This window comes from Streptomyces sp. NPDC006691, from assembly GCF_042869955.1.
Taxonomy (GTDB): Bacteria; Actinomycetota; Actinomycetes; order Streptomycetales; family Streptomycetaceae; genus Streptomyces.
In genome coordinates, this window is the sequence record NZ_JBIAGW010000010.1 from 224,491 (window position 1) to 281,027 (window position 56,537).

The 56,537-nt window shown below is 72.0% G+C and carries 48 protein-coding genes (1 of these 48 running past the window's edge); 27 read left to right on the forward strand and 21 right to left on the reverse strand.

The window, feature by feature from the left end; translation table 11 throughout:
- Window positions 1–798: 798 nt before the first annotated feature.
- Complete coding sequence (locus ACFYNP_RS22965; RefSeq protein WP_388787679.1) at window positions 799–2,640, reverse strand: phosphatidylglycerol lysyltransferase domain-containing protein; 1,842 nt, start codon at window positions 2,638–2,640, stop codon at window positions 799–801.
- Window positions 2,641–2,790: 150 nt separating this feature from the next.
- Here ACFYNP_RS22965 and ACFYNP_RS22970 point away from each other — a divergent pair, with 150 nt between their 5' ends.
- A complete protein-coding gene (locus ACFYNP_RS22970; RefSeq protein ID WP_388787682.1) occupies window positions 2,791–3,903 on the forward strand; it encodes an alpha/beta hydrolase in 1,113 nt (370 codons plus the stop codon).
- Window positions 3,904–4,002: 99 nt separating this feature from the next.
- Here the strand turns inward: ACFYNP_RS22970 and ACFYNP_RS22975 are convergent, their stop codons facing one another.
- Window positions 4,003–5,157 carry an ABC transporter ATP-binding protein gene (locus ACFYNP_RS22975; protein WP_388420301.1) on the reverse strand — a complete coding sequence of 385 codons (1,155 nt, stop codon included), beginning with the start codon at window positions 5,155–5,157 and terminating at the stop codon, window positions 4,003–4,005.
- Between the two features lie 148 nt (window positions 5,158–5,305).
- Between ACFYNP_RS22975 and ACFYNP_RS22980 the strand changes: the two genes are divergently transcribed.
- From ACFYNP_RS22980 to ACFYNP_RS22995, 4 genes are all read left to right on the forward strand, one after another.
- Complete coding sequence (locus ACFYNP_RS22980) at window positions 5,306–5,986, forward strand: ABC transporter permease (protein ID WP_100577687.1); 681 nt, start codon at window positions 5,306–5,308, stop codon at window positions 5,984–5,986.
- Window positions 5,987–5,989: 3 nt separating this feature from the next.
- Complete coding sequence (locus ACFYNP_RS22985) at window positions 5,990–6,658, forward strand: ABC transporter permease (protein WP_388787684.1); 669 nt, start codon at window positions 5,990–5,992, stop codon at window positions 6,656–6,658.
- 152 nt (window positions 6,659–6,810) lie between these two features.
- Complete coding sequence (locus ACFYNP_RS22990) at window positions 6,811–7,800, forward strand: ABC transporter substrate-binding protein (RefSeq protein WP_388787687.1); 990 nt, start codon at window positions 6,811–6,813, stop codon at window positions 7,798–7,800.
- Window positions 7,801–7,886: 86 nt separating this feature from the next.
- Entirely contained in the window at window positions 7,887–8,933 is a 1,047-nt protein-coding gene (locus ACFYNP_RS22995; protein ID WP_388787689.1) for a hypothetical protein, read from the forward strand.
- A gap of 43 nt (window positions 8,934–8,976) precedes the next feature.
- Here the strand turns inward: ACFYNP_RS22995 and ACFYNP_RS23000 are convergent, their stop codons facing one another.
- Window positions 8,977–10,119 carry an NADH-quinone oxidoreductase subunit D gene (locus tag ACFYNP_RS23000; protein ID WP_388787692.1) on the reverse strand — a complete coding sequence of 381 codons (1,143 nt, stop codon included), beginning with the start codon at window positions 10,117–10,119 and terminating at the stop codon, window positions 8,977–8,979.
- A 272-nt stretch (window positions 10,120–10,391) separates the two neighbouring features.
- A complete protein-coding gene (locus ACFYNP_RS23005; RefSeq protein ID WP_388787781.1) occupies window positions 10,392–11,405 on the reverse strand; it encodes an SAM-dependent methyltransferase in 1,014 nt (337 codons plus the stop codon).
- Between the two features lie 204 nt (window positions 11,406–11,609).
- Here ACFYNP_RS23005 and ACFYNP_RS23010 point away from each other — a divergent pair, with 204 nt between their 5' ends.
- Window positions 11,610–12,818 carry a sensor histidine kinase gene (locus ACFYNP_RS23010; protein WP_388787695.1) on the forward strand — a complete coding sequence of 403 codons (1,209 nt, stop codon included), beginning with the start codon at window positions 11,610–11,612 and terminating at the stop codon, window positions 12,816–12,818.
- Window positions 12,819–12,872: 54 nt separating this feature from the next.
- On the forward strand, window positions 12,873–13,544 hold the full coding sequence (locus ACFYNP_RS23015; RefSeq protein ID WP_388420307.1) for a response regulator: 672 nt from the start codon (window positions 12,873–12,875) through the stop codon (window positions 13,542–13,544).
- Between the two features lie 35 nt (window positions 13,545–13,579).
- Here the strand turns inward: ACFYNP_RS23015 and ACFYNP_RS23020 are convergent, their stop codons facing one another.
- Window positions 13,580–14,692, reverse strand: coding sequence for a DUF5937 family protein (locus ACFYNP_RS23020; protein WP_388420341.1), 1,113 nt, complete (start codon window positions 14,690–14,692; stop codon window positions 13,580–13,582).
- A gap of 146 nt (window positions 14,693–14,838) precedes the next feature.
- Here ACFYNP_RS23020 and ACFYNP_RS23025 point away from each other — a divergent pair, with 146 nt between their 5' ends.
- Complete coding sequence (locus ACFYNP_RS23025) at window positions 14,839–15,066, forward strand: hypothetical protein (protein ID WP_388787698.1); 228 nt, start codon at window positions 14,839–14,841, stop codon at window positions 15,064–15,066.
- An 18-nt stretch (window positions 15,067–15,084) separates the two neighbouring features.
- Here ACFYNP_RS23025 and ACFYNP_RS23030 read toward each other — a convergent pair whose 3' ends face one another.
- Window positions 15,085–16,329 carry a threonine aldolase family protein gene (locus tag ACFYNP_RS23030; protein WP_388787701.1) on the reverse strand — a complete coding sequence of 415 codons (1,245 nt, stop codon included), beginning with the start codon at window positions 16,327–16,329 and terminating at the stop codon, window positions 15,085–15,087.
- Window positions 16,330–16,460: 131 nt separating this feature from the next.
- Here ACFYNP_RS23030 and ACFYNP_RS23035 point away from each other — a divergent pair, with 131 nt between their 5' ends.
- The 10 genes from ACFYNP_RS23035 (at window position 16,461) to ACFYNP_RS23080 (ending at window position 24,557) form a co-directional block, all read left to right on the forward strand.
- The gene (locus tag ACFYNP_RS23035; protein ID WP_388787705.1) at window positions 16,461–17,384 is read left to right on the forward strand and encodes a Rossmann-like and DUF2520 domain-containing protein; all 924 of its coding nucleotides are present in this window, start codon (window positions 16,461–16,463) and stop codon (window positions 17,382–17,384) included.
- Window positions 17,381–18,427: a pantoate--beta-alanine ligase gene (panC, locus tag ACFYNP_RS23040; RefSeq protein WP_388787708.1), complete on the forward strand. Its 1,047-nt coding sequence runs from the start codon at window positions 17,381–17,383 to the stop codon at window positions 18,425–18,427. Before ACFYNP_RS23035 ends, panC begins: the two co-directional genes overlap by 4 nt.
- Window positions 18,424–20,124 (forward strand): L-aspartate oxidase, encoded by a 1,701-nt coding sequence (locus ACFYNP_RS23045; protein ID WP_388787710.1) that lies wholly within the window; start codon window positions 18,424–18,426, stop codon window positions 20,122–20,124. The genes panC and ACFYNP_RS23045 overlap by 4 nt, the downstream gene beginning before the upstream one ends.
- A gap of 2 nt (window positions 20,125–20,126) precedes the next feature.
- Entirely contained in the window at window positions 20,127–21,152 is a 1,026-nt protein-coding gene (nadC, locus tag ACFYNP_RS23050; RefSeq protein ID WP_388787713.1) for a carboxylating nicotinate-nucleotide diphosphorylase, read from the forward strand.
- A complete protein-coding gene (locus ACFYNP_RS23055; RefSeq protein ID WP_388787716.1) occupies window positions 21,152–21,958 on the forward strand; it encodes a type III pantothenate kinase in 807 nt (268 codons plus the stop codon). The genes nadC and ACFYNP_RS23055 overlap by 1 nt, the downstream gene beginning before the upstream one ends.
- A 150-nt stretch (window positions 21,959–22,108) precedes the next feature.
- The gene (locus tag ACFYNP_RS23060; protein ID WP_388787785.1) at window positions 22,109–22,684 is read left to right on the forward strand and encodes a hypothetical protein; all 576 of its coding nucleotides are present in this window, start codon (window positions 22,109–22,111) and stop codon (window positions 22,682–22,684) included.
- Window positions 22,685–22,751: 67 nt separating this feature from the next.
- Window positions 22,752–22,925, forward strand: coding sequence for a hypothetical protein (locus tag ACFYNP_RS23065; protein WP_190028658.1), 174 nt, complete (start codon window positions 22,752–22,754; stop codon window positions 22,923–22,925).
- 126 nt (window positions 22,926–23,051) lie between these two features.
- Window positions 23,052–23,522 carry a BlaI/MecI/CopY family transcriptional regulator gene (locus tag ACFYNP_RS23070; RefSeq protein ID WP_388420314.1) on the forward strand — a complete coding sequence of 157 codons (471 nt, stop codon included), beginning with the start codon at window positions 23,052–23,054 and terminating at the stop codon, window positions 23,520–23,522.
- 9 nt (window positions 23,523–23,531) lie between these two features.
- Window positions 23,532–24,062 carry an amino-acid N-acetyltransferase gene (locus ACFYNP_RS23075; RefSeq protein WP_388420315.1) on the forward strand — a complete coding sequence of 177 codons (531 nt, stop codon included), beginning with the start codon at window positions 23,532–23,534 and terminating at the stop codon, window positions 24,060–24,062.
- Between the two features lie 153 nt (window positions 24,063–24,215).
- Window positions 24,216–24,557, forward strand: a complete 342-nt coding sequence (locus ACFYNP_RS23080; protein ID WP_053729112.1) for an Lsr2 family protein — start codon at window positions 24,216–24,218, stop codon at window positions 24,555–24,557.
- On the opposite strand, the gene ACFYNP_RS23085 is transcribed toward ACFYNP_RS23080, so the two are convergent.
- Window positions 24,536–25,168: an SCO3374 family protein gene (locus tag ACFYNP_RS23085; RefSeq protein WP_388787718.1), complete on the reverse strand. Its 633-nt coding sequence runs from the start codon at window positions 25,166–25,168 to the stop codon at window positions 24,536–24,538. The genes ACFYNP_RS23080 and ACFYNP_RS23085 overlap by 22 nt on opposite strands.
- A gap of 430 nt (window positions 25,169–25,598) precedes the next feature.
- Here ACFYNP_RS23085 and ACFYNP_RS23090 point away from each other — a divergent pair, with 430 nt between their 5' ends.
- Window positions 25,599–28,124: an ATP-dependent Clp protease ATP-binding subunit gene (locus ACFYNP_RS23090; RefSeq protein ID WP_120722094.1), complete on the forward strand. Its 2,526-nt coding sequence runs from the start codon at window positions 25,599–25,601 to the stop codon at window positions 28,122–28,124.
- A 96-nt stretch (window positions 28,125–28,220) separates the two neighbouring features.
- Here the strand turns inward: ACFYNP_RS23090 and ACFYNP_RS23095 are convergent, their stop codons facing one another.
- On the reverse strand, window positions 28,221–31,445 hold the full coding sequence (locus ACFYNP_RS23095) for an NACHT domain-containing protein (protein ID WP_388787721.1): 3,225 nt from the start codon (window positions 31,443–31,445) through the stop codon (window positions 28,221–28,223).
- Window positions 31,442–31,792 (reverse strand): trypco2 family protein, encoded by a 351-nt coding sequence (locus ACFYNP_RS23100; RefSeq protein ID WP_388787724.1) that lies wholly within the window; start codon window positions 31,790–31,792, stop codon window positions 31,442–31,444. The genes ACFYNP_RS23095 and ACFYNP_RS23100 overlap by 4 nt, the downstream gene beginning before the upstream one ends.
- Before the next feature lie 548 nt (window positions 31,793–32,340).
- Between ACFYNP_RS23100 and ACFYNP_RS23105 the strand changes: the two genes are divergently transcribed.
- A complete protein-coding gene (locus tag ACFYNP_RS23105; RefSeq protein ID WP_388787727.1) occupies window positions 32,341–32,997 on the forward strand; it encodes a M23 family metallopeptidase in 657 nt (218 codons plus the stop codon).
- Window positions 32,998–33,030: 33 nt separating this feature from the next.
- On the opposite strand, the gene ACFYNP_RS23110 is transcribed toward ACFYNP_RS23105, so the two are convergent.
- Complete coding sequence (locus tag ACFYNP_RS23110) at window positions 33,031–33,597, reverse strand: TetR/AcrR family transcriptional regulator (RefSeq protein WP_388787730.1); 567 nt, start codon at window positions 33,595–33,597, stop codon at window positions 33,031–33,033.
- 172 nt (window positions 33,598–33,769) lie between these two features.
- Between ACFYNP_RS23110 and ACFYNP_RS23115 the strand changes: the two genes are divergently transcribed.
- Window positions 33,770–35,359, forward strand: a complete 1,590-nt coding sequence (locus ACFYNP_RS23115; protein WP_388420320.1) for an MDR family MFS transporter — start codon at window positions 33,770–33,772, stop codon at window positions 35,357–35,359.
- Window positions 35,360–36,377: 1,018 nt separating this feature from the next.
- Here the strand turns inward: ACFYNP_RS23115 and ACFYNP_RS23120 are convergent.
- The 7 genes from ACFYNP_RS23120 to ACFYNP_RS23150 form a co-directional block, all read right to left on the reverse strand.
- A complete protein-coding gene (locus tag ACFYNP_RS23120) occupies window positions 36,378–37,562 on the reverse strand; it encodes a low temperature requirement protein A (RefSeq protein WP_388787733.1) in 1,185 nt (394 codons plus the stop codon).
- A gap of 123 nt (window positions 37,563–37,685) precedes the next feature.
- A complete protein-coding gene (cseC, locus tag ACFYNP_RS23125; RefSeq protein ID WP_388420322.1) occupies window positions 37,686–39,020 on the reverse strand; it encodes a two-component system sensor histidine kinase CseC in 1,335 nt (444 codons plus the stop codon).
- 152 nt (window positions 39,021–39,172) lie between these two features.
- Window positions 39,173–39,877 carry a two-component system response regulator CseB gene (gene cseB / locus ACFYNP_RS23130; RefSeq protein WP_388420323.1) on the reverse strand — a complete coding sequence of 235 codons (705 nt, stop codon included), beginning with the start codon at window positions 39,875–39,877 and terminating at the stop codon, window positions 39,173–39,175.
- A gap of 255 nt (window positions 39,878–40,132) precedes the next feature.
- Window positions 40,133–40,762: a hypothetical protein gene (locus tag ACFYNP_RS23135; protein WP_388787736.1), complete on the reverse strand. Its 630-nt coding sequence runs from the start codon at window positions 40,760–40,762 to the stop codon at window positions 40,133–40,135.
- Between the two features lie 20 nt (window positions 40,763–40,782).
- The gene (locus tag ACFYNP_RS23140) at window positions 40,783–41,340 is read right to left on the reverse strand and encodes a SigE family RNA polymerase sigma factor (protein ID WP_100577659.1); all 558 of its coding nucleotides are present in this window, start codon (window positions 41,338–41,340) and stop codon (window positions 40,783–40,785) included.
- Between the two features lie 297 nt (window positions 41,341–41,637).
- Entirely contained in the window at window positions 41,638–42,546 is a 909-nt protein-coding gene (locus ACFYNP_RS23145; RefSeq protein WP_388420343.1) for an A/G-specific adenine glycosylase, read from the reverse strand.
- Window positions 42,547–42,637: 91 nt separating this feature from the next.
- Window positions 42,638–43,264 (reverse strand): phosphatase PAP2 family protein, encoded by a 627-nt coding sequence (locus tag ACFYNP_RS23150; protein ID WP_388787739.1) that lies wholly within the window; start codon window positions 43,262–43,264, stop codon window positions 42,638–42,640.
- A 165-nt stretch (window positions 43,265–43,429) separates the two neighbouring features.
- Between ACFYNP_RS23150 and ACFYNP_RS23155 the strand changes: the two genes are divergently transcribed.
- Window positions 43,430–44,266, forward strand: a complete 837-nt coding sequence (locus ACFYNP_RS23155) for a hypothetical protein (RefSeq protein ID WP_388787741.1) — start codon at window positions 43,430–43,432, stop codon at window positions 44,264–44,266.
- A 405-nt stretch (window positions 44,267–44,671) separates the two neighbouring features.
- On the opposite strand, the gene disA is transcribed toward ACFYNP_RS23155, so the two are convergent.
- The gene (gene disA, locus ACFYNP_RS23160; protein ID WP_100577656.1) at window positions 44,672–45,796 is read right to left on the reverse strand and encodes a DNA integrity scanning diadenylate cyclase DisA; all 1,125 of its coding nucleotides are present in this window, start codon (window positions 45,794–45,796) and stop codon (window positions 44,672–44,674) included.
- A 101-nt stretch (window positions 45,797–45,897) separates the two neighbouring features.
- Entirely contained in the window at window positions 45,898–47,295 is a 1,398-nt protein-coding gene (radA, locus tag ACFYNP_RS23165; RefSeq protein ID WP_363026489.1) for a DNA repair protein RadA, read from the reverse strand.
- 318 nt (window positions 47,296–47,613) lie between these two features.
- On the opposite strand from radA, the gene ACFYNP_RS23170 reads away from it, so the two are divergent.
- A complete protein-coding gene (locus ACFYNP_RS23170) occupies window positions 47,614–49,281 on the forward strand; it encodes a hypothetical protein (protein ID WP_388787744.1) in 1,668 nt (555 codons plus the stop codon).
- Between the two features lie 24 nt (window positions 49,282–49,305).
- Here ACFYNP_RS23170 and ACFYNP_RS23175 read toward each other — a convergent pair whose 3' ends face one another.
- Window positions 49,306–50,142, reverse strand: coding sequence for a hypothetical protein (locus tag ACFYNP_RS23175; RefSeq protein WP_388420328.1), 837 nt, complete (start codon window positions 50,140–50,142; stop codon window positions 49,306–49,308).
- 52 nt (window positions 50,143–50,194) lie between these two features.
- Here ACFYNP_RS23175 and ACFYNP_RS23180 point away from each other — a divergent pair, with 52 nt between their 5' ends.
- From ACFYNP_RS23180 to ilvD, 4 genes are all read left to right on the forward strand, one after another.
- The gene (locus tag ACFYNP_RS23180) at window positions 50,195–51,127 is read left to right on the forward strand and encodes a Ppx/GppA family phosphatase (protein WP_388420329.1); all 933 of its coding nucleotides are present in this window, start codon (window positions 50,195–50,197) and stop codon (window positions 51,125–51,127) included.
- Between the two features lie 122 nt (window positions 51,128–51,249).
- The gene (locus ACFYNP_RS23185) at window positions 51,250–52,071 is read left to right on the forward strand and encodes a sugar phosphate isomerase/epimerase family protein (protein ID WP_388787747.1); all 822 of its coding nucleotides are present in this window, start codon (window positions 51,250–51,252) and stop codon (window positions 52,069–52,071) included.
- Window positions 52,068–52,706, forward strand: coding sequence for a TetR family transcriptional regulator (locus ACFYNP_RS23190; RefSeq protein WP_388420330.1), 639 nt, complete (start codon window positions 52,068–52,070; stop codon window positions 52,704–52,706). Before ACFYNP_RS23185 ends, ACFYNP_RS23190 begins: the two co-directional genes overlap by 4 nt.
- 395 nt (window positions 52,707–53,101) lie before the next feature.
- Window positions 53,102–54,952: a dihydroxy-acid dehydratase gene (gene ilvD, locus ACFYNP_RS23195; protein WP_388420331.1), complete on the forward strand. Its 1,851-nt coding sequence runs from the start codon at window positions 53,102–53,104 to the stop codon at window positions 54,950–54,952.
- Window positions 54,953–55,169: 217 nt separating this feature from the next.
- On the opposite strand, the gene ACFYNP_RS23200 is transcribed toward ilvD, so the two are convergent.
- Window positions 55,170–56,537: the 3' portion of a PQQ-binding-like beta-propeller repeat protein gene (locus ACFYNP_RS23200; protein WP_388787750.1), read on the reverse strand. It continues 813 nt past the right edge of the window; only the last 1,368 of its 2,181 coding nucleotides appear in the window; its start codon lies off the right edge, out of view — the gene reads right to left on this strand; its stop codon occupies window positions 55,170–55,172.

The window sequence follows — 56,537 nt, forward strand, 5'->3', positions numbered from 1 at the left end:
CCGCAGGGGGCTGCGCCCCCTGCACCCCCGTTCGGGGCTCCGCCCCGGACCCCGTATCGCGCCTTAAGGGCGCTCGTCCTCAATCGCCGGACGGGCTGAAGGTGCCCGATGCTGGCCCGTACCAAGACAATCGGGGTCACCTATAGGGGCGCGGGGAACTGCGCGAGCAACCACGCACGGTGGGCGGACGAGAACGAGGTTAGGGGCGCGGGGAACTGCGCGACTAGCCACGCACGGTGGGCGGACAAAGGCCGAGGTTAGGGGCGCGGGGAACTGCGCGACCAGCCACGCACGGTGGGCGGACGAGGCCGAGGTTAGGGGCGCGAGGAACTGCGCGACCAGCCACGCACGGTGGGCGGACGAGAACGAGGTTAGGGGCGCGAGGAACTGCGCGACCAGCCACGCACGGCCCCGCCTGACGCACCCCCCCCGGAGGGCTGACGCACTGTCCCCCGGAGGGTTGTGGGAAGGGTGGGGAGGGGCCAGGACCCCGAGGGCTGGGGCGAGCCCCAGTGGGTTCGGCTCTGCCCCCGCTCACCCGGCGCAGCCGAAACGCGGCCGACGAGCCACGCACAGGGCCGCCTGACGCACCCCCCCCGGAGGGCTGACGCACCCCCCCGGAGGGTTGCGGGAAGGGGTGGGGAGGGGCCAGAACCCCCGGGGCTGGGGCGGAGCCCCAGTGGGTTCGGCGGGTTTCAGGTGCGGGGCCGCCCGGCCGCCCGCGGCGCAGCCGAAACGCGGAACCCCGGCCCAGGCACCCCGCAGGGGGACCCGGAACCGGGGTTCGAGGGGGCGCGGCTACGCCGCCGTCGCGCCCTGCTTGCTCGGGGGGACGTGCGTGCACGCACGGTCCGGGCGGGCCGCCCGGGTGAGGCGGGCCAGGGGGCCGGGGAGGCCCAGGTTCACGAAGCCCTCCGCCTGCATCACGGCGAAGCCGATGCGGGGGAGGTCGGCGTGGGCCCGGTACACCATGAAGCGCGGCTCCCACCGCGGCTGGAACTTCGCGTTGAACTTGTAGAGGGACTCGATCTGGAACCAGCGGGAGAGGAAGACCAGCAGCCCCCGCCACATCCGCAGCACCGGGCCCGCCCCGATCTTCTCGCCGCGCGCCAGCGCCGAGCGGAACATCGCGAAGTTCAGCGAGACCTGGCGTACGCCGATCTTCTCGCAGGCATGGAGCGAGGCCACGATCAGCAGCTCGTTCATGCCGGGGTCGGCCGCACGGTCGCGGCGCATCATCTCCAGGGACATTCCGTCCTTGCCCCAGGGGACGAAGTGCAGGATGGCCTTCAGGTCGCCGTAGGGGGAGGGGGCGGCGCCCTCGTCGTCGGCCTTGTGGGCCGTCGCGATCACGCAGTCCCCGTCGTTCGGGTCGCCGATGCGGCCGAGCGCCATCGAGAAGCCGCGCTCGGTGTCCGTGCCGCGCCAGTCCTCGGCGGCCCGGCGGACGCGTTCGAGCTCCCCGTCGGAGAGGTCACGAACGCGCCGTACGCGGGTTTCGTAGCCATTGCGCTCGATGCGCTTGACCATCTGGCGTACGTTCCGCATGGCGCGTCCGGCGAGGGAGAAATCCGCGACGTCCACCACCGCCTCGTCACCCAGTTCCAGCGCGTCGAGACCGGTCTCGCGGGTCCAGACCTCGCCGCCGGTCTCCGAGCAGCCGACGACCGCCGGCGTCCAGGAGTGCGCCTTGGCCTCGTCCATGAAGCGCTCGATGGCGCCGGGCCAGGCCTCGACGTCGCCGATCGGGTCGCCCGACGCGAGCATCACGCCGGAGACCACGCGGTAGGTGACGGCCGCCTTGCCGCTGGGCGAGAAGACGACGGCCTTGTCGCGGCGCAGCGCGAAGTGGCCGAGCGAGTCGCGGGCGCCGTGCTTGGCGAGCAGCTCGCGCAGCTTGTGCTCGTCGTCCTCGGTGAGCCGGGCCGCCGGGTGCTCGGGGCGGAAGGCCAGGTAGATCGTGGTGATCGCGGTGAGCAGGCCGAGCGCGCCGAGCGAGTAGCCGACCGTCCAGCTGGTCTTGCCCTGGTACTCGACCGGCCCCTCGACGCCGAACAGGCCGAACATCACGTGCTGGATGCGGTCCACGATGCTCGGGTTGCCGACCGTGCGGTTGGGGTGGACGCTCACGATGACCAGGCCAAGACCCAGCGACCCCGCTCCCATCAGGAAGAAGTTCGCCACCGCCTTCCAGCGGCTGCGCGGGTCGGGCAGGGCGTTGAACTCGCTCCGGTGGCGGACCAGCAGCGTGAGAAGTACCAATGAGATCAGCACCCCGACGACGGAGTGCCGGTACCAGAACTGGGCCACCGCCCCGATCGGCAGCAGCACCACGGCGGCCCGCCAGGCCCGGCGCTTGCGGCGCTTCAGGCCGTGCGCGAGGAGCAGCAGCAGGATGCCCGCGCTGAGTGCCACGGCCGCCGCGAAGGGGCCGAAGGTGCCCGGAAGCACCTCGCTGACCGTGTGGAACCGACTGTGCCGGACGCGATCGAAGACTCCGGCCGCGACGTCCAGGAGGCCCACGATCGTGCAGGCCGTACCGACCAGCTTGGGCACCGACTCGGGGCGCGGCCCGCGGAGGACCTTTCGTACACGAGTCGGAACCGAACCGTTTTTGTCCCCATCTATCCTGACAGACATCGCTTCCCGTGACTCCGCGAGAGATTCAGTTGGCCGGGGGACGGCGTCCGCACCGTCCAGCCGGACAATTTGCGCCCTCTAGGACGGGACTTGTGGGGGGCGGGTTCCCTCGGTCTCAGGAAAATCTCAGCCAGAAAGTTTCATCGACTCATGGGTCTCACGAGCAACAAGGTCCTGGCACTCGCCGTGTTCCTGGCGGTGGTGCTGTTCGCGGTCACCATCTGGTTGTGGCCGCGTCTGGCGCGTCGCAGCTGGAAGGCCGTGACGGGCCGGATCGGGCTGCTGCTCGCGACCCAGCTGGCGATCTTCGCCGCGGTCGGTCTGGCCGCCAACAACTCGTTCCTGTTCTACGGGTCCTGGGCGGATCTGTTCGGTCAGGAACAGGACATGGGCACGGTCGTCGACCACTCGGCGGGCGGCAAGAACGTGCAGGTCGTCGGCAAGCAGAAGCCGGACACCCCGGGCGCGGGCAAGCCGCAGCTGGGCGGCGAGATACAGAAGATCGTCCTGGCCGGCGAGCAGTCCGGTATCACCAGCCCGGCCTACGTCTATCTGCCCCCCGAGTACTTCCAGAAGGCGTACGAGAACAAGACGTTTCCGGCCTCGGTCGTACTGACCGGATATCCGGGCACCGCCGAGAACCTGCTCAAGGGCCTCAGGTACCCGAAGACGGCTTGGGCGCAGGCCAAGCAGAAGAAGATGCAGCCGATGATCCTGATCATGATGCGCCCGACGGTGGCGGGCCAGCGGGACACCGAGTGCGTGAACATACCGGGCGGCCCGCAGACCGAGACGTTCTTCGCCAAGGACGTGCCGGACGCGATCTCGGCGACCTACCGGGTCGGCAAGAAGCCGCAGAACTGGGGCTTCATCGGCAACTCGACCGGCGGCTACTGCGCCCTGAAGATCGGCATGCAGCACCCCGAGCGGTTCGCGGCGAGCGCGGGCCTCTCGGCGTACTACAAGGCCGCGGACGACCCGACGACCGGTGACCTCTTCCACGGCAACAAGCACGAGGAGAACCGCGCCAACCTGCTGTGGAGCCTGGACCACCTGCCGGCCGGCAAGTCGTCGTTCCTGGTCACCAGCTCGCTGTCGGGCGAGGACAACTACAAGCCGACCCAGGCCTTCATCAACAAGGTGAAGGCGCCGGGCCGGGTCTCCTCGATCACGCTGGACAGCGGCGGCCACAACTTCAACACGTGGCGCCGCGAGATCCCGCCGACCCTGGAGTGGATCAGCGGCCGGCTCAGCGCGAGCTGACCGGCGCCGCGCGGCCTTCCGCGGCCCCTGCCCGGTCGGTCGGCGGGCCGCACGCCTTTCTGCTGCCCCCTGGCCCGCCCGGTCGGCGGCCTGCCCGGCTCAGCGCGAGCTCACCGAGGCCACCGATTCGACCGTCACCTCGGTGCGGGGAACCGCCTGCGCGTCCGCGTCGATGGAGCGGCGCAGCGCCTCGTGCAGCCGGGCCGGGGTGAGCACGCCGAGGAAGCGGCCCCGCTCCTCGCGGTCGATGACCGCGATCCAGCCCGCGTCGTGCTGGAGCATCGTGGCGAAGGCCTGCTTGAGGGACGCGCCGACCGGCAGCCAGGCCTCCATGCGCCGGGCGTGCTCGCGGACGGTGCCCTTGCCGAGCCGGGCCTGCTCGCCGGAGATCCAGCCGTGCAGGTTGTCCTCGCCGTCCAGGACGACCGCCCAGCGCGCGATGTCGGCCGGCAGCCGGTCGTCGAGGTGGACCACGGGCGGCTGGTCCAGGTCGCTCTCCTCGATGGGGGTCACCGAGAGCCGCTTGAGGCCGCGGTCGGCGCCGACGAAGTCCGCGACGTAATCGGTGGCGGGGGCGCCGAGCACGGCGGCCGGGGCGTCGAACTGCTCGATGGCGCCCTGCCCGTAGACCGCGATGCGGTCGCCGAGGCGGACCGCCTCCTCGATGTCGTGGGTGACGAAAAGGACGGTCTTGCGCACCTGCGACTGGAGCCTGAGGAATTCGTTCTGCAAGCGCTCGCGCACCACCGGGTCGACCGCGCCGAACGGCTCGTCCATCAGCAGTACGGGCGGATCGGCCGCCAACGCCCTTGCCACGCCCACCCGTTGGCGCTGACCGCCGGAGAGCTGCTCCGGGTAGCGCGCGCCGTACGTCTTCGGATCGAGCCCGACGAGATCGAGCAGCTCGGCCGCGCGCTCCCGCGCGACGGACTTCTTCACGCCGAGCAGATGCGGGACGGTCGCGGTGTTCTCCAGGACCGTCTTGTGCGGGAAGAGCCCGACCTGCTGGATCACATAGCCGATGCGGCGCCGCAGTTGGACGGGGTCGACGGTCGCTATGTCCTCGCCGTCCAGGAATATCCGTCCCTCGGTCGGCTCGATGAGCCGGTTGACCATTTTCATCGTGGTGGTCTTGCCGCACCCCGACGGGCCGACCAGGGTGACCAGTTCACCCTCGGCCACCTCGAAGGACAGGTCGTCCACGGCGGTGGTGCCGTCGGCGTACCGCTTGGTGACGTGCTCGAACCGGATCATGGGTCCCCATTGTGAAGGCAGTCTGGCGCGCTTGTGTGAAGCCCATGTTGCTGTACTGCAAAGGCGCAGGTCGATTGTCAGTGGGCGGGGATAGGGTTTTGGTACGTACGTTCGGGGCACCGGGCGAGAGGTCAGGGGAGGTGGGGGAGTGGCGCAGAACTGCCTGGCGGCGAACGACTGGATCTGCTGGGAGTACGTCAGCTCCCGGAGCCAGGAGCTCACCGACGCGACGGTCCAGCACATCTGGATCACCGCCGTCTCGGTGCTGATCGGTCTGCTCATCGCCTTCCCCCTCGCGCTGCTCGCGCGCGGGCGCAAGGGCGTCGCGGCCACCGTGCTCGGCTTCACGACCGTGCTCTACACCGTGCCCTCGCTCGCGATGTTCGCCCTGCTGCTCCCGCTGCTCGGCCTCTCGGCCGGCCTGGTGATCACGGGCCTGGTGCTCTACTCGCTGACGATCCTGGTGCGCAACATCCTGGCCGGGCTCGAATCGGTGCCCGCGGACGCCCTGGAGGCGGCCCGCGGCATGGGATACGGGCGCATACGGCTGCTGTTCGAGGTCGAGCTGCCGCTGGCGCTGCCGGCCCTGATGGCCGGGCTCAGGATCGCCACGGTGGCCACGGTCGCGCTGACCACGATCGGCTCGCTCGTCGACCACGGGGGCCTCGGCAACCTGATCGAGCAGGGCCTGCCCACCTTCTTCAAGGCGCAGATCCTTACCGCGTCCGTGCTGTGCGTGGTGCTCGCGATAACCGCCGACCTGCTGCTCCTCGGGATCCAGTGGCTGCTCACGCCGTGGACCCGCATCCGTACGGCGAAGGCGGTCTGAGCGATGGGGGTCTTCCCACAGGCCTGGACGTGGCTGACCACCGGCGCCAACTGGTCCGGGGACGACGGCGCCTGGCACCGCCTCGGGGAGCACGTGTACGTCAGCGCGCTCGCCCTCGTGGTGTCCTGCCTGGTCGCGCTGCCGCTCGCGCTGTGGCTCGGTCACCTCGGCAAGGGCGGCGCGCTCGCGGTCAACCTCTCCAACGTCGGCCGTGCGATCCCCGTCTTCGCGGTGCTCGCCCTGTTCATGGTGACGCCGCTGCGCAACGCGGGCTATCTGCCCACCGTGATCGCCCTGGTGCTCTTCGCGGTGCCGCCGCTGCTGACCAACGCCTACGTCGGGATGCGCGAGGTGGACCCGGCGGCGGTGGAGGCGGCCCGGGGCATGGGGATGTCGGGGCGCCAGCTCTTCCTCCAGGTCGAACTGCCGCTGGCCTACCCGCTGATCATGACGGGGCTCCGCTCGGCGGCGGTGCAGATCATCGCGACGGCGACGATCGCCGCGATGGCGGGTCTCGGCGGGCTCGGACGCATAGTCACGGAGGGGTTCGCGGTGTACAACACCCCCCAGGTGGTGGCGGGGGCGATGCTCGTGGCGGCGCTCGCCCTGCTCGTGGAGGGCGCCCTGGTGGCGGTCGACCGCCTCTTCAGCCCGCTGCGCAAGCGTTCGTGAGCCCGCGCCGCCGCCCCGTACCTCCTGCCGTGACTTCCTGTCGTGCTCGCCGCACCGCCTGTTCTCCTCTCGCCCCCACACCTCGTGACCCCGCGGCTCCCTTGATTTCGTGACATCTGATTTCGTGACATCTCCTGGACGGTGAAACCCTCATGAGCAAGATCCTGCGCACGACCGGTGCGGTGCTCGGCACGCTGGCCCTGGCCGGCACGCTCGCCGCGTGCGGCGGCGACAGCCTGGAAAAGAGCAAGGACAAGAGCAGTTCGAGCGCCTCCGGCGGCTCCAGCAGTACGGGCGGGGGGAAGAAGGGCTCGCTGGTGATCGGCGCGGCCGGCTTCACCGAGTCCGCGGTACTCGCCGAGCTGTACTCGCAGGTCCTCGCGGACGCCGGGTACTCGACCTCGGTCACCACCGTGAAGAACCGTGAACTGTACGAGCCGGCCCTGGAGAAGGGCGAGATCGACGTCGTCCCGGAATACGCGGCGACGCTCACCGAATTCCTCAATGCCAAGGCCAACGGCGCCAACGCGAAGCCGATCGCGTCCAGCGATGTGACGGCCACCGTCGCCGAACTGTCCAAGCTGGCCGGGCCGCGCGGACTGAAGGTTCTGCCGGCCGGTGCGGCGGTGGATCAGAACGCGTTCGCGGTGACGAAGGAATTCGCCGCCAAGAACAACCTCAAGACCCTTTCCGACCTGGGGACTTCGAAAGCCGAGGTGAAGATCGCCGCCGGTGACGAGTGCAAGGTCCGGCCATTCTGCGCGCCGGGCCTCACGTCCAAGTACGGCATCGACGTGACCGGCATCGACCCCAAGGGCGTCGGCACCCCGCAGGCCAAGCAGGCCGTCAAGGACGGGGTGGACCAGCTGGTGCTGACCACCACCACCGACGCGACGCTGGACACCTACGGCCTCGTCCTGCTCCAGGACGACAAGAAGTTGCAGAACGCGGACAACGTGCTGCCGGTCGTCAATGCGAAGGACGCGGGCGGCCAGGAGATAGCCGATGCGCTCGGCAAGCTGACCAAGGCGCTGACGACGGACGATCTCGTGGATCTCAACCGCAAGGTCGACGCCGAGCGCGCCAAGCCGGCCGATGTCGCCAAGGCGTATCTCCAGTCCAAGGGACTGATCAAGAAGTAGCCGAATGGGGCGGTCGGAGTAACTACAGGGGAACAGATTGACGGGTGGGGGTCCACGGGCGGGCTACGCACGGTAAATTTCAGGCCATGCCACGTGGACGCCACCGTCATTCCCCTCCGCTGCACCGGCTTCTTCAGCCGTCGGCCGTCGCAGGCGTCTCCGTCCTGTGCGCCGGCGGCGCCTGGCTCTTCGATCAGCCAACGGCGCTCCGGGCCCTGGCCGCGGCCGCCGCGGCGGCCTGTGTCACCGGCTCGGTGCTCATGCGCGCCTGGGACCGGGCGGCGGGCCGCCGGGTCGCCGAGCTGACCCGCTCGCGCGCCGCCGACCAGTGGCGCACCGAGGAGCGGATCGCCGAGCTGGAGACGGAGTTGGAGGAGTCGCGCGAGCTGCGCGGCCGCCTCGACGCCAAGCTCCGCACCAAGCGCATGGAGCTGGCCGGGCTGCGCGGCGAACACGCGGCGCTGCTGCGGCGCTACGCCAACGCGGAGACCGAGCGGGCCAGCGCCCTGGAGGGCCGGCGTCAGCTGGCGCTGGAGTCCGCCGGGCCCAAGGCCCTTACGGCGTCGGGCAGTACGCCGACGCCGGCCTCCTACCTCGCGGCCGCCCGCGCACTGGAGTCCCTCTCGCTCAGCGCCGAACGCCAGGCGAAGGCGCGAGCCGAGGCCGAGGCGTCGCGCATACGCGAGGCCAGGGAGGCGGAGGAGCCGCAGGGGAAGCCCGCGGCGGCCCTCGGCAGCGGGGAGCACACCCGCCCGTCGGCCGCCCTCACCGCCAAGCCCCGCCACGCCGAACTGCCCGCGGCCCCCGCACCGGTCGCCGCCGCGGTGGTCCCCCACCTCGCGCGCCGGGCTGTTCGCCCGGAGGGAAGCTTCGACTTCTTCGGCACGAGCGGCACGAGCGGCACGGGCGGCGCGGGCGGCCCGGAGCCGGTCGCGGCCGCGGACGTGGACCACAAGGCGGCCGCGATCGAGGCCGTCCAGGACGAGGACCTCGCCGATGTGGTGGGTGAGGAGGTCCTCGCGAACCGGGCGCACCAGGGCCCCGACAAGGTGGTCGGCGAGGTCATCGACCTGACCGCCCACGACGAGACGGAACAGCTGGACGTGGCGGTACTGAGGACCGCGATCTCGTAGCACGCACAGGTTGCCGCCGCCCCGAACCGACCGGGGCGGCGCGCTACTTGTCGATGTCGCCGACGACGAAGAACAGCGACCCCAGGATCGCGACCATGTCGGCGACCAGGGTCCCGGGCAGCAGTACGGCGAGCGCCTGGATGTTGTTGAACGAGGCCGAGCGCAGCTTCAGCCGGTACGGGGTCTTCTCGCCCTTGCTGACCAGGTAGTAGCCGTTCACGCCAAGGGGGTTCTCGGTCCAGGCGTAGGTGTGGCCCTCGGGCGCCTTGAGGACCTTGGGCAGCCGCTGGTTGATCGGTCCTGGCGCGAGGCCGGCCATCCTGTCGAGGCAGGCGTCGGCGAGGTCGAGCGCGTTGTGGGTCTGTTCCAGGAGGCACTCGAAGCGGGCGAGGCAGTCGCCCTCGGTGCGGGTGACGACCTTCAGGGTGTCCTGGAGCTCCCCGTACGCCAGGTAGGGCTCGTCGCGCCGCAGGTCGAAGTCGACGCCGGAGGCACGGGCGATCGGGCCGCTCACGCCGTACGCGTGCACGGCCTCGGCGGACAGGACGCCGACGTTCCGGGTGCGGGCCCGGAAGATCTCGTTGCCGAGGACGAGGCCGTCGTACACGTCCATGCGCGAGCGGACCGAGGCGACGGCGTGCCGGACCCGGCCGAGCCAGCCGAGCGGCAGGTCCTCCTTGAGGCCGCCGACCCGGTTGAACATGTAGTGCATGCGGCCGCCGGAGACCTCCTCCATCACGGCCTGGAGTTCCTCGCGCTCGCGGAAGGCGTGGAAGACGGGGGTGATGCCGCCGAGCTCCAGCGGGTACGAGCCGAGGAACATCAGGTGGTTGAGGACGCGGTTCAGCTCTGCGAGCAGGGTGCGGGTCCAGACGGCGCGCTCGGGCACCTCCATGCCGAGCATCCGCTCGACGGCCATGACGACGCCGAGCTCGTTGGAGAACGCGGAGAGCCAGTCGTGGCGGTTGGCCAGCATCACGATCTGGCGGTAGTCGCGGGCCTCGAAGAGTTTTTCCGCGCCGCGGTGCATGTAGCCGATGACCGGCTCGGCCTGTTGAATGCGTTCGCCGTCGAGCACGAGCTTGAGGCGTAGCACTCCGTGGGTGGAGGGGTGCTGGGGGCCGATGTTGAGCACCATGTCGGTGCTCTCCGCCCCGCCCCCGATCCCGACCGTCGTCTCCGTCATGCTGGCCAGTATCCCCCGGGGCCCCCGACCCCCCTGCCACCCGGGCCCCGGCACGGTCCCGCGCTCGCGCCGCACGCGGGAGGTCGCGCAGTTCCCCGCGCCCCCAACCCCGTTTTCGTCCGTCCACCGCGCGTGGCTGGTCGCGCAGTTCCTCGCGCCCCTGGCGGTGCTGGTGCTGGTCGGCGCCGGCGTCTTCGGCCTGTTCCCCGCGCCCCTAAAGGCCTCGGTGCTGGGGCACCTACAGCCCGTCCGGCGGTTGAGGACGAGCGCCCTCAAGGCGCGACCGGGGGTCTGGGGGCGGAGCCCCCAGGTCGCTTCAACCCCCCGGAGGGTTGCGGGAAGGGGCGGGGCGGGGCGACTCCCGGGGTCTGGGGCAGAGCCCCAGGGGGTTGGGGCTGGAGTAGCCAGAGGAAGTCGCCGAGGGCACCCCGCGCGGTGAGCTCGGCCGCCGCCCCCGCGGCCGCCAGCGCGCGGACGTACGCCGCCGGGTCCGAGGACGCCAGGGCCAAGGGGGGCCGGGCCCCCGAGACCCCGAGGCGGGCCAGGGCCTCGCGCTGGGGGAGCAGCTCCGCGCCGGGCAGCGCGCACGCGTCGAGGGCCACATGCGCGGTGATGTCGCAGGATCCGTCCGGCACCGGCACCACCTCGCGCCCGTCCCGGAATCCGGCCAGGGTTCCGAAGGGCGGCCGGGCACCTCGCTCGTGCGCGTAGTCCACCGCCACCGCGAGGCCCGCCGAGAGCGAGCCGACCGCGGCCGCCCACGCCGCGTCGCGCGGCCGGCCGATCTCGGCCCGGGCCCCCGGCTCGCTCAGCGGCCACCACCGCGCGAGCCACTCCGCGTCCGCGCCCGACACCGGCGCGCCCAGGGTCTCGGTGCCGTCGGGCCCGACGAGGACGAGCCGGGCAACCCCCGCCGCGTCGACCTCGGCCACCTCCACCGGCACGTTGTCGAGCCACTCGTTCGCGAAGAGCAGCCCCCGGATGCCCCGCGGCACCGAATCCCGCCAGACGATCCGCTCGTCGAGCCCGGCGGGGCGGGCCGCGCGCTCGACGGCGTACGCCCGGACCGGAAAGTCCGCCGGGAGCGCGGCGAGCACCCCGGTGAGCAGTTCCCCGCGCCCGGCGCCGACGTCCACGAGGTCGAAGGGCCCGGGCCCGAGCCCGGCCGCGACCTCGGTCAGGAGGCGGGCGACCGCCCCCGCGAAGAGCGGCGAGGCATGCACCGACGTGCGGAAATGCCCGGCCGGCCCCTCGGGCCGCAGATAGAACCCGCCGTCCCCGTACAGCGCCCGCTCGGTGGCCGCACGCCACCCGAGGAGCGCGCCCCGCCCCGGCGGATCCGCCGGCCCCGGCCGGTTGTCGTCGCCGGAGTGCTGACACGTCTCATCCGTCACGCGCCCAAGTCTCCACCTTGCGGAGTACGCCGCCGGGATCAGGATCGCCCCGGCGGTTGACCCCTGCGCCTGTCCGCTTTCCCTACGCTGGGTTACGTGCAGCGCCTCTACGACTTCATCCGCAGGAACCCGACCGGGGTCGACGCCTTCTGGGCCGTCGTCCTGTTCGGGTTCTCCTGCCTGCAGATCCTGTCGGGGCCGCACAACGCGCAGCAGCCGGCCTGGAGCCTCCAGGTCCTGGTCTCGCTCGGGATGGGCGTGGCCGTGGCGCTGCGCCGCCGGATGCCCGAGCGGATGCTGCTGCTCGTCATCGCCGTGGGCCTGGCGCAGCTGGCGCTGGACGTCCAGCCGCGGATCGAGGACTTCGCGATGCTGGTTCTCGTCTACACCGCGGCCTCCGTGGGCGAGCGCTGGGCCTCGCGGGTGGCGTTGATCGGCGGGTTGTTCGCGGCTCCGCTCGCCCAGGTGCGCTGGGCGGAGGCGGGGGCGGGGAACAGCGGGCAGGACAAGGTCTTCTTCGTCGTCATCATGACGGTCCCGTTCGTGCTCGCCTGGGTGCTCGGCGACTCGATGCGCACCCGCAAGGCGTACTTCGCGCAGCTGGAGGAGCGGGCCTCGCGCCTGGAGCGGGAGCGCGAGGCGCAGGCGAAGGTGGCGGTCGCCGCCGAGCGGGCCCGGATCGCCCGAGAGCTGCACGACGTGGTGGCGCACAACGTCTCGGTGATGGTGGTCCAGGCCGACGGCGCCGCCTATGTCATGGACACCTCGCCGGACCAGGCGAAGACGGCCCTGGAGACCATCTCGATGACGGGCCGTCAGGCGCTGGCCGAGATGCGCCGGCTGCTCGGGGTGCTGCGCACCGGCGAGCACCAGGAGGCGGGGGAGTACGTCCCGCAGCCCGACGTCCAGCAGATCGAGGACCTGGTGGAGACGGTCCGGGGGGCGGGTCTCACCGTCGACTTCAAGGTCGAGGGCACTCCGCGCCCGCTGCCCAGCGGCGTCGAGCTGACGGCGTACCGCATCGTGCAGGAAGCCCTCACCAACACGCGCAAGCACGGCGGTCCGGACGCGGGGGCGAGCGTGCGGCTCGTGTACTTCGACGACGGCCTCGGCCTCCTCGTCGAGGACGACGGCCGCGGCGCCGCCCACGAGATGTACGAGGACGGCGGCGCGGACGGCCGGGGCCACGGCCTGATCGGCATGCGGGAGCGGATCGGCATGGTCGGGGGCACCCTTGACGCGGGGCCGCGCCCCGGCGGCGGCTTCCGCATCAGCGCCCTGCTGCCGCTCAAGCCGGCCCACTGATTTCCGGTACGTGTTCGTGTGCCGGACCTTGTACGGCGTGATGGAGAGGGAACGATGACGATCCGCGTGATGCTCGTCGACGACCAGGTGCTGCTGCGCACCGGCTTCCGGATGGTGCTCGCCGCCCAGCCGGACATGGAGGTCGTCGCGGAGGCGGGCGACGGCGCGGAGGCGATCGACATCCTGCGCGCGACCGCCGTCGACGTGGTCCTGATGGACGTGCGCATGCCGAGGCTGGACGGAGTGGAGGCCACCCGGCGCATCTGCGGGGCGCCGAACCCGCCGAAGGTGCTGATCCTGACCACCTTCGACCTGGACGAGTACGCCTTCTCCGGCCTGAAGGCCGGGGCCAGCGGCTTCATGCTGAAGGACGTGCCGCCGGGCGAACTGCTGGCCGCGATCCGCTCGGTCCACAGCGGCGACGCGGTGGTCGCGCCCTCGACGACCCGGCGGCTGCTCGACCGGTTCGCCCCGATGCTCCCCACCAGCGGCAAGGAGCCCGAGCACAAGCAACTGGAGCGGCTGACCGAGCGCGAGCGGGAGGTCATGCTGCTGGTCGCGCAGGGCCTGTCCAACGGCGAGATCGCGGCCCGCCTCGTCCTGTCGGAGGCCACCGTGAAGACCCACGTGGGCCGCATCCTGACCAAGCTGGAGCTGCGCGACCGGGTCCAGGTGGTGGTCCTGGCGTACGAGACCGGCCTGGTGCGGGCGGGCGGCGCCGGCTGACCCGGCCGCCCGGCCCGGGACGCGCGCCCGCAGGCTCAGCGCAGCACGCCCTCCAGGAAGTCGCTGCCGAGCCGGGCCACCACCGTCAGGTCCAGCTGGTGCAGTACGTACCGGCCGCGCCGGCGGGTGGTGATGAGCCCGGCCTTCTTCAGGAGGGCCAGGTGGCGGGAGACCTCCGGAGCGGTGATCCCGTGCGCGTCGGCGAGCTCGCTCGTGGTGTACGGGGAGCGGGCGAGGTTGCGGCACAGGCGCATCCGCATCGGGTGGGCCAGCGCCTCCATCCGCAGCTTGAGCGTCTCCACCGAGGCGGGTGAGGGCAGTTCGGGGCCGTGCACCGGATAGTGGATCACCGGCCGCCAGCCCGGTGCGTGCAGCACCATCAGATGCGGCCAGCCGAACGAGGTGGGCACGAAGGTGAGCCCCGCGCCGGGCTCCGGGTCGGTGGCGATCGTGCGGCCCTCGGTCAGCTTGTCGATGCTGATCCGGGTGCCGCCCTGGTCGACGCTGAGCGCGGCCGAGACCGATCCGATCGCCTCGTCGAGGCCCTTGCGGCGCAGCAGTTCCGCCTTGTGCCGTGCGTCGGCGGCCAGTTGGACCCGGACCCGCTGCCAGGTGTCCGCGAAGAAGGCCTGCTCGCAGTCCTCCAGGAGGCGTCGAAGCCAGGCCCGTACGGACGCGGGATCGTCCAACAGGCGCTGGGTGAACTCCACTTGCCGCGGGCCGCGCGTCGCCGCCATCTCCAGGGCCCGCATCCGCATCGCCGGATCGTGCAGCGGGGAGGGCGTCTTGACCCCGTACAGGCTGGAGCAGGTGAACTCCAGGGCGGCGGAGGTGAACCGCTCGTCGGTGAGCCGGTCGAGCAGATCGAGGTCCTCGGTGAGCGTGGCGCCGGGGGTGCCGTCGTGACCGGGTATGCCGGCGAACGGCATGAACACGTCGGAGAAGGTGTTGCGCCACAGGAACTCGGCCTCGTGCAGCCGGTCCGCGAGGTCCGGCTTGAGGGCCGCCGCAGTGGCCGTCGCCCAGCCGTGCAGGCCCGGGTGGTGACCCGGCTCCGAGAGCGCGTGCAGGGCGAGGCCCAGCTCCGCGAGCGGGGAGATCGCGAAGCCGATGCGCTCGGGCGGCAGGCCCGTGATGTCGATGGTCACGCTCATGCGCCCATGGTGCACCGGCGCACCGGCGGAGCGGCCGTCGATTGACGGTCTCGGTCAATCGACGGCGCTGGTCAGGGCGCCATTTGACGCGACTCGTCAATCGGCGCGACGCGGCGCCCGCACGGGCTCACCGTGGATACATGGACGCGATGCAGCAGCACATGATCGACAGATACCGCGCGGCCCGCCTCGGCGAGCCCGCGCCGCCGGTGCCGGGGACCCACGACGTGGTGACCGTGCGCGGGATGCGCGACTACCGGCGCTTCGAGGCGGTCCTGGCGGGCCGCCTCGCCACCGGCAGACTGCGCGCGGCCCTGGCCCACCTGATCGCCCCGCGGCACAGCCGCCGCCCGCCCGCCTGCCCGTGAGCCCACGGCGGGAGCGGGCTACGGCAGCAGCCGTACGAAGTCGGCCACCGCGGCCCGTACGTCCTCGGCGGTCCACGCGAGGCCCGGCGCGTTCACGGTGACCTCGGTGAGGGCGAGGCCCGCCGGGCCCGAGGGGCTCGTGAACCAGCGCCGGAACAGGCACGTGCCCGCCTCGGCCTGCCGGAGGGCCGCGGCGCTGAGCACCTCGGCGTCGTAGGGCAGCCACACCTGGAACTGGTGGGTGTGCGGCGGCTCGGGGTGCACCCGGAACCACGGGACGCCCGCCTCGGCCAGGCCCGCCGCGATCGCACCTGCCACGACCTTGGCATGGGCCACGTACGACGGCAGCTCGGGCAGTTCGCGGCGCAGTCCGAGCAGGCCGGACAGGGCGGCGGGGAACTGCTGGAAGAGCTGGCCGCCGTAGCGGTGGCGCCAGGCGCGGGCCTGCGCGATCAGTGACTCCGGGCCCGCGAGGACCGCCCCCGAGAGGCCGCCCAGGGTCTTGTAGAAGGACACGTACACGCTGTCCGCGAGGCCCGCGATCTCGCGCAGCGGGCGGCCGAAGTGGGCGGTGGTTTCCCACAGCCTGGCCCCGTCGAAGTGCACCACCGCGTCCCGCTCGCGGGCCGCCTCCACCATGGCGGTCAGCTCGTCCCAGGTCGGCAGCACATAGCCCGCGTCGCGCAGCGGAAGCTCCAGCATCAGCGTGCCGAACGGCTCCTCGAAGTCGCGCACCTCCGCCGCGCTCGGCAGCCGGGGCTCGTGGGTCGGGTGGACCGTGCGCAGGCCGCTGAGCTGTCCGAAGGCCTGGCGCTCGTGCACCTCGGGGTGGGCGAGCGGATGCAGGGCGACCGTCGTGTCGCCGGTGCGCGCGGCCCAGCAGCGCAGCGCGACCTGCTGGGCCATCGTGCCGGTGGGGAAGAAGGCGGCGGCCGGGAAGCCGAGCTCCTCGGCGGTGCGGCGCTCCAGCTCGGCCACCGCGCCGTCGCCGTAGAGGTCGGCGAACGCGTCCAGGTCGTAGACCTCGGCGCCGTCCGCGAGGAGGGCCGTCAGGCGCTCGGCCAGGGTGTGGTCGACCGTGTGGTGCGCCAGGGTCCGCCCGGCGCTCCTGAAGACGGCCAGGCGCCGCTGGTGGCCCTGTTCCGGAGTCTCCTCCGGGGTTTCCTCCGGTGTTGCTCCCGGGGTCGCCGGGGTCTTGTCCGGTGCCGCTCCCGGGGCCGGGGCGGAGGAGTCGGGGCGGGGATTCGGCTCGGTGTCTGGCATGGGGCGATGATCGCCCACACCCTGTGGACAACCAAAGGGGTTTCCGGGGCCGGGGCGTAGCATGAGCGGGCCGTTTGATTTGGTTCGGCGTCCGGTACCCCTCGCGGACTGGAACGGAAGGCCCCCACCGCGTGAACGCACCATCAGAGCACCGCCACGAACACAGCCCGGCGGACCGACCCGCCCGCCTCGCCGTGGGCGTCGTCGGCGCGGGCCGGGTCGGCCCCGCCCTCGCCGCCGCGCTCCAGCTGGCCGGACACCGCCCGGTCGCGGTCTCCGGCGTCTCCGACGCCTCGGTGCGCAGGGCCGCCGCCCTGCTGCCCGACGTGCCGCTGGTGCCGCCGGCCGAGGTCTTCGCGCGCGCCGAGCTCGTCCTTCTGACCGTGCCCGACGACGCGCTGCCGGGCCTGGTGGAGGGTCTCGCCGAGACGGGCGCGATCCGCCCGGGCCAGCTCCTGGTGCACACCTCCGGGCGGTACGGCACGGCCGTCCTCGACCCGGCCAGGCGGGCCGGCGCGCTGCCGCTCGCCCTGCACCCGGCGATGACGTTCACCGGTACGGCCGTGGACGTCCAGCGCCTGGCGGGCTGCTCGTTCGGCGTGACCGCCCCCGAGGAGCTGCGGCTCGCCGCGGAGGCCCTGGTCATCGAGATGGGCGGCGAGCCCGAGTGGATCGCGGAGGGCGACCGCCCGCTCTACCACGCGGCCCTCGCGCTCGGTGCGAACCACCTGGTCACGCTGGTCGCCCAGTCGATGGAGCTGCTCGAACGGGCCGGTGTCGCCCACCCCGACCGGATGCTCGGCCCGCTGCTCGGCGCGGCCCTCGACAACGCCCTGCGCTCGGGCGACGCGGCCCTGACCGGCCCGGTCGCGCGCGGCGACGCGGGCACGGTCGCCGCCCACGTGGCCGAGCTGCGCAAGCACGCGCCGGGCACGGTCGCCGGATACCTCGCGATGGCCCGTACGACCGCGGACCGGGCGCTCGCGCACGGTCTGCTCAAGCCCGAGCTCGCCGAGGACCTGCTCGGGGTGCTCGCCGAGGGAGACGAACGATGACCGCCCTGGTGCGTACGGCCGCGGAGCTCGCGGCCCTGGAGCACACCGGCCGCCGTGCCGTCGTGATGACGATGGGCGCGCTGCACGAGGGCCACGCCACCTTGATCCGCACCGCCCGTGAGCTGGCGGGACCCGACGGGCAGGTCGTGGTGACCGTCTTCGTCAACCCGCTCCAGTTCGGCGCGGGCGAGGACCTGGACCGCTATCCCCGCACCCTGGACGCGGACCGCGCGATCGCCGAACGGGCGGGCGCCGACGCGGTGTTCGCGCCCTCCGTGGACGAGGTCTACCCCGGCGGCGAGCCCCAGGTGCGCGTCACCGCGGGCCCCATGGGCGAGCTCCTCGAAGGCGCGGCCCGGCCCGGCCACTTCGACGGCATGCTCACCGTCGTCGCCAAGCTGCTCCACCTCAGCGCGCCCGATGTCGCCCTGTACGGGCAGAAGGACGCCCAGCAACTGGCGCTGATCCGGCGCATGGTGCGCGATCTGAACTTCCCGGTCGAGGTCGTCGGCGTGCCGACGGTCCGCGAGGACGACGGGCTCGCCCTGTCCAGCCGCAACCGCTACCTCGCCCCGGCCGAACGGACCGCGGCCCGCGCCCTGTCGCGCGCTCTGTTCGCGGCCCGTGACCGGCTGGCCGCGGAGCACGCCCTGCACGCGCGGGCCAGCGCCGGGGGCGCGGCCGCCGGCCGGGCCGACGCGCTCACCGCGATCGGCGAGGCCCGCGCCGCCGCCGACGCGCACGCGGTCGCCGCGGCCGGGCCGTCGCCCGCCGCCATCAAGGCCGTCGCCCAGGGCGTGCTCGACGCCGCCGCGAAGGCCGAACCCCCGGTCGCGGTCGACTACTTGGCGCTCGTCGACCCGGCGACGTTCCGGGAGATCGGCCACACCGGCGAGGACGGGTCCGGGAGTCGTCCCCCGGCAGGACACGGCCGGGAGGCCCCCGAGGGATTCGACGGCACGGCGATCCTCGCGGTCGCCGCCCGCGTCGGCACCACCCGCCTCATCGACAACATCCCGCTCACGTTTGGAGCACCGCAATGACCCGTACCGGAATACGGCTCGACGCCCCCGCCGCCGGCTGGGCCATCGACGCGGACGTCGTGGTCGTCGGCTCCGGCGTCGCGGGCCTGACCGCCGCGCTGCGCTGCACCGCGGCCGGTCTGGCCACGGTCGTCGTCACCAAGGCCCGCCTGGACGACGGCTCCACGCGCTGGGCCCAGGGCGGCATAGCGGCCGCCCTCGGCGAGGGCGACTCCCCCGAGCGGCACCTGGACGACACGCTGGTGGCCGGCGCGGGCCTGTGCGACGAGGACGCGGTGCGGCTCCTGGTCACCGAAGGCCCGGACGCGGTACGGCGGTTGATCGCCACCGGCGCCCACTTCGACACCGACGACTCGGGCGCGATCTCCCTGACCCGCGAGGGCGGCCACCACCGCCGGCGCATCGCGCACGCGGGCGGCGACGCCACGGGCGCCGAGATCTCCCGGGCGCTCGTCGAGGCGGTCCGCGACCAGGCGGTGCGCACCATCGAGAACGCCCTGGTCCTCGACCTCCTCAAGGACGAGCACGGCCGTACCGCGGGCATCACCCTGCACGTCATGGGCGAGGGCCAGCACGACGGCGTCGGCGCGGTCCACGCCCCCGCGGTCGTCCTCGCGACCGGCGGCATGGGCCAGGTGTTCTCGGCGACCACCAACCCGTCCGTGGCCACCGGCGACGGGGTGGCCCTCGCGCTGCGGGCCGGCGCCGAGATCTCCGACCTCGAATTCGTCCAGTTCCACCCCACGGTCCTCTTCCTCGGCGCCGAGTCGGAGGGCCAGCAGCCGCTGGTCTCGGAGGCCGTACGCGGCGAGGGCGCCCACCTGGTGGACGCGGCCGGCACCCGCTTCATGCTCGGGCAGCACGAGCTGGCCGAGCTCGCCCCGCGCGACATCGTCGCCAAGGCCATCACGCGCCAGATGCAGGCGCAGGGCGCCGAGCACATGTACCTGGACGCCCGGCACTTCGGCGCCGAGATGTGGGAGCAGCGCTTCCCGACGGTCCTGGCCGCCTGCCGCTCGCACGGCATCGACCCGGTGACCGAGCCGATCCCGGTCGCCCCGGCCGCGCACCACGCCTCCGGCGGCGTCCGCACCGACCTGCGCGGCCGCACCACCGTGCCGGGCCTGTACGCGTGCGGTGAGGTCGCCTGCACCGGAGTGCACGGTGCCAACCGGCTCGCCTCCAACTCCCTCCTGGAGGGCCTGGTCTTCGCCGAGAACATCGCGGCGGACATCGCGGAGAACCCGGCCGTGCTCCCGCCGACTCCCGTACCAGGGGCGGAAGTCGACGCGGATCCGCACGACGGCCCCGTACCGCTGCTCGACCCGGCGACCCGGATCCAGATCCAGCGGATCATGACCAACGGCGCCGGGGTGCTGCGCTCCGCCGAGAGCCTCGCCGAGGCCGCCGAGCGCCTGGAGGCGATCCACGCCGACGAGCGCAAGGCCGCCGTGCCGGGCGTCGAGGCCTGGGAGACCACCAACCTGCTGCTGGTCGCCCGGGCCCTGGTCGCCGCGGCGGCCGCGCGCGAGGAGACCCGCGGCTGCCACTGGCGCGCGGACCGGCCGGACCGCGACGACGCGGCCTGGCGCCGCCACCTCGTCGCCCGCGTCACCCCCGGGCGGTCCCTGGACATCCGCCCCACCACCAGCGCCACCTTCCCCCCGACCGTCGCAGCCACCCCCCTGGAGCCGTAACCGTGAGCACGCCCGAGGAACTCCGTCCCCAGCCGGTGGACGTCCCCCTGATCCAGATCGGTGCGCCCGTCCAGGGCGGCGGCTGCGGTGACGACTGCGGCTGCGGCGGCGAGGAAGTGTACGAGTGCGGGCTCGACCCCGCACTCGCCGCGCTGCTCGCCGAGTCCGGCCTCGACCCCGTCCAGGTCGAGGACATCGCCCACCTCGCCATCGAGGAGGACCTGGACGGCGGCTTCGACGTCACATCGGCGGCCACCGTCCCCCAGGACGCCGTCGCCACCGGCGACTTCACCGCCCGCGAGGCCGGTACGGTCGCGGGCCTGCGGGTCGCCGAGGCGATCCTGTCCATCGTGTGCACCGAGGAGTTCGAGGTCGAGCGGCACGTCGCCGACGGCGACCGGGTGGCCGCGGGCCAGAAGCTGCTCAGCGTCACCACCCGCACCCGTGACCTGCTGACCGGCGAGCGCAGCGCGCTCAACCTGCTGTGCCGCCTCTCCGGCATCGCGACCGCCACCCGCGCCTGGGCCGACGCCCTGGAGGGCACCAAGGCGCAGGTCCGCGACACCCGCAAGACCACCCCGGGCCTGCGCGCCCTGGAGAAGTACGCGGTGCGCTGCGGCGGCGGCGCCAACCACCGCATGTCCCTGTCGGACGCGGCGCTGGTCAAGGACAACCACGTGGTCGCGGCCGGCGGGGTGGCCGAGGCCTTCAAGGCCGTACGGGACCGCTTCCCGGACCTCGCCGTCGAGGTCGAGGCCGACACCCTGGACCAGGTCGCCGAAGTCCTGTACGCCGGGGCCGACCTGATCCTGCTCGACAACTTCACGCCCGCCGAGACGGCCGAGGCGGTCGCCCTGGTCGGGGGCCGCGCGATGCTCGAATCCTCGGGCCGCCTCACCCTGGCGAACGCCGCCGAGTACGCGGCGACGGGCGTCGACTACCTGGCGGTGGGCGCCCTCACGCACTCCTCGCCGATCCTGGACATCGGTCTCGACCTGCGCGAGGCCGGCCGAGAGGGCTCGGCCTGATGCTGCTCACCATCGACGTCGGCAACACCCACACCGTCCTCGGCCTGTTCGACGGCGAGGAGGTCGTCGAGCACTGGCGGATCTCCACCGACGCCCGCCGCACCGCGGACGAGCTGGCCGTGCTGCTCAACGGCCTGATGGGCACCCACCCGCTGCTCGGCGCGGAACTCGGCGACGGCATCGAGGGCATCGCGATCTGCGCGACCGTCCCCTCGGTCCTGCACGAGCTGCGCGAGGTGACCCGCCGCTATTACGGCGACGTCCCCGCGGTCCTGGTGGAGCCGGGCATCAAGACGGGCGTGCCGGTCCTGACCGACCACCCCAAGGAGGTCGGCGCCGACCGCATCGTCAACTCGGTCGCCGCCGTCGAGCTGTACGGCGGCCCGGCGATCGTCGTCGACTTCGGTACGGGCACGACGTTCGACGCGGTCAGTGCGCGCGGCGAGTACGTCGGCGGTGTCATCGCCCCCGGCATCGAGATCTCCGTCGACGCGCTCGGCCTCAGGGGCGCCCAGCTCCACAAGATCGAGGTGGCCCGGCCCCGCTCGGTGATCGGCAAGAACACCGTCGAGGCGATGCAGGCCGGCATCGTGTACGGGTTCGCGGGCCAGGTCGACGGCGTCGTGCGGCGCATGAAGCGCGAGCTGGTCGGCCCCGACGGCGACCCGGACGACGTGACGGTGATCGCGACCGGCGGCCTGGCCCCCACGGTCCTCGGCGAGGCCGAGGAGATCGACGAGCACGAGCCGTGGCTGACCCTGATCGGCCTGCGCCTGGTGTACGAGCGCAACGTGCCGCGCTCCTGAGTCCCCTGGCTCCCGAGGTCCCCGGCCGGTGCCGGGCGCGCGGGCCCCGCGGGGCCCGTCAACGCGCCCGGCATCGGCATGTTAAGCGGATTTTGTCCCTTTAGGACGTATCGTCGCCGCATGCCCACGCCATACGGATCCCGCGGCGGCATGGCGTTCGGTGCGGACGAGCTGCGTGTGCTCCGACGCGCCCTCGCCATCGCCCTCCACCCCAGCGCCGTCCAGGATGAGGACATCCGGGACTGCCTGCGTCTGGCCGACTCCGTGGACGAGGCCGTCCGCGAGGGGGAGCGGCTGCGCGCCTTCCTGCTCGCCGACCTCGACCGCTACCGTGACGCGCTCCCCGGCTCGCTGCCCGGATACACCGAGCTGCTCCAGGACGCCCTGGCGGCAGGCTACGAGCCCGGGCCCGACGACCTGGCCGCGCTGCGGGCGCTGCGCTCGGACCCGGTGTGCGAAGCCCTCCTGGAGCGCTGCCGGCGGATCGCCGAGCGTTCGGTGCGGGCCCGCCTGGCGGGCCGCGCGGTCGCGGCGCCCGACCGGCGCGGCAGGCTCCTGACCCTGGTCGGCGGGGGCGCGGCCGGCGGCGACAAGGCGGCCGAGCCCGCGCCGGGCACCCCGGCCCGCCCGGCGCCCGCGCCCGAGCGGCCCGTACCCAAGCCCTCCGAGGTCTTCCCGCCGCGCCGCCGACCCGAGCCCCCGGCCGAGGAACGGCGAGCGGGCTGAGGGACGCCCGGCGGGTCGCGGCCCACCCGGCCCCGACCCGCCGGGCGTCCCTCGCTACCCTGTCGGTATGGACTACGTTTCCGCGCTTCTGCCCCCCGTGGTGATGGCCATCTTCTTCATCGCGCTCGTCGTGACGATCGTGAAGAGCCAGGGCGGCCCCAACAAGGGCAAGGAGGACGCGGCCGTGGACAGCGCGCTCGCCCGCGCCGAGGCCGCACAGCAGAAGCCCGCCTCACCCTGACCGCACGCGGTCCGGAGGGGTACGTACAGCGGGGGCGCACGGGGTATTTCCCCACGTGCGCCCTTTTTGCTGCGCGCTAACTGCAAATAAGCAGCCATTCGCGACATCTCCCACTATGGTGCAGTTGTGCCCCGTCAATTGGGAGAGCTGGAAGACGCCGTCATGACCCGGGTCTGGCAGTGGAACCGCCCGGTGACCGTCCGGGAAGTCCTCGAAGACCTTCAGCAGGAACGGTCCATCGCGTACACCACGGTCATGACCGTAATGGACAATCTCCATCAGAAGGGCTGGGTCCGCCGGGAAGTGGACGGGCGGGCCTATCGATATACCGCGGTCTCCACGCGGGCCGCCTACGCCGCAGCACTGATGAACGAAGCCTGGTCCCAGAGCGACAACCGGGCGGCCGCACTCGTCGCCTTCTTCGGCATGATGTCCCCCGAGGAGCGCGAAGCACTGCGCGATGCCGTCCGCATGGTGCAGGAGCCGGAACCCGAACGGGACCGCGAACCCGAACGGGACCGCGAACCCGAACGGGACCGCGAACCCGAACAGGGATCCGAAGAGGGCGATGCGCCCGGACCCGAAGCGGGGCGATAGCGTCCAGGCATGTCTTATCCCGCCGCGAATGCGGTCACCGTCCGCCGGGCCAGGACCGGCGATGTACCGGCCGTGCGAAGCCTTCTCGACGCGTACGTCGGAGGCGGGATCCTGCTCGACAAAGCAACGGTCACGCTTTACGAGTCCATCCAGGAGTTCTGGGTCGCGGAACGCGACTCGGACGCCCGGGTGATCGGCTGCGGGGCACTGCACGTGATGTGGGAAGACCTCGCCGAAGTGCGAACTCTTGCCGTGGATCCCGAGTTCCAGGGTTCCGGCATCGGACATCTGGTGCTCACCAAGCTGCTCCAGACCGCCCGCTGGCTCGGAGTGCGACGGGTTTTCTGCCTCACCTTCGAAGTGGCGTTCTTCGCGAAGCACGGGTTCACCGAGATCGGCGAGACTCCCGTCGATACCGTCGACACAGATGTCTACAGCGAGCTGCTGCGCTCCTATGACGAGGGCGTCGCCGAGTTCCTCGGTCTCGAACGAGTGAAGCCGAACACCTTGGGCAACACCCGGATGCTTCTGCACCTGTGATCGGGGAAGCGGCGGGAAGCTGTCGGAACCCTATGTCCGAATCGCGTACGTTTCCCGCGGAGCAAGGATCCTGAACCTCTCCCGGGGGTTTGTGTTTTCCAGTCAAAAGCGGTTTCCTTTCCGCGTACTGCATTTTCGATGAAAGGAAATCCGGTGGCACAGAAGGTTCAGGTCCTTCTTGTCGATGACCTCGACGGTGGCGAGGCTGACGAGACCGTGACGTTCGCTCTTGACGGGAAGAGCTTCGAGATCGACCTCACCACGGCCAACGCGGACAAGCTCCGGGGTCTCCTTGAGCCGTACGTCAAGAGCGGCCGGCGCACCGGTGGCCGCGCGGCGGGCGGTCGCGGCAAGGCCCGTGGCGCGCTGCTCGGCACCGGCAACCAGAACACGGCCGAGATCCGCAAGTGGGCCAAGGAGCAGGGCTACAACGTGAACGACCGCGGCCGCGTCCCGGCCGAAATCCGTGAGGCCTACGAGAAGCAGAACGGCTGAGTTCCCGCGTTCCCCGTTCCACCTGGGGATTTCGCGTGAAACAACCGGGCCCGGTGGCATTCCGTCGCCGCCGCGGCCACCAGCCTCACGAGGCTGAGGCCCGCGGCGTGGCCGCCCCGCGCGGCCCGGGAGGCATCGGAAGCGTCCCCGTCACCGGCACCACCGCACTGAGTGAATCCGGTGAACGAGGGCAACCGCGCCTCGATCTCGCACCCGGGCTCGGGGGGTCGCAGCCACACGGCGGCCCCCCGCGAGCCGGCCCAGCCCGGCGGCACCGGGGCGGTCATGCGGCCCCCCGCGCCGAGGGCGCGCAGATCCAGGGCGACCCCGCCCCACTCCAGCCAGTCGAGCAGCCCCGGCAGCTCGTCCGCGCTGCCGGCCGCCACGAGCAGCCGCATCCGGCCCCCCGCCAGAGCGACGGGACCGGTCTGCGCGTACCGCTCCAGGAGGGCGAAGCCGGCGCTCGCCGGGAGTTCCAGAACGTCGAAGCGCAGCCCGGTGAGCAGCTGGGCCGGAGGCCCGGCGGAGACGGCCCAGCCGAGCCCGCGCTCGTACCACTGCGCGAGCGAGCCATCCAGGGATGCGCGGGGCTGCGGGACGGTGAGGGCCATGCCCGGAGCAACTGAAGAAACGGCGCCGAGTTACGCTGGGTTTCCGTACGAACGCGCTCCGTCGGCAATTGTGCGGCGCCCCGGGGGATGGGCGGGCGCAAGGTTGTTCGCCCGTAGCTTACGGAACCGGGGTCTTTCGCATGGAGTGTCAGTGCGGGCGGGTAAGACATTCCTAGTGGGGAGGGGCGACACGCTCGCCAGGCGGTCTCACGTTCGCCATCGGCGTACTGGAGACAGGGGTATCTGTCTGGCCTGCGGGAACATCGTCTCGCACCATCGGGTTGGAGCAGTTGTCGGCTGTTCGGGCCGGGAGGCATTGAACGGGTGTCGGCAGTTGGAATGAGCTGTCCCGCCCTGCGGGACTAGCATGCGGAAGGACAGGGAGGGGACCGCCCCCTTACTGCCCGACCGCTCTGAGGAGCGATTAACGATGTTCGAGAGGTTCACCGACCGCGCGCGGCGGGTTGTCGTCCTGGCTCAGGAAGAAGCCCGGATGCTCAACCACAACTACATCGGCACCGAGCACATTCTCCTGGGCCTGATCCACGAGGGTGAGGGTGTCGCCGCTAAGGCCCTGGAGAGCCTCGGGATTTCGCTCGAGGCGGTCCGCCAGCAGGTGGAGGAGATCATCGGTCAGGGCCAGCAGGCCCCGTCCGGGCACATCCCCTTCACGCCCCGTGCCAAGAAGGTCCTGGAGCTGTCGCTCCGCGAGGCCCTCCAGCTCGGCCACAACTACATCGGCACCGAGCACATCCTGCTCGGCCTGATCCGCGAGGGCGAGGGCGTCGCCGCCCAGGTCCTGGTGAAGCTGGGCGCCGATCTCAACCGGGTGCGGCAGCAGGTCATCCAGCTGCTCTCCGGCTACCAGGGCAAGGAAGCCGCCACGGCCGGCGGCCCTGCGGAGGGCACCCCCTCCACGTCCCTGGTGCTCGACCAGTTCGGCCGCAACCTGACGCAGGCCGCTCGCGAATCCAAGCTCGACCCGGTCATCGGGCGCGAGAAGGAGATCGAGCGCGTCATGCAGGTCCTGTCGCGCCGTACCAAGAACAACCCGGTCCTCATCGGCGAGCCCGGCGTCGGCAAGACCGCCGTCGTCGAGGGTCTGGCCCAGGCGATCGTCAAGGGCGAGGTGCCCGAGACGCTCAAGGACAAGCACCTCTACACGCTGGACCTCGGCGCCCTGGTCGCCGGATCCCGCTACCGCGGTGACTTCGAGGAGCGCCTGAAGAAGGTCCTCAAGGAGATCCGCACCCGCGGCGACATCATCCTGTTCATCGACGAGCTCCACACCCTGGTGGGTGCGGGTGCCGCCGAGGGCGCGATCGACGCGGCGAGCATCCTCAAGCCGATGCTGGCCCGCGGTGAGCTCCAGACCATCGGTGCCACCACGCTCGACGAGTACCGCAAGCACCTGGAGAAGGACGCCGCTCTTGAGCGCCGCTTCCAGCCCATCCAGGTCGCCGAGCCGTCGCTGCCGCACACCATCGAGATCCTCAAGGGTCTGCGCGACCGCTACGAGGCCCACCACCGCGTCTCGATCACGGACGAGGCCCTCGTCCAGGCCGCGACGCTGGCCGACCGGTACATCTCGGACCGCTTCCTGCCGGACAAGGCGATCGACCTGATCGACGAGGCCGGTTCCCGGATGCGCATCCGCCGGATGACCGCGCCGCCGGACCTCCGCGAGTTCGACGAGAAGATCGCGGGCGTGCGCCGTGACAAGGAGTCGGCCATCGACTCCCAGGACTTCGAGAAGGCGGCCTCTCTCCGCGACAAGGAGAAGCAGCTGCTCGCCGCGAAGGCCAAGCGCGAGAAGGAGTGGAAGGCCGGCGACATGGACGTCGTCGCCGAGGTCGACGGCGAGCTGATCGCCGAGGTGCTGGCCACGGCCACGGGCATCCCGGTCTTCAAGCTCACCGAGGAGGAGTCCTCGCGGCTGCTCCGCATGGAGGACGAGCTGCACAAGCGCGTCATCGGCCAGAAGGACGCCATCAAGGCGCTCTCGCAGGCGATCCGTCGTACGCGTGCCGGTCTGAAGGACCCGAAGCGTCCCGGTGGTTCGTTCATCTTCGCCGGCCCGTCCGGTGTCGGTAAGACCGAGCTGTCGAAGACGCTGGCGGAATTCCTCTTCGGTGACGAGGACGCGCTGATCTCCCTCGACATGTCGGAGTTCAGCGAGAAGCACACGGTTTCCCGCCTCTTCGGTTCGCCCCCCGGTTACGTGGGTTACGAAGAGGGCGGCCAGCTCACCGAGAAGGTGCGCCGCAAGCCGTTCTCCGTCGTCCTCTTCGACGAGGTCGAGAAGGCCCACCCCGATATCTTCAATTCCCTGCTCCAGATTCTGGAAGACGGTCGGCTGACCGACTCCCAGGGCCGGGTCGTGGACTTCAAGAACACGGTCATCATCATGACGACCAACCTCGGGACCCGGGACATCTCCAAGGGCTTCAACCTGGGCTTCGCCGCCCAGGGTGACGTCAAGACCGGCTACGACCGGATGAAGGCCAAGGTCAACGAGGAGCTGAAGCAGCACTTCCGCCCCGAGTTCCTCAACCGTGTCGACGACACCGTGGTCTTCCACCAGCTGACCGAGGAAGACATCATCCAGATCGTCGACCTCATGATCGACAAGGTGGACGAGCGCCTCAAGGACCGCGACATGGGCATCGAGCTCAACGCCGAGGCCAAGTCGCTGCTCGCCAAGAAGGGCTACGACCCGATCATGGGCGCCCGGCCGCTGCGCCGGACGATCCAGCGGGAGATCGAGGACATCCTCTCCGAGAAGATCCTCTTCGGTGAGCTGCGCCCCGGTCACATCGTGGTCATCGGCACCGAGGGCGAGGGTGAGGAGAAGAAGTTCACCTTCCGCGGCGAGGAGAAGTCGGCTCTGCCCGACGTCCCGCCGATCGAGGACGCGGCCGCCGGCGGCGGTCCGAACCTGAGCAAGGAGGCGTAGTCCTCCCCGGAGGCCTCGCCCGAAGGGGCTGCCCCGGCTCGTACTTCACGTACGGACCGGGGCAGCCCCTTTTTCGCACGGTCTCCTGCCGGTGCTTCACGGGGCCAGCGGGCCGCCGTTGACGGTGACCGTCAGGCCCGGGTGGCGCAGCAGCGCGCCCGGGTTCCACGAGCCGGCCTGTACGGTGCCGACCGCCAGGTCCACCGTCGTCAGCGTCGGGAACGCCGCCAGGACCGCGCCGAGATCGCCGTCGGAGTTGGCGAGCCACAGGTCGAGGTGGCGGACGCTGGGCAGCGGGGCCACCCCGGCGAGCGCGGCCACCGAGCTCAGCGCGACCCCGAGCCGGATGATGCCGGACCGCCCCCGCACGTAGGCCAGGAGCCGCCGGGTGGTCGCCGACGAGGAGGGGGCGAGCTCCAGATGGCTGAGGGCCGGCCAGCGGCTCAGGGCGTCGAAGCCGGCCACCTGGTCCGCCTCCAGATGCAGGGTGGTGACGTGGCTCAGGACCGGGAGCTGGGCGAGGTGCAGATCGGTGCTGCTGCCGAACAGCAGCGTGCGCAGCGCCGGGACCTCGCCGAGCGGCGAGAGGTCGACCTCCTGCGCGGACACGTCGAGCAGCCCGAGCGAGGTGAGGCGCGGCAGCCGGGCCAGCTGGGTCAGGTCGCGCAGGCCCGAGCCCCGCAGCACCTCCAGGTCCGCCAGGCGCTCCGCGCTGTCCCGCAGGAAGGCGAGGTCCCGCAGGCGCTCGGTGCCGTTCAGCCGCAGGGCCGCCACCTCGCGTCCGCGCAGCGCGGTGTGCAGCTCGTCCGCCGTGAGGTCGGGCGGAACGGTGATCCACAGCCGGCGGGCGTCGGGCACGTGCGGGAGCTGGGCGAGCTGCCAGCGGGTCTCCACGTGCAGCCGGGCCTCCCGCAGGTCGAGGTGGGCGAGGACTTCGCGGGCGTAGCGCTCGGCGGGATAGCGCGACCACTCGGAGGCGAACAGGTCGACCGCGTCCGGGTGCGCGGCCGACCAGGCACGGGCGTGCTCGATGGCCTCCGCGTTGCCGACCCGGTTGATGAGCCCGACGACGTGCCCGAGGGCCTCGGCCGAGGTGGTGGCCGGGTCCGGGAGGTGGCCGAGGACGGACGGGCCGAGCCGCGCGAGCAGCGTGACGGTCTCCAGGTCGCGGGGCGGAAGCAGCGCCGCGATGTGTTCGCGGACCCGGCGGGCGGTCGTCTCGTCGAGATAGGCGGCATGCTGGGCGCAACGGGCCGCGAGAACATGGATCTTGGCCTTGTCCTGGTGGGAGCGGCGCCGGGAGCCCGCGTCGAGCAGACCGTTGACGAGGACGGGCCGGTCGCGGCGGCCGCAGTGGCCGGCGGCGAGCAGGATCACGTCCTGCCACTGCTGCTCCTCCGAGGCGTGCCGGAGCAGCTCGCCCAGGTGTCCGTCCTCCACGAACTCCTTGGCGGCGAGGAAGTCCTGGAAGGTGCGGTGGGTGAACTGGAAGACGTCGTCGGCGCGTTCCTGGAGCAGCCCGCTGCGGTTGAGGAGGTGGCGCAGGACGTCCTCGGGGGTGCCCTGGCCGCGTACGTTCTCCATGCCGGAAAGGGCCCGTTTGAGCTGGCGCAGCGCCTGGTCGCGGGAGAACTCCGACTGGCCCTCGCGCACCAGCCACACCGCTATCCGCTGGAGAAGTTCGGTGCACTCCTCGGCGCTGATCTCGATGCCCTCGGGCGCCTCGACCTTGCGCTGCTGGTCCCGGTTGCCGAGCAGCATCCGCAGGGCCGCCTCGTACAGTTTCCAGCGGGTGTCGGGCAGGAAGCCCTGGCGCAGCCGGTGCAGGGCGCAGATCACCGCGCACAACAGGGGAGTGCGGGCGAGGCCCTTGAGGGTGCTGTTCTGCTTGAACTGTTCGGACAGGTCGCGCTCCAGCTCGTCCAGGTCCTCGTGCGGGCCGCTGTCGAGCCGGGCCGCGCGGTGCCAGGCGGCGATGAAGGCGGTGATGTCCTCGTCGTTCATCGGCAGCAGCCGCAGCTCCTCGAAGCCCGCGTACTTCAGCCAGTCCGGCTCGACCGCCATCGGCCGTACCGTCACCACGCAGCGGGTGCGCGGGTAGCGGTCCAGGAGGGCGGCGAGCCAGCGGTGGGCCTCCTCGCGGTCCTCCTGCGGTACTTCGTCGAGCCCGTCCACCAGGAGCAGCGCCTGCCCGGTCTTCAGCACCCGCCCGGCCCAGCCCTCCGGTGCCGCGTCCACCACGAGCCGTGCGGCGGTGGGGAGTTGGGCGGGCAGCGGGAAGGTGGCGCCCTGGGCGCGCAGGGTGCGCAGCGGCACCACGAACGGGATGAGCGCGTTGAGATCGGCGAGCCCGGGGCCGAGCCGGCCGGCCGCGGCGTGCGCCGCCAGCCACCACACCAGGGTGGTCTTGCCGGCGCCGGCCTCGCCCCGGATGAGGACGCGTGGGCGGGAGGCGAGCAGGGCGTCGATGCGCTGGGGGGAGCTGTCCATCAGGGGGCGGCCCGCCTGCGGCGGCTCGGTGGCCTTGGGTCTCGCCTCCAGGCTGAGGTAGGCGGTGTCCAGGTCCCACTCGGAGTCCCGCTTGTTCAGCTCGTCCAGGCCGAAGATCTTCGTCTTGCGGTACGAGGCGCCGATGGCCTCCGCGTACTCGTGCTCGTAGCTCTGGTCCTCCGGTGGTACGCCGGTGACCAGTTCGAGCGGGGTGGGCGTGGCCAGGGTGGCGAACGCGGCGCGGAAGCCGTCCGAGGCGAAGATGCCCCGCAGCGGCACGCACACCACCCTGCGGTGGCCGCGCCCGCGCGGGATCTCCTTGACCAGGCCGAGCAGGGTCGCCGCCGCGAACAGCGGGGCGCCCGACAGGCCCGCGAGCGGAGAGCTGCCGTCGGCGCGTTCGGTGGCGGGCGGCCGGTGCAGTTCGCAGACCAGGTCGTCGCGCAGACTGCCCGCGACCGGCAGGACCGTGCCGACGAACTGGTCGTAGTCGAGGTGGTGGTCGGCGCCGTAGCGCTGGATGTCGGGGAAGCCGATGATCTCGCAGCCCGGCAGCGACTGTGCGGTGTCGACGCTGCCGAGCCGCAGCAGACCGGGCAGCAGCTCCTCGTCGCTGTAGAGCAGTGCGGCATCCAACTCGTCGTTCTGCCACAGGACTTGGGCGGTCATCTCGCCGAGGGAGGGGTGCGCGAGCCGGGTCGGCGGACCGCCCACCAGATTGTGCGCACAGGTGAGCACCAGCCATGGCGAGACGATGACCCCGCTGCCCTGGCGCCCGTCGGAGAGCACGGCCACGACGCGGTCGGCGGTCGTGGGTAAGGCGCCGCTCATCGCGGTCCGGCCCCGAAGCTCCCGCCCGGCCGGTCGTTGCCGACCCGCCAGGCGGAGCCGTCGGCGGCGGCGTGCGGCTTCAGGGTGAAGGCCACCTTGTGGGTACGCCCCGTAGCTCGCCCGGCGTCGGCGCCCGCGTCCACCACCCAGGCCCGCACCTTGAGTCCGCCCTTGATCTCTTTGCGGAGCTCAAGGGTGAACTCCATCTGGATGTCGCCGAGTTCGAAGACCAGGTCGTGCCCGGAGGCCCGCGCGGCCGCCTCGGTGAGCTGGTCGCGTACGGACTCGATGGCGTCGGCCAGTTCGATCCCGTCGAACCCGTCGGATGTGTGCGTGTCGTCGGCCATGGCGCTGTCCCCTCGTCGGTCTCAATTCTCGCGCTGGACGGGGGAGTTGGGACAGGGTCCGGAGGGGGCGGTGGGTTCGGGACGGCCTCGGCGGCTGGGGTGCGGACGGCCTCGGCGGCTGGGGTGCGGACGGCCGATCACGCCGAGCCGACCGCCGGGGCCGGGTGGACCTGGGTCGCGTAAAGGAAGGACCGGGCCGGGTGGACCTGGGTCCCGTAAGGGAAAGGCCGGGCCGGGTGGACCTGGGTCCCGAAAGGGAAGGACCAGGGGCATGGGCTTGGGTCCGCCGGCGGTGACAAGGCACACAGGGTCCGGCAGCCCTACTACGCGCCTTAGGGGGCGTTGGCCGCGCATCGGACGTATTCCCCGTCTGATCGTTACGGCTTTCGTTAGTAGATGGGCGTTTTGGGCGGAGATGGGGGCTTGGGTTACCAAGGTGAGGCCGACCCGGTGTGCCGCTGTGCGTGCCGGGTCCGCGCATGCCGCCGGAACTCAGTCTTGGGTCGCACTCGGCGGATTCCCCTGTCGCCGTAAGGAAGAGCTCCCGCATGCCTCAGCGCACCCTGTCCCAGACCGTCCGCCCGTCCGCGTTCCGCCTGCGCGCCGTGGCGATCGCCGCCGTCGCCGCCGGAACGGGGGCCGCGACGCTCCTCGGCGCGGGTGCCGCGGCCGCCGACTCCGCGTCGCTCGCCCCGACCTCGGTCACCACCTCCGCCGTCGCCGACCAGGCCAAGGCGCAGACCAAGGCCGCCGCCGCGGTCAAGCAGGCCGCCGCCGCCAAGGCCGCCTCCTGGGTGCACCCGGTCTCGCGCTACACGCTGAGCGCCAGCTTCGGCCTGGGCGGTTCGATGTGGTCGCACAAGCACTCCGGACAGGACTTCGCGGTGCCCAGCGGCACGCCGGTCCTCGCCGCGCACGCCGGCACCGTCGTCAAGGCCGGCCCGGTCGGCGCCGGTGACGGCCCCGCCTACGGCAACGCCGTCGTGGTCCGGCACGCCAACAACACGTACTCGCAGTACGCCCACCTGTCGAAGATCAAGGTGCGCGTCGGGCAGAGCGTGGGCACCGGCGAGCGGATCGCGCTCTCCGGCAACACCGGCAACTCCAGTGGCCCGCACCTGCACTTCGAGATCCGCACGTCGCCGAACTACGGCTCGGCCGTCAACCCCGTCGCCTTCCTGCGCACGGTCGGCGTCACCGTCTGACCGTCGCGGCCACTCGACCGCCCCTCGACTCGCCTAGATCCGGGGCGAGTTGTGGTGGGCCTGGGTGACCAGGTCGCTGGCGACCTCAAGGACGCTGACGCGCTTCTCCTCGGGGTCGCCCTCCATGTCCTTGAGGACGAACATCCCGGCGTGCATCGAGAACAGCGCCGTGAAGCACCGGATCCGGTCGGCCATCGAGGCGTCCGGGTCCTTCAGCAGGTCGACCATCGCGTGCATCCGCTCCTTGAACATCTCGCCGATGCTCAGCTCGCGCATGGTCGCCTGGTTCTCCTGCATGAACCGGAACAGCGGCTCCGCCCCGAAGAGGGCCTCGCTGTAGCGGCGCAGGATCTCCAGTTTGACGTCGAGGGTGCCCGGCTGGGTCCGGCCCCACTCGATCACCTCGTCCATGGGCCTGGTGAGGTCCTGGAAGAGGCTGATGATGATGTCTTCCTTGGTCTTGAAGTGGTAGTAGAGCGCCGCCTTCGTCACATCCAGCCGCTCGGCGATCTCACGCAGCGAGGTCTTCTCGTACCCCTGCTCACCGAAGAGCTCCAGGGCCACGTCCTGGATCCGCTGGCGGGTGTTTCCTCTGGCCATGCCGCTCTCCCGAATGCGTACGGCCGCCGTCCCCCGGCGGCCGTGCCGTGAGCCATGTACTTACTTGACGCCCGGCTAGTTACGGTCTACCTTCCCCAGTGTAGTGGTAACTAGCCGGGCGGCAAGTAAGTGCCTCATCCGGTGGACGGCAGGTTTCAGGGAGTTGGGGACGATGGCGACGGGGATACCTAAAGAACAGGCGGCGGACCCGGGGGTGACCGACGGACCGCAGCCGCGCAGCGTGCGGGTCGTGCTGCTCGCGCTCATGATCGCGATGCTGCTCGCCATGCTCGACAACATGATCGTGAACACGGCGATGCCGACGATCGTGGGCGAGCTCGGCGGACTTGAGCACCTGTCGTGGGTGGTGACGGCCTACACCCTGGCCACCGCCGCGTCCACGCCGATCTGGGGCAAGCTCGGCGACATGTACGGGCGCAAGGGCGCCTTCCTCACCTCCATCGTGATCTTCCTGATCGGCTCCGCGCTCAGCGGCATGGCCCAGGACATGAGCCAGCTCATCGGCTTCCGCGCGATCCAGGGTCTGGGCGCGGGCGGTCTGATGGTCGGCGTCATGGCGATCATCGGTGACCTCATACCGCCCCGCGAGCGCGGCAAGTACCAGGGCATGATGGCCGGCGTCATGGCGCTCGCCATGATCGGCGGCCCGCTGGTCGGCGGCGCCATTACCGACCACCTCGGCTGGCGCTGGACCTTCTACATCAACATCCCGCTCGGCGCGGTCGCACTCGCCATGGTCACCGCCGTGCTGCACCTGCCCAAGAAGCGGTCCCGCGGCCGGATCGACTACCTCGGCACGATCCTGCTGACCATCGGCATCACCTCGATCGTCCTGGTCACCACCTGGGGCGGCTCGCAGTACGCCTGGGGCTCCGGGACCATCATCGGGCTCATCGTGCTCGGCGTCCTCGCGATCGTCGGCTTCCTCTTCGTCGAGACGAAGGCCGCCGAGCCGATCCTGCCGCTGCACATCTTCCGCAACCGCAACTTCTCGCTGATGTCCGGCATCGGCTTCCTCACCGGCTTCGTGATGTTCGGCGCCATGCTGTTCCTGCCGCTGTACCAGCAGTCCGTGCAGGGCGCCTCCGCCACCAACTCCGGTCTGCTGCTGCTCCCGATGCTGCTTTCGATGATGGCCGTCTCGCTGATCGCGGGCCGGGTCACCACCAACAGCGGCAAGTACAAGATCTTCCCGATCGTGGGCGGCGCGCTCGTCGTCGTCGGCCTGTTCCTGCTGTCCACGATGGACACCACCACGACGCGGTTCATGTCCGGCGTCTACATGGCCGTGCTCGGCGCGGGCATGGGCTTCCTGATGCAGATCACGATGCTGGTCGCGCAGAACAGCGTCGAAATGAAGGACATGGGCGTCGCCTCGTCCTCCACGACCCTCTTCCGTACGCTCGGCTCGTCCTTCGGCGTCTCGATCATGGGCGCGATCTTCACGAACCGGGTGGGCGACGAGATGGTGCGGCGGCTCGGTGCCGGCGCGGGGAATCTGGCCTCGGCGCAGCTGGACCGCCCGAGCCTGATGAAGCTGCCCGCGCCGGTGCGGGAGGCGTACCAGTACGCGGTGTCCTCCGGTACGCACGGGACGTTCCTGGTCGGTTCGATCATCGCGGTGGCCATGTTCGTGGCGGCCCTCTTCGTCAAGGAGGTCCCCCTGCGGGGTGCCGCCCCGACCCCCGAGCCGGGCAAGGCCCCGGTGGACGCGGCGCCGCTGTCGGAGCCGGTGCTGTAGCCCGGGCCGGGGCCGGGTCCGGGTCCGGGCCAGGGTTCGGGCCCGGGTCCAGACCCGGATGCCTTGGCTCGGCCGGGGCGGTTTGGCTCTGCTGCTCCGGGATCACTTGGCTGGGCTCCGGGACGGCTTTGGCTGGGCTCCGGCCCGGGAGGGCTTGGCTGGGCTCCCGACGGCTTTGGTTGGGCTCCGGTCGGGATGCGACAGCTCGCCCGGGGCGGTTTGGCTCCGCCGCTCTGTGATCCCTTGGCTGGGCTCCGGTCCGGGATGCTCTGGTTCGGCTGAGCCGCCTGGTGGCCTGGCTCGGGCCCCGGGTGGCTTTGCCGCCACCGTCTTCTTCCGCGTGCGTGAGTGAGTGCGTGCGGGTGGGGGTGGGGAGGCGGCTTTTTTCGGCCCTGGCTCGTGTTGGTCCGGGGGTCCGGGTGGATCTGAGTGCGTTGGGGTGCTGCCCTGGGGTTTTGCCCCTCCCCGCCCCTTCCCGCAACCCTCCGGGGGTGGGGTTGGGTGGGGGTGGGTGGGTTTCCGGGGGCTGCGTCCCGGGCCTGCTGGTTGGTTCGTCTGCGGATCGTGGGTGGCTGGTCGCGCAGTTCCCCGCTCCCCTAGAGGCCTCGGTGCTGGCCTGCATCGGGCACTTCAGCCTGTCCGGCTGATCGGTAGGGGCCGGTGGAGGCATCTCCAGCCCGTGCGGCTGATCGATACGGGCCGGCATCGGGCACTTCAGCCCGTCCGGCGTTTGAGGACGAGCGCCGTTCAGGCGAGATACGGGGTCCGGGGCGGAGCCCCGAAGGGGGTGCAGGGGGCGCAGCCCCCTGCGGGGGTTCGAGGGGCGCAGCCCCTCAGGGGGTCTGGGGCGCAGCCCCAGGGGCCCGAACCCTTCAGCCCCCGTCACGGGTGGGAGGGCGGGCAAACCCCCCGGGGTCTGGGGCGCAGCCCCAGGAGGCGCGGAACCAACCAACCCCGAGCAACGGGCGGGCGGGTGGGCAACCCCCCGACCCCGGGCGGAGCCCCAGGCGGCCCCCGCTCAGGCCGTCTCGGCAACGCGGCGGCGATGACTCGGCGCCTCCGCCGCCACGGACAGGGCGAGCAGCAAGGCAGGCCCGGCCAGCATCGCCCACACCGGAACCCGCCCCGCCGCCGGCACCAGCGCCGCGATGAGGAGCGCCGTCACCAGACGGAGGCGTACCACCGGATCCCCCACCCCCGTGAAGGCGACCCGCACCGCCGCCGTGGAGACCAGGAACAGCGCGACCCCGCCCAGCACGCACAGCGCGAGCGCGGTCGTGAGCCGGCTGCCCGAGCCGAGTACGGCCGTACCGACCGCTCCACCGGCCACCGCGAGTCCGAGCTGCACGGGCAGATGGCCCAGGACGTACGTGTTCAACAGCCGTGGGCTGTCGGCGAGTTCGGCGTGCGCACCCGGCCGCGTACCGCTCGCGCTGAAGTAGGACCACCACAGGCAGGCGCACAGCGCGAACGCCGCCGCCCCGGTCACCATCGCGGAGCCGGCCGTACGCGCCTGGACGAGCCCGTTGGTGAAGCCGAGCACCGACTCACCGAGCACGATGATGGTGAACAGGCCGAAGCGTTCCCGCAGATGCTCGCTGTGGTGCGGGGCCCGTGCGATCCGGCTCCCCGAGAGCAGCGGGATCGCCAGGTCGACGGCCATTCCGCCGGCCCAGATCCCGTACCGCGCCGCCCCCGCCGGGGCGAGCAGCGCGCCGCCCGCCCAGATCGGCGCGGACAGCGCCGACCCCGTGACGAAGGAGCGCAGCAGCGGGACCAGTCGCCGGTCCCGCCGGGCCTCCAGGGCGTACAGCAGCGCGACGCCGAGGCGCGCGCCGAGGTACGAGAGGGCGAAGCCGGTGTCCGCGCTGTCGGAGTGGCCCACGCCGCCCACGAACACCGCGAGCCCGCACACGGCGACCAGCCCCGCCATGGTCAGCAGCCGGTGCGAGGTGACGTCCCGGTCGGCCCGGTTGGCCCGGACCGCGTACAGCACCCAGGTCCACCACAGCGGTATGAACAGGGCGGCCGCGGCCGCGACCGAGCCCAGGGTCGGCTCGGCGCTGATCCGCCGGGTGATCTGGCCGACGGCCGCGACGAACACGAGGTCGCAGAACAGCTCGAACCAGGTCGCCCGCCGTTCGGCCTCCACCGGCTCCACCGGCTCCACCGGCTCCACCGGCTCGGACAACTCGGGCGGCACGGGCGGCACGGGCGATGGCGATGTCGATAGGGGATCGGACGGCGAAGTGTGTGGGCCCTGATGCATGGTCAACAGTGTTGCCACTGTTGGCCGTTGGCGCCCCCCGGTTCGCCCACCCGTCGGCTACACCTGACGCGCGCTCTTCGACGACGGCGGCTGCACGGGGAAGCTTCCCGTGTTGGTCGGCGCGTGCTCGGGCAGCCAGAGCACGGCGATCGCCCCGCCGGTGCCCGCCGCGTTCGGGGCACCCTCGGGGGCGGCGTTGCGGAAGGTCAGCCGGGCGCCGAGCACCTTGGCCTGGCCCGCCGCGATCGTCAGACCCAGGCCGTGCCCGTTGCCCGCCCGGTCGCTCGATCCGGTACGGAACCGGCTCGGCCCCTCACGGAGCAGCGCCTCCGGGAAGCCGGACCCGTGGTCGCGGACCCGTACGACGCGGCCCTCGACGGTGACTTCGACCGGCCCCCCGCCGTGCTTGGCGGCGTTGCCGAGCAGATTGCCCAGGATGCGTTCCAGTCGGCGCGGGTCGGTGCTGACCCACGACTCGTGCACGACCCGCACCTTCACCTCGGGGTCGAAGGCCGCGACCCGGCGGCTCACGAACTCGCCGAGCGCCACGTCCTGCAACTCGGCCCGCTCGGACGCGCTGTCGAGCCGGGCCACCTCCAACACGTCCTCGACCAGCGTGCGCATGGCCTGGGCCCGGTTGCGCACCAGCTCGGTGGGTCGGCCCGGGGGCAGGAGTTCGGCGGCGGTGAGCAGCCCGGTGACCGGGGTGCGCAGCTCGTGCGCGATGTCCGCTGTGACCCGGCGCTCGGCCTCGATGCGCTCTTGGAGCGCGTCGGTGAGCGCGTCGACCGCGCGGGCCAGCTCGTCGGTCTCGTCGCGTACGAAACCGCCGATCGCGTCCCGTACGCGTACGTCCGTGTTGCCCTCGGCGACCTTGCCGGCCGCGTCCGCCGCCTTGCGCAGCCGGCGCGAGATCTGGCCGCCGATGAGGATGCCGAGCGCGCAGCCGCCGAAGACGACCGCGACCGAGCCGATGACCAGGGCCCGGTCGAGGTCGGCCATCACGTTGGAGCTGCGGTCGGTGAAGGTGGAGTGCAGCGACAGGACATCCCCGTTGCCCACCGGGACCGCCGCCCAGATGTCGGGCGGGCCGCTGTCGCGCTCCTGCACGGAGGAGACCTTGCGCCCTTGCAGTGCCTTGGACTTCAGCGCGGGCGGCAGCGCGGGATCGTTCAGCTTGGTGCCGAAGCGGACCCGCTTGTTGCTCGTCTCGTAGTAGTTCTGCGCGAAGTTGAGCCGCTCCATCTGCACTTCGCGGGCGTTGTCGAGCATGGAGACGCGGGCCGCGTTGTGCACGACGAGGCTGAGCGCCATGACGGTGAGCGCACCCACAGCCGTAATGGCGATGCTGATCTTCCAGCGGACGCCGGTGCGCAGGGCGAAGCGCCTCATGCGTGGTGCTCCTGTTCGGCTTCGGCAGGGCTGCGGCCGGGGGTCCGGGGGTTGGCCCCCGGGTGATGGGGCCAGCGGACGCCGGTGCGCAGGGCGAAGCGCCTCATGCGTGGTGCTCCTGTTCGGCTTCGGCGGGGCGCCTCACTTGGCCATCACGCCTTCAACTTGTAGCCGAAGCCACGGACGGTCTCGATCCGGTCCTGCCCGATCTTGGTGCGCAGGCGCTGGACGTGGACGTCCACGACCCGGGTGTCGCCACCCCAGCCGTAGTCCCAGACCCGCTCCAGGAGCTTGTCGCGGGACAGGACCGTGCCCGGCGCCGAGGAGAATTCGAGCAGCAGCCGCATCTCGGTCGGCGTCAGGGCGACGGTCTCGCCGCGCTTGCGGACCTCCATGCCCTCGGTGTCGATCTCGATGTCACCGAAGGCGAGCACCCCGCGCTCGGGCGCCTCGTCGGCCGTCTCGGTGGTCGCGCCGGGCCCGCCCGCGTGCCCGAAGCGGCGCAGCACGGCGCGGATCCGGGCGACCAGGACGGCGCCGTCGAACGGCTTGGTGACGTAGTCGTCCGCGCCGGCCTCCAGACCGAGGACGACGTCGATGGAGTCGGCCCGCGCGGACAGCATGATGACCGGCACGGTCGACTCGTCGCGGATGCGGCGGCACAGGCTGACGCCGTCGAGGCCCGGCAGCATCACGTCGAGCAGGGCGATGTCCGGCCGGTCGGCGCGGAACGCCTCCAGGCCGGAGAGCCCGTCGGGCATGGCGGTCACGGTGAAGCCGTCCCGCTCCAGGGCGAGCTGGGTGGCTTCACGGATGACGTCGTCGTCCTCGACGAACAGAACATGGGTCTCGGCCATCGCGCTGCTCTCTCAGTTCTCCGGCGGTCTCTTCCGGCGCCCGGCGGTGGTGCGGTGGTGCGGGTCTTGCAGGTCATGCAGGTCATGCGGGTCATGCAGGTCGTACGGTGTGCTTCGGCGTTCTCCGGCGTTCTCCGGCGTTCTTCGGTGTTCTTCGGTGTTCTTCGGCGCCGCTCTCGTGTTGGCGAACGGCTCCGGGCGCAGTACCAGTCTGCGGCATGCCCACCGCGCCGCTTGCCGACACGGGCGGGCGGCTCAGGGAGTGGCGGGGACGGGCGCGGGGGTCCCGTTGCCGTCGACGGCCTTGCTGTAGTCGTTCTCCACCTGGTCCTGCTGGGCGAATTTGCCGTTCGTGCCGCCGGACCAGCGATAGGTCGTGACGACCTCGCTTGAGGCGAAGGCCGGCTTGTCGCCGGGCGCGTACATCTGCCGGGTCACCACCAGGTCGCCGCGGTCGATCTCGGCGTACACCGGCGTTTCCTCGGCGGTGAAGACGTTGTCGTACGAGGCCCCGGCCGCGCGGTAGACGTAAGAGCCGAGGCCGACCGCGTCCGCGCAGTTCATGACGTTCACGACGACGTCCTGGCCGGTCGTGCCGGTCAGGTGCCCGTACGTCACGTCGATGGGGTACTCGTCCTTGGTACAGGGCTTGAGCTCGGCCTTGACCCGGGGGCTCACCTTCGGGTCGCCCTTGAGCAGGCGTACCGGGTCGACCTTGGTGAACGGCGCCGGGGAGGAGACGCTCGGCGACGGTGTGGCGTGGGCGACCTTGTCGGACCGGGGGGCCTCGCCCTCGTCCCGGGTGCCGGTGCCGCCGGTGGAACAACCGGCCATGAGCAGCCCGAGGGCGGAGAGCCCGGCCAGTGCCGTGGTCCCCGCCGTCAAAGCGCCCCCGCTCCGCCTGCTCAGGCCGCGCACCGCTCCCGCCCCTTTACCTCGCCCGTGTAACCGTGCTCCAGCGCACGGAAGTCCAGCTCGCGGCTCTCCAGCTCCTGGCGGAGCCGGGCCAGCGCCCGGTGCAGCGTGCTCTTGACGGTGCCGGCCGACATGCCGAGGGCCGCGGCCGTCTCCTCGGTGCTCATCTGCTCCCAGTGTCGCAGCACCACGACGCTGCGCTGCTTGGGGGCCAGCACCTTCAGGATGTCCATCAGGAGGGCGCGGTCGGCGCGCTGCTCGGAGCCGTCCTCGACGCGGGCGTCGGGCAGCTGCTCGGTGGGAACCTCTTCGAGCTTGCGGGCCCGCCACCACTCGGTCCGGGTGTTGATCATGACCCGGCGCAGGTACGCGTCGGCCAGCGTCTTGTCGGCGATGCCGTCCCAGCGGCCGTACGTGCGGGCCAGCGCGGTCTGCAGGAGGTCCTGCGCGTCCACCGGGTCCGGAACGAGCCGCCGGGCACTGCGCAGCAGCGCGTCCTGCCGGGTGCGTACGTACTCCTCGAACTCAAGCACCTCGCCCTGCGCCATACCCAACCGCCTCCGTCATCCCCGTGAGCTGGTCCCGCTCGCCCTGCTGGTCGCTTACGTGAATGAACCTACGGAGGACTTGTCACGGGCCTGTGCGGAGCAGCCGTCGGCCGACGCACGGAGAGCCATCGGTTGTGTAACAGCCGAGGTTTACCGCCGTTTTCCAGGGGTAACGCCGCTCTTTCGGGCGTTACGGACACAGCCGGGCAGGCTGAGGGCAGGGGGTTCCCGGGCCCGGACGCGGGGTTGCCCGGGCCGAGGCGTGGGAGGCGGCCCGGCCGAGGCGCGGGGGCGGCCTCAGGACTGGGGCAGCCGGTAGAAGCCGTCTTCGAGCGGCTCGACGAGACCGTCCGAGACCAGCCCGTCGAGCGCCCTGGCCCGCTGCACCGGCTCGTGCCACACCGCGTCGAGCGCCGACTGCGGTACGGAACCGGTGGCATCGCGCAGCACCGCGAGAAGCCGGCCGCGCACCTGGCGGTCGGTGCCCGCGTACGTCTGGCCGCGGCGGGCCGGGCCCTGGTGCGCGGGTTTGCCGGCGAGCCGCCAGGCGCACTGCGCGGCGATCGGGCAGCGCACGCACGTCTCGTTCTTCGCCGTGCAGACCAGCGCGCCGAGCTCCATGGAGGCGGCCGCCCAACGGGCCGCCGTCACGTCGTCCTCGGGCAGCAGCGCGCGGGCCAGGCGCCGCTCGGCGGCGGTGGTGGCGGTCGGCGGGTACTGCACGCCGGTGACGGCCCGGGCGAAGACCCGGCGGACGTTGGTGTCCAGGACCGCGTGGCGCTGCCCGTACGCGAACGAGGCGACCGCGGCCGCCGTGTACTCGCCGATACCGGGCAGCGCGAGCAGCTGCGCGTGGTCGGCCGGTACGTCGCCGCCGTGCCGTTCCGTTATGGCCAGGGCCGCGCCGTGCAGCCGCAGCGCGCGGCGCGGGTAGCCGAGCCGGCCCCAGGCGCGGACCGCCTCGCCGGGTGCCTCGGCGGCCAGGTCGGCCGGGCGCGGCCAGCGCTCCAGCCACTGCTCGTACACCGGGAGGACCCGGCTGACCGGGGTCTGCTGGAGCATGAACTCGCTGACCATCACGCCCCAGGCGCCCGCTTCGGGGCGGCGCCAGGGCAGGTCGCGGGCGTGTTCGCCGAACCATCCGATGACGGATTCGTGGAGGACGGCGGGCTCGGCGGCCGGGGCCGCCGGGTTCGTCTCGTTCATGGGCGTGGTCACGGTGGGCATCGTCGGCAGAATGTTCATCGCAGAGCCGATCCTGGCATGTTCGGGCCCCGAGGGGGGCGCGCAGCGGCCCTCAGCGGCGTGCGTGCTGCCTGGCGTGCACACGTGCGCCGGGTCCGGTGAACCAGGCGACGGCCCCGATGTCGCTGGTACGCATCGACTCGGCGAGGGCCCGCACCGGCCGGGTTCCGAGCTTCACCACGATCAGCGCGACCACCGTGCCGAGCACCAGGCCGACCGCCACGTCGTGCGGGTAGTGCACCCCGACGAAGACCCGCGAGAAGGCCATCGCCAGGGCCATCGGGACGGTGAGCATCCAGATGCGCGACCAGGCGAGGGCCAGGCCGACGGCCGCCGCGCCCGCGATGGTGGCGTGGTTCGAGGGGAACGACCAGTCGCCGTTGGCGGGGCAGGCGATCAGCGAGGTCGCCGCGCCGGCCACCGCCCGGCAGGGCCGTTCCTCGTCGATCAGCGACTTGATCACCTCGCTGCACAGGTAGGCGGCCGCGGTCGCGAGCGGCGCGAGCAGGGCGAGGGCGAACGCCGTCGTGTCCCGGCGGCGGGCCCGCCACCAGGCGCAGACGAACAGCACGCCGAAGAGGAGCAGGCCGAGCTTCGTCCAGACCTCGACGAAGCTCTGCACCCAGGACGGCATGTCGTGGGCGAAGTCGGTGATGTTGCGGTAGAGCTCACTATCCATGGTGACCGACAGTATGAATCATGAATGGGGGGTGACCACGAGTCGGCCGTGAGGCTGCGCCAGGACCGCGGAGCGGGGCGCTCCGGGATGATGATCCGGAAAACTTCGCCGGAGTGGCGGCGGGTGGGGCCGGAGTTGGCCACGATCTCTCGTAAGGTTCGGTGCGTGGGATCTCTGCGCAATCCGGTCGGGCCGCTTCCCTCCTCCATCTATTGGCGACGGAGGGCAGTCGCGCTGTCCTTGATCGCGCTGCTTGCCGTTCTCGTCCTATGGGCCGTCACTTCGGGTGGCGGCAGCGGGAACAAGGGCGGCGGCAACGACAAGGGCCCCAACCCCACGCAGTCCATCACCCCCGGCCCCTCGGGCTCCGGCCCCGCCATCAGCACGGCACCGGGCGGCCGCGACGAGTCGAGCGGCTCGGGAGGTTCCGGCGGCTCCGGCGGCGGTTCGGGCGGTTCGGGCGGCTCCGGGGGCGCCAACTCCGGTGACGGCGGCACGAGTACGGGCTCCGGCGGCTCCGGCGGCGCCAACTCCGGTTCTGGGGGCGAGAGTTCGGGCGGCGGCGGCAGCGCGGGCAGCCAGGTTCCGGCGGACTCCAGCCTGCCGACCTGTGCGCCGGGGGCGCTGTCGCTGACCCTGCGCAGCACGAAGACCTCGTACGAGCCGGGGGAGAAGCCCCGTATCGAGATCCTCCTCAGGAACAACTCGGGGTCGGCGTGCAAGGCGGACCTCGGGCCCAAGGGGGCGGTGGTGACGGTCACGTCCACCGCGAACGACCGGGTGTGGTCGACGGACGACTGCGCGTCGGGCGATGCGGGTGCCTTCTTCCAGGTGCCGGGTGGTTCGACGATCACCCACACCGTGGAGTGGGACCGTACGAAGTCCGTGCCGGGCTGTGCGACTCGCTCGCCGGGTGCGGTCCCGCCCGGCACCTACCTCCTGGAGGCCCACCTCCCCGGTCTCCCGGTGGCCCGGGCCTCCTTCGCCCTGGCCAAGGACTAGCCCCACGGGACGCGCCGGGGCGCTGCCCCGGGCCCCGGGGTTTTGCCCCTCCCCGCCCCTTCCCGCAACCCTCCGGGGGTGGAGTGGGGATGGGCCGCCTTTCCGGGGCTGCGCCCCGAGCCCCGCCTTTCGGGTGCGGGCCGAGCGTGGCTGGTCGCGCAGTTCCCCGCGCCCCTAACCCCGCTTTCGTCCGCGGACCGTGCGTGGTTGCTCGCGCAGTTCCCCGCGCCCCTGTAGGTGACCCCGAATGCCTCGGTACGGGCCAGCATCGGGCACTTCAGCCCGTCCGGCGATTGAGGACGAGCGCCCTTAAGGCGCGATACGGGGTCTGGGGCGGAGCCCCAGGGGCCGGAACCAACCAACCCCGAGCAACGGGCGGGCGGGTGGGCAACCCCCCGGCCCCAGCTACACGTACCGCTCCAGAATCGAAGACTCGGCCAACCGCGAGAGCCCCTCCCGCACGCTCCGCGCCCGCGCCTCCCCGACCCCGTCGACCGCCTGGAGGTCGTCCACCGAGGCGGCCAGCAGCTTCTGCAACCCCCCGAAGTGCTCGACCAGCCGCTCGATGATCGCCCCCGGCAGCCGTGGCACCTTCGCGAGGAGCCGGTAGCCCCGCGGGGACACCGCAGAGTCCAGCGTCTCGGGCGAGCCGCTGTAGCCCAACGCCCGTGCCACTATCGGCAGTTCGAGAAGCTCCGCGTGTGTGAGGTCGTTGAGCTCGCGCAGCGCCTCGTCCACCGTGCGGGAGCGCTTGGCGGTGGGCTCGGGCACGTAGTCCCGTACGACCAGCTCCCGCTCGGGCTCGACCCCGGCGATCAGCTCGTCCAGCTGGAGGGACAGCAGCCGCCCGTCCGTGCCCAACTCGACCACGTACTCGGCGATTTCGGTGGCGATGCGCCGCACCATCTCCAGCCGCTGGGCGACCGCGGTGACGTCCCGCACCGTCACCAGGTCCTCGATCTCCAGGGCGGACAGCGTGCCCGCCACCTCGTCGAGGCGGAGCTTGTAGCGCTCCAGGGTGGCGAGCGCCTGGTTCGCGCGGGACAGGATCGCCGCCGACTCCTCCAGGACCCGGCGCTCGCCGTTCACGTACAGCGCGATCAGGCGCATGGACTGGCTGACCGACACCACCGGGTAGTTGCACTGCTTCGAGACGCGGTCCGCCGTGCGGTGGCGGGTGCCGGTCTCCTCGGTGGGGATGCCCGCGTCCGGCACGAGCTGCACACCGGCCCGGTGGATCTTGGTGATGTCCTTGTCCAGGACGAGCGCGCCGTCGAGCTTGCACAGCTCGCGCAGCCGCGTCGCGGCGAACTCGACGTCCAGGACGAAGCCGCCCGTACACATCGAGTCGACGGTCTTGTCCAGGCCGAGGACGATCAGGCCGCCCGTGTTGCCGCGCAGGATGCGCTCCAGGCCGTCGCGGAGCGCGGTGCCGGGCGCGACCGCGCTCAGCGCGGCCCGCATCAGTGCTTCGTTACCGGAGCCTGTGCCGGACTTTCCGGGTGATGATGCCCGGTCGTTGGCTGCCACTGCACTCCTCCGGTGTTGCTCATACGGCGCGTACTGCTCGCGTGCTGCTTGCGTACTGCTCGTACGGACGGGCGAGACCAGGGCAAAGTCTACCGGCGCGGCTACTCCTCCCGCGGGGCCTGTGCGCGACGCCCGCGCGGCAGCACCCGCAGCGCGTCACCCATGTCGGCGACTTCCGTGACCTTCATACCGGCCGGGACCTTGCCCGGATCGGTCGGCACCAAGGCGTGCGTGAAGCCGAGCCGGTGCGCCTCGGCGAGCCGGCGCTGCACCCCGGTGACCCTTCTGACCTCGCCCGCGAGCCCCACTTCGCCGATCGCGACGAGGTTCTTGGGCAGCGGAGTGTCGCTGGCCGCGGAGGCGAGCGCGAGCGCGATCGCGAGGTCGGCGGCGGGCTCGGAGAGCTTCACCCCGCCGACCGTCGCACTGTAGATGTCGCGCTTGCCGAGCGCCGTGATGCGGCCCCGCTGTTCCAGCACCGCGAGCATCATCGAGACGCGCGAGGTCTCCAGGCCCGAGGTGGTGCGGCGGGGCGAGGGGATCTGCGAGTCGACGGTGAGCGCCTGCACCTCGGCGACGAGCGGGCGGCGGCCCTCCAGGGTGACGGTCAGACAGGTGCCGGGCACCGCCACATCACGCCGGGTGAGGAACAGGCCGCTGGGGTCGGCGAGTCCGGTGATGCCCTCGTCGTGCAGCTCGAAGCAGCCGACCTCGTCCGTCGCCCCGTAGCGGTTCTTGACGCCGCGTACGAGGCGCAGCCGCGCGTGCCGGTCGCCCTCGAAGGAGAGCACCACGTCCACCAGGTGCTCCAGCAGGCGGGGGCCGGCGATCGCGCCGTCCTTGGTGACGTGGCCGACCAGGAGCGTCGACATGCCGCGTTCCTTGGAGGCGCGGATCAGCGCGCCCGCGACCTCGCGGACCTGGGCCATGCCGCCGGGGGCGCCGTCGATCTCGGGCGAGGCGACCGTCTGGACGGAGTCGAGGACGAGCAGGGAGGGCTTCACCGCGTCGAGGTGGCCGAGCACCGCGGACAGGTCGGTCTCGGCCGCCAGGTACAGATGGTCGTTGAGGGCCTTGATGCGGTCGGCACGCAGCCTGACCTGGCTCGCCGACTCCTCGCCCGTGATGTAGAGCGTGCGGTGCTCGTCACTGGCCGCCTTGGCCGCCACGTCCAGGAGCAGCGTGGACTTGCCGACCCCGGGCTCGCCCGCGAGCAGCACCACCGCGCCCGGCACGAGGCCGCCGCCGAGCACCCGGTCCAGCTCGTCGACGCCCGTGGAACGGGCCGTGGCCTGGCGCCCGTCGACCTCGCCGATGGGCAGCGCGGCCGTGGAGACCCGGCCCGCGGCCGTGGTGCGGACCGCGGGCGCGCCGTACTCCTCGACCGTCCCCCACGCCTGGCACTCGGGGCAACGGCCGAGCCATTTGGCGGTGGTCCAGCCGCATTCGGTGCAGCGGTAGGACGGCCGGTCCTTCGCGGATTTCGTACGGGCAGCCATGCGGTCACCGTATAGGGGCCCACTGACAGTCCCGTCCGGCAGGCGCCCCCGGACCCTTTCCGCTCGGCGGACCCCGGGGGCGGGGGCGTCACCGGGGAGCGGGGCCCGGACGTCCGCGCCCCGCCGTTCGGGTGGATGCGGCCGGGCGCACGTCGCCCCGATCCCTTGCGCCCGTTTGCACAGTGCGTGATGGCTCTGCCATGGAATGCCGTGGAATTCCCAATTCCTGTCCCCTTTTGAGGGATACGTTCACCCGTAAGGATTAAATGTGCTCAACCGGTACGAAGAACCCTTGATGCTGCCCCTACGGTCGCACGCGTGACGAGCAGCAGACTGGATCAACCAGCGCACAACACCGGCGCACACCGGGCGCAGCGCCGTGCGCCCCGGACGCTGGCCCAGCGGCCGCCCGCGCGGTACGAGGCGTATCTCGACGGCCTGTTCACCTATTGCCTGTCCGTCCTGTGCGACCACGACGAGGCGACCGCGGCCCTCGGCGACCTGCTCGCCGTCTCCGAGCGCCAGTACGCGCGCTGTCCCGCGGGTGAGGCCGAGCGCAAGGCGTGGCTGTACGCGCTGGCCCGCTGGGCCTGTCTGCGCAAGCTCGCCGAGCGCAGGCGCGGCCGCCAGGGCGCCCACACCGGCCGGGCCCCCGAGCCGGCCCCCGCCGTGGAGGTCTCCGAGGAGGAGCACGAGCGCCGCCACCGCGAACTCGCCCTGCTGGCCTGGCCGGAGGCCGCCGGCACCACGCCCGAGCAGCGCGAGGCGCTCGAACTCGCGGTCCGCCACCAGCTCGGCACCCGCGAGGTCGCCTCGGTGCTCGGCCTGAGCTACCCGGCCGCGCGCGAACTGCTCGCGGCGGGTGCCTGCGAGGTCGAGCGGACCCGGGCCGCGCTCGCCGTGGTCGAGATGGGCGGCTGCCCCACGGTCGCCCAACTCACCGGCGACCACCAGGTGTTGCTCTCGGCGGCGCTGCGCCGCGAGCTGGTCCGGCACGTCGACGACTGCCCCCGCTGCCGCCGCGCCGCCGAGCGCGCGGGCGCCGCCGATCCCTGGCCCGGTTCGACCGTGACGCCGGCCGCGCTGCCGCTGGCCGAGGCGCCGCGGGCCGCCGCGCAGGCCGCGATGCTGCACGTGCCGAGGGCGCGCGGCGGTGCCCCGCGCTTCGACCGCACCGGCTTCCCGATGGACCCCAAGGACCGGGCGGCCCGGCGTGACCGGCTGCGCGCCAGGGCCGTCACCACCACCGTCGTCGCCACGGTCGTGGCGGCCCCCGTCTTCGCGCTGTGGGCCGCCTACCGCGGCGCCCCCGCGACCGGCGAGCCCGAGGGCGGCGGCGCCAAGGTCACCGCGAGCGAGGCCGACAACCCGGGCGGGATCGCCGGCCACCCCTACGACCGCTACGAGAACGCGGGCAACGCCCGCAGCGAGCCCGACAACCGCTTCACCGCGGGCAGCCGCGCCCCGGACGTGTCGGTCGAGGTCATCAGCCCCACGACGGCCCCGGCGGGCGCGGCCCGGCTCGCGGTCGCGGCGAGTTCGGCGGGCGACACGACCGTCCTCACGCTCACCTCGACCGGCGGCGCCCCCGTCGACTGGTCGCTGCGCAGCCGGGCCCGCTGGCTCACCTTCAGCCAGAGCGCGGGCCGCCTCGCGCCCGGTGAGAGCGTCACCGTGTACATCCGCGTCGACCACGCCGAGGAGCCGCACCACGCCTGGTCGGCCCGGGTCGAGGTGGCGCCGTCCGGCGCCGCGGTACGCATCAGCGGCGACGGCACCCCGATCGTGCCCCCGTCCTCGCCCGACCCGGGCAACACGGGGCACCCGGGCCCCGGCGGATCCAGCGCGCCCGCCTCGACCCCGCCCACCCAGAGCCCGGGCAGCCCCACGCCGACACCCACGCCGACCCCACCCAGCCAGAGCCCCACCCCGACGGCAACGCCCACACCTACGCAGACGCCGCCGTCCTCGACCCCGAGCGGCTGACAACTGCCGTACTGAATACCGGAGTTACCGCTTCGGGTCGGCCGGGTGCGGGGCGACGAGTGGCAGCTGAGAGGCGAGCCGTGCCTCACACTGCTCGACGAGCACGGCGTACGCCTCGGCGCCCATCAGCTCGGTCAGCTCCGGCCTGTACGTCACGTACACCGGCTCACCCGCGCCGTGCGCGGAGGTCGCCGAGGTGCACCACCAGTGCAGGTCGTGGCCGCCGGGGCCCCAGCCGCGCCGGTCGTACTCGCCGATCGAGATCTGTAGCACCTTGGTGTCGTCGGGCCGCTCGATCCAGTCGTACGTGCGGCGCACCGGCAGCTGCCAGCAGACGTCCGGCTTGGTCTCCAGTGGCTCCTTGCCCTCCTTGAGGGCCAGGATGTGCAGCGAGCAGCCGGCGCCGCCCGCGAAGCCCGGCCGGTTCTGGAAGATGCACGAGCCGTTCCAGCGGCGGGTCTGGCGGTCGCCGTCCTCGTCGGTCTGGATCCAGCCCGACTCCGTCCCCACGTCGTGGAACTGCCAGAGCTCCGGAGTGAGCCGCGCCACGTGCCCGGCCACCCGCTTCTCGTCGTCCTTGTCGGAGAAGTGGGCGCCGAGCGTGCAGCAGCCGTCGTCCGCCCGGCCCGCCTCGATGCCCTGACAGCCGCTGCCGAAGATGCAGGTCCACCGTGAGGTGAGCCACGTCAGGTCACAGCGGAAGACCTGCTCGTCGTCGGCGGGATCGGGGAACTCGACCCAGGCCCGCGGGAAGTCGATCCCCTGCTCGTCCTGGACCTTCTTCCGCCCGTCCTGCGACGGCTTCGCGGGATTCTTCGGGGCATTGGCTTTGCCCGGCTTCGCCTTTTTCGTCTTTGGCACACCTCAAGCGTATGTCCGAGGGGGTGTCCGGACGCGCAGTAGCGTTCGGTCCATGAGACTCGGAGTCCTCGATGTGGGGTCGAACACGGTTCATCTGCTGGTGGTGGACGCGCACGCCGGTGCCGCGCCGCTGCCCGCGCACTCGCACAAGGCCGAACTGCGGCTGGCCGAACTCCTCGACGAGGACGGTGCGATCGGACCGGAGGGCATCGACCGGCTCGTCGCCACGATCAACGCGGCGCTGCTCTCCGCCGAGGACAAGGGCGTCCAGGAACTGCTTCCCTTCGCGACCTCGGCGGTGCGCGAGGCCAGCAACGTCGAGCACGTCATCGCCCGGGTCCACGACGAGACCGGCGTCGAGCTCGCGGTGCTCTCCGGCGAGGAGGAGGCCCGCCTCACCTTCCTCGCGGCCCGCCGCTGGTACGGCTGGTCGGCCGGGAAGCTGCTGCTGCTCGACATCGGCGGCGGCTCCCTCGAAGTGGCGTACGGCATCGACGAGGAACCGGACGCGGCGGTCTCGCTGCCGCTGGGCGCGGGCCGCCTGACCGCGGGCTGGCTGCCGGGCGACCCGCCGGACCCGGCCGACGTACGGGCGCTGCGCCGCCATGTGCGTGCCCAAATCGCGGGCACGGTCGGGGAGTTCACGCGGTCCGGCCGCCCCGACCACGTGGTCGCCACCTCCAAGACGTTCAAGCAGCTCGCGCGGATCGCGGGGGCCGCACGGTCCAGCGAGGGCGCCTACGTCCAGCGCACCCTGAGTCGTAAGTCACTGGAGGAGTGGGTGCCCAAGCTCGCCGCGATGACCGCCGAGCAGCGCACCACCCTGCCCGGCGTCTCGGAGGGCCGGGCCCCGCAACTGCTCGCCGGCGCGCTGGTCGCGGAGGGCGCGATGGACCTGTTCGCGGTCGACGAGCTTGAGGTCTGCCCCTGGGCGCTGCGCGAGGGCGTCATCCTGCGCCACCTCGACCACCTGCCGGTGGGCTGAGGGCGGATCGGCGCGGGGCGGGGGCGGTACGGGGCGGGCCCGGAGTTACCGGCGAGTGTGACGTTCGTCGGGGTCGCCGGACCGCCTCCCCTCCCGGCGGTGACGGCCCGTACGCTGTCTGCGTGGCAGAACCAGTGGTGCGCATCCCGGATGCGAAGGTCGCCCTGTCCACGGCCTCGGTCTATCCGGAGTCGACGGCAACGGCCTTCGAGATCGCCGCGCGCCTGGGCTACGACGGCGTCGAGGTCATGGTCTGGACCGACCCCGTGAGCCAGGACATCGAAGCCCTGCGGCGGCTCTCCGACCACCACCAGGTGCCGATCCTGGCCGTCCACGCGCCCTGTCTGCTGATCACGCAGCGGGTTTGGTCCACCGACCCCTGGGTGAAGCTCCAGCGGGCGCGGTCGGCGGCGGAGAAGCTCGGCGCCTCCGCGGTGGTGGTCCACCCTCCCTTCCGCTGGCAGCGCCAGTACTCCCGCGACTTCGTCGACGGGATCTGGCGGATGGCCGACGAGACGGACGTCAGATTCGCGGTGGAGAACATGTACCCGTGGCGCTACCGGGACCGCGAGATGCTGGCGTACGCCCCCGACTGGGACGTGACGAAGGACGACTACCGCAACTTCACCGTCGACCTGTCGCACGCGGCGACCTCCCGCATCGACGCGATGGCCATGGTCGACCGGATGGGCGACCGGCTCGCCCACGTCCACCTCGCGGACGGGCGCGGCTCGGCGAAGGACGAGCACCTGGTGCCGGGCCGCGGCACCCAGCCCTGCGCCGAACTCCTGGAGCGGCTCGCCCTGACGGGCTTCGACGGCCACATCGTCATCGAGGTCAACACCCGCCGAGCCATGTCCGCCGCCGAACGAGAGGCCGACCTGGCCGAGGCCCTCGCCTTCACCCGGCTGCACCTGGCGTCCGCGCCGGCCCGCCGCCGATGACGGACGCGGCGAACGGCACGGGGGCGGGGCCGGCCTCCCCGCGCCGGCGCGGCCGCCCGCCGCGCTCGGCCGGGGACGACGGCCCGGGCACCCGCGAACGGATCCTCGCCGCGGCCCGTACGGAGTTCTCCGGCCGGGGGTACGACAAGACGTCCATGCGCGGGATCGCCAAGGCGGCGGGGGTGGACGCGGCGCTGGTGCACCACTACTTCGGTACGAAGGAGGCGGTGTTCGCGGCGGCCATCGAAGTCGACTTCGAACCGGCGCTGACGGTGGCCGCGATCCTCGGTGACTCCCTCGACGGAGTCGGCGAACGCCTGGCCCGCCACTTCCTGGCGATCTGGGAGAACCCGGCGACCCGCACGCCGCTGCTCGCCGTGATCCGCTCGGCCCTCACGCACGAGGCGGCGGCGAAGGTGCTGCGGGGGGTGGTGCTGCGGCGCCTCCTGGAGCGGGTCGCGGCCGAGCTGTCGGTCCCCGACCCCCGGCTCCGGGCGGAGCTGGCGGCGTCGCACATGATGGGGATCGTGATCATGCGGTACGTACTGGAGCTGGAGCCCCTGGCGTCGACCCCGCCCGCCGAGATCGTGACCCTGGTGGGGCCGACCCTCCAGCGCTATCTGACCGAAGCCTGACCTGGGGGCTCCGCCCCGGACCCCGTAGGGCCAGGGGGAACCCCCATGACGGGCCGGGGTCGCCTGTACCCGGGGCTTTTAGGAGCGGGGGGAACCGCGCGACCAGCCACGCACGACCCGCACGCGAATCCGCGATTCCGTCACCGCGACTCATCTCCGCAACTCCGTCACCGCAGCTCCTCTCCCACCCCCGGAGGGTTGGGGAAGGGCGGGGAGGGGCCGAGTCCCGGGGGCCGGGGCAGCGCCCCGGCAGCCCACCCCGAGCCCCGGGGGCAGACCCGGCCGACGGGTCACATGGCGAACCCCGTGTCCCGCCATTCGGACAGCCTGTCCAGATCCTGGAGCCAGGCGTAGGCTCGCACCAGAGCAGACCCATACCTAGGAGACGAGCGACGATGCCCGAGCTGAGGTCCCGCACAGTCACCCACGGCCGCAACATGGCGGGCGCCCGCGCCCTTATGCGGGCCTCCGGTGTAGCGAGCGAGGACATCGGCAAGCCGATCATCGCCGTGGCGAACAGCTTCACCGAGTTCGTGCCGGGCCACACCCACCTCGCCCCGGTCGGCCGGATCGTCAGCGAGGCGATCCTGGCCGCGGGCGCGGTGCCGCGCGAGTTCAACACCATCGCCGTGGACGACGGCATCGCCATGGGCCACGGCGGCATGCTCTACAGCCTCCCCTCCCGCGACCTCATCGCGGACAGCGTGGAGTACATGGTCGAAGCCCACTGCGCCGACGCCCTGATCTGCATCTCCAACTGCGACAAGATCACCCCCGGCATGCTGATGGCGGCGCTCCGCCTCAACATCCCCACCGTCTTCGTCTCCGGCGGTCCGATGGAGTCCGGCAAGGCGACCCTGGTGGACGGCACGGTCCGCACGCTCGACCTCGTCGACGCGATCTCGGACGCCGTCAACGACAAGATCTCCGACGCGGACATCCTCCGCATCGAGGAGAACGCCTGCCCCACCTGCGGCTCCTGCTCCGGCATGTTCACGGCCAACTCCATGAACTGCCTGACCGAGGCGATCGGCCTGAGCCTCCCCGGCAACGGCTCGGTCCTCGCGACCCACACCGCCCGCCGCGCGCTCTACGAGAACGCGGCCCGCACGGTCGTCGAGATCACCAAGCGGCACTACGAGCAGGACGACCACACCGTCCTGCCCCGCTCCATCGCGACCCGCGCCGCGTTCGAGAACGCCATGGCGCTCGACATCGCCATGGGCGGCTCGACCAACACGATCCTGCACCTGCTCGCCGCAGCCCAGGAGGCCGAACTCGACTACGGGCTCAGCGACATGGACGCCGTGAGCCGCCGCGTCCCGTGCCTGGCCAAGGTCGCCCCGAACGTCGCCAAGAACCGTACGTACTACATGGAGGACGTGCACCGGGCCGGCGGCATCCCCGCCATTCTCGGCGAGCTGTACCGCGCGGGCCTGCTCAACGAGGACGTCCACACCGTCCACTCCCGCTCCATCAAGGAGTGGCTGGACGCCTGGGACGTGCGCGGCGGCTCCCCGTCCGCCGAGGCGGTCGAGCTGTGGCACGCGGCCCCCGGCTGCGTCCGCTCGGCCACCGCGTTCTCGCAGTCCGAGCGCTGGGACACCCTGGACACCGACGCGGCCGAGGGCTGCATCCGCGACGCGGCGCACGCGTACAGCAAGGACGGCGGCCTCGCGGTCCTGCACGGCAACCTCGCCGAGGACGGCTGTGTCGTGAAGACGGCCGGCGTGGACGAGTCGATCTGGACCTTCGAGGGCCCGGCCGTCGTCTGCGAGTCGCAGGAGCAGGCCGTCGACAAGATCCTCAAGAAGGAGATCACGCACGGGGACGTCGTCGTGATCCGCTACGAGGGTCCCAAGGGCGGCCCCGGCATGCAGGAGATGCTGTATCCGACGTCGTTCCTCAAGGGCCGCGGCCTCGGCAAGACCTGTGCGCTGATCACCGACGGCCGCTTCTCCGGCGGCACTTCGGGCCTGTCCATCGGCCACGCCTCGCCCGAGGCGGCGTCCGGCGGCACCATCGCGCTCGTGGAGGACGGCGACCGCATCCGGATCGACATCCCCAACCGTACGATCGAACTCCTGGTCTCCGACGCCGAGTTGGCGACCCGGCGTGAGGCGCTGAACGGGGTGTACGCCCCGAAGGACCGCGAGCGCAAGGTGTCCGCGGCGCTGCGTGCCTACGCGGCGATGGCGACCAGCGCCGACCGGGGCGCGGTCAGGGACGTCTCGAAGCTCGGCTGAAGCCATCGCGACAGGGACCTGGCCTGGTCTTACCTGACCTGGTCTTACTTGGCCTGGGCTCGTCTGACCTGACCTGACCTGACCTGACCTGACCTGACCTGACGGGACCTGGCCGGGTCCGACCAGGTCAGATCCCGTCCCGTCTGCCCAGGCCTGGCCTGACGGGACGTCACCAGCACTCGGCGACGGGATGTCACCAGCACCCGGCGACGGGACGTCACCAGCTCCCGATGTCCTCGGGATCTACCCCGAACACCGACCCGTCGGGGGAGGCGGCATACACCCGCCCCCCGACGGCGAGCGGCGCGGGGAGGGCGGGCGTGAAGGAGTAACGCCCTTCGCTCATACGGGGGTTGGTCTGCCCGACGAGTACACCCTTGCCCGCGTCGAAGGCGAGCAGCCGGCCGTCGGCGCCGGTCAGGAAGATCCGCCCGCGCGAGACGACCGGCCGTGAGGCGCGGGCCACCCCCGTGTCGAGCCGCCATGTCTCGTCACCGCGCACGGAGTCGACCGAGACCAGCGCCCCACCCGCCCCGAACAGATACACCGCGTCCCCGTCGACCCCGGCCTGCGCCTGGTCGAGCGGTGCGGTGAGGGTGGTGCGGCGAGCGGTGCGGGTGGCCGTGTCGAGGCGTACGACCGCCGTGGTGAACCCGCTCGCGTCGGTGGCGAGCAGCACCACGGCTCCGCCATCGGCCGCGACGGGCGTCAGCCGCCCCTTCGCGTCGGCCCGCCACCGCACCGAACCGTCGGCGGGATCGACGGCGGCGATGGAGGTGGAGCCGCCGTCACCGGAGGGCGTCACGACGTAGACGGCCGCTGTTCCCGCTTCCGGTCCCGCCTCTGCCGCCGTGCCACCGGGCGCGATCCACTGGGACCGGGGGCCGCCCAGTGTTTTCCGCCACATCTCCTTGCCCGTAACGGAGTTGAGCGCGGTGACGTGCCCGTCCGCCGCGGTGAGCAGTACCGCGCCGGCTGTGGAGCGTACCCCCGCGTACCCCGATACGTCGGCGGACCAGACCGGCTTCCCGGTCCCCGGGTCGTAGGCCCGCAACGGTCCGCCCGGAACCCTGGCCAGCACCCGGCCGCCGGACACGATGGGTGCGTAGTCGTCCGAGAGCGGCTGTTCGCCCGCCCCCGCCACGGTCCACTCGACCTTCCCGCCGATGGCGTCCAGCCGGGCCAGGGCGACGCCGGGCGCGGAACAGTACAGGGCGCCGTCGCTGCCCTTCGCCGAGCAGAAGGCCGTACGGTTCCCGCCGCCGACCGCCTTGGCGGCCCCCTCCAACTGGGTACTCCAGGGCCGGAATTGGGCGGCCTCGTGCTGCTCGGGCGCAGCGGCCACGGCCTCCGTACCGTCGGGCAGCATCCGAACCCCGACGACGCCGGCTCCGACGACCGCGACGACCCCGACGAGGACGGCGGCCCCCACGCCCCACCGGGCCCGGAGCCGGCCCCCCTTCCCGGTTTCGACGGGGACGGCGCCGTCGGCGCCGGTGCCGTCGGCGGGTCCAACGGCACCCACGGGGTTGCGAAACTGCTGGGTAGGAATATGGGCCTCGGAGCCGTACGCGGCGGATCGCAG

What these genes read in the sequence shown, in the direction of transcription:
- ACFYNP_RS22965 (WP_388787679.1), bottom strand. Translation starts at nt 2,640, where the DNA reads ATGTCTGTCAGGATAGATGGGGACAAAAACGGTTCGGTTCCGACTCGT.
- ACFYNP_RS22970 (WP_388787682.1), top strand. Translation starts at nt 2,791, where the DNA reads ATGGGTCTCACGAGCAACAAGGTCCTGGCACTCGCCGTGTTCCTGGCG.
- ACFYNP_RS22975 (WP_388420301.1), bottom strand. Translation starts at nt 5,157, where the DNA reads ATGATCCGGTTCGAGCACGTCACCAAGCGGTACGCCGACGGCACCACC.
- ACFYNP_RS22985 (WP_388787684.1), top strand. Translation starts at nt 5,990, where the DNA reads ATGGGGGTCTTCCCACAGGCCTGGACGTGGCTGACCACCGGCGCCAAC.
- ACFYNP_RS22990 (WP_388787687.1), top strand. Translation starts at nt 6,811, where the DNA reads ATGAGCAAGATCCTGCGCACGACCGGTGCGGTGCTCGGCACGCTGGCC.
- ACFYNP_RS22995 (WP_388787689.1), top strand. Translation starts at nt 7,887, where the DNA reads ATGCCACGTGGACGCCACCGTCATTCCCCTCCGCTGCACCGGCTTCTT.
- ACFYNP_RS23000 (WP_388787692.1), bottom strand. Translation starts at nt 10,119, where the DNA reads ATGACGGAGACGACGGTCGGGATCGGGGGCGGGGCGGAGAGCACCGAC.
- ACFYNP_RS23015 (WP_388420307.1), top strand. Translation starts at nt 12,873, where the DNA reads ATGACGATCCGCGTGATGCTCGTCGACGACCAGGTGCTGCTGCGCACC.
- ACFYNP_RS23025 (WP_388787698.1), top strand. Translation starts at nt 14,839, where the DNA reads ATGGACGCGATGCAGCAGCACATGATCGACAGATACCGCGCGGCCCGC.
- ACFYNP_RS23030 (WP_388787701.1), bottom strand. Translation starts at nt 16,329, where the DNA reads ATGCCAGACACCGAGCCGAATCCCCGCCCCGACTCCTCCGCCCCGGCC.
- panC (WP_388787708.1), top strand. Translation starts at nt 17,381, where the DNA reads ATGACCGCCCTGGTGCGTACGGCCGCGGAGCTCGCGGCCCTGGAGCAC.
- ACFYNP_RS23045 (WP_388787710.1), top strand. Translation starts at nt 18,424, where the DNA reads ATGACCCGTACCGGAATACGGCTCGACGCCCCCGCCGCCGGCTGGGCC.
- ACFYNP_RS23055 (WP_388787716.1), top strand. Translation starts at nt 21,152, where the DNA reads ATGCTGCTCACCATCGACGTCGGCAACACCCACACCGTCCTCGGCCTG.
- ACFYNP_RS23060 (WP_388787785.1), top strand. Translation starts at nt 22,109, where the DNA reads ATGGCGTTCGGTGCGGACGAGCTGCGTGTGCTCCGACGCGCCCTCGCC.
- ACFYNP_RS23065 (WP_190028658.1), top strand. Translation starts at nt 22,752, where the DNA reads ATGGACTACGTTTCCGCGCTTCTGCCCCCCGTGGTGATGGCCATCTTC.
- ACFYNP_RS23075 (WP_388420315.1), top strand. Translation starts at nt 23,532, where the DNA reads ATGTCTTATCCCGCCGCGAATGCGGTCACCGTCCGCCGGGCCAGGACC.
- ACFYNP_RS23085 (WP_388787718.1), bottom strand. Translation starts at nt 25,168, where the DNA reads ATGGCCCTCACCGTCCCGCAGCCCCGCGCATCCCTGGATGGCTCGCTC.
- ACFYNP_RS23090 (WP_120722094.1), top strand. Translation starts at nt 25,599, where the DNA reads ATGTTCGAGAGGTTCACCGACCGCGCGCGGCGGGTTGTCGTCCTGGCT.
- ACFYNP_RS23095 (WP_388787721.1), bottom strand. Translation starts at nt 31,445, where the DNA reads ATGAGCGGCGCCTTACCCACGACCGCCGACCGCGTCGTGGCCGTGCTC.
- ACFYNP_RS23100 (WP_388787724.1), bottom strand. Translation starts at nt 31,792, where the DNA reads ATGGCCGACGACACGCACACATCCGACGGGTTCGACGGGATCGAACTG.
- ACFYNP_RS23105 (WP_388787727.1), top strand. Translation starts at nt 32,341, where the DNA reads ATGCCTCAGCGCACCCTGTCCCAGACCGTCCGCCCGTCCGCGTTCCGC.
- ACFYNP_RS23110 (WP_388787730.1), bottom strand. Translation starts at nt 33,597, where the DNA reads ATGGCCAGAGGAAACACCCGCCAGCGGATCCAGGACGTGGCCCTGGAG.
- ACFYNP_RS23115 (WP_388420320.1), top strand. Translation starts at nt 33,770, where the DNA reads ATGGCGACGGGGATACCTAAAGAACAGGCGGCGGACCCGGGGGTGACC.
- cseC (WP_388420322.1), bottom strand. Translation starts at nt 39,020, where the DNA reads ATGAGGCGCTTCGCCCTGCGCACCGGCGTCCGCTGGAAGATCAGCATC.
- cseB (WP_388420323.1), bottom strand. Translation starts at nt 39,877, where the DNA reads ATGGCCGAGACCCATGTTCTGTTCGTCGAGGACGACGACGTCATCCGT.
- ACFYNP_RS23140 (WP_100577659.1), bottom strand. Translation starts at nt 41,340, where the DNA reads ATGGCGCAGGGCGAGGTGCTTGAGTTCGAGGAGTACGTACGCACCCGG.
- ACFYNP_RS23145 (WP_388420343.1), bottom strand. Translation starts at nt 42,546, where the DNA reads ATGAACGAGACGAACCCGGCGGCCCCGGCCGCCGAGCCCGCCGTCCTC.
- ACFYNP_RS23150 (WP_388787739.1), bottom strand. Translation starts at nt 43,264, where the DNA reads ATGGATAGTGAGCTCTACCGCAACATCACCGACTTCGCCCACGACATG.
- radA (WP_363026489.1), bottom strand. Translation starts at nt 47,295, where the DNA reads ATGGCTGCCCGTACGAAATCCGCGAAGGACCGGCCGTCCTACCGCTGC.
- ACFYNP_RS23180 (WP_388420329.1), top strand. Translation starts at nt 50,195, where the DNA reads ATGAGACTCGGAGTCCTCGATGTGGGGTCGAACACGGTTCATCTGCTG.
- ACFYNP_RS23190 (WP_388420330.1), top strand. Translation starts at nt 52,068, where the DNA reads ATGACGGACGCGGCGAACGGCACGGGGGCGGGGCCGGCCTCCCCGCGC.
- ilvD (WP_388420331.1), top strand. Translation starts at nt 53,102, where the DNA reads ATGCCCGAGCTGAGGTCCCGCACAGTCACCCACGGCCGCAACATGGCG.